Here is a 57,671-nt window from a genome sequence, read left to right on the forward strand (position 1 = left end):
GGCCGGCGAACGCCTGCAGCTGAGCGCGCGCAGCCTGCATCGGGTGTTGCGGGTGGCGCGCACCATTGCCGACCTCGACGGCAGCGACGCGATCGCCACGCCGCACCTGGCCGAAGCACTTGGCTACCGCATGCCCGCGCCCACCTGCGCCGTCCCGGCCTGATGCCCGGGCGCGCGGCGGCGCCCGCTCAGCCCGCCGTCACTGCGGTGCCGTCGATCCACGCCACCTGGTTGCCGCCCTGGCGCTTGGCTTCATACAGCGCGGCGTCGGCACGCGCGTACCAGTCGTTCCAGTCGCCGGACAGGTCCACCAGGCACGCGCCGACGCTGACCGCGCACATGGTCGGCACGGCTTGCTGCAGGCGCAGCAGGCTGCGGGTGGTGGCGACCACGAACTCGGCGTAGCGCATCACGTCCTCACGCTGGCGGGCACCGACCAGCAGGCAGAACTCGTCGCCGCCCAGGCGGCACGGGAAGTCGTCGGCACCGGCCACCGAGCGCAGGATGCCGGCGATGTTCTGCAACACGCGGTCGCCCACCAGGTGGCCGTGGTCGTCATTGACCTGCTTGAAGCGGTCGCAGTCCACCAGCAGCAGGCCCATGCTGCCGCCCGGCGCGCGCGCGCGGCGCTCCTGCAGGTGCAGGGTCAGCCCGCGGCGGTTGTACAGGCCGGTCAGCTCGTCGATCCGGATCAGCGCTTCGGTGCGGCTGAGCTGGTGGGCGGTGATGTGCAGGTTGTCCAGCGCCGTTTCCAGGTCCTGGTTGCGGCGCCGCAGCTGGCGGATGAGGTTCTGTTCGTTGAGCACCACCCGGGTGATCGCACGGCGCAGGAACTGCGCCACCAGCACCGGGTCGCGCTCGAGCAGGCGCTGGAAGCCGGACTGGCCCAGTTCCACCACCCGGCCGGTGCTGACCGCCACCGCGTCGGCGCCACGCAGGTGTTCGCCGATCAGCAGGCCCAGCTCACCGAAGAATTCGCGCGGCCCCAGCTGCTTGACCGCCAGGTCGGCACCGGCGTCCAGCTCGACCCGGCCTTCGGCAATCAGGTACATGACCTCGCCCGGGTCGTCGCGACGGAAGATGCGCTCGCCGGCGTGGACCACGCGCTCGCGGCCGACAGCGGCAAACAGGTCGAATTCGCGCACCGACAGGACCTCGGCGGCACCGGCACGATCGCCCTGTTCCAGCTCATCGGCACTGCGTGCGTTCGCGTCGTTCGCCATCCCGCGGCTCTCCCGCCGGCCCCTTCCCGGTGAATACGGCAGCATATCACCGGTCCATACTCGTGATGGGCGTCACAGATTGCGCTCGTCGCCTGCCAGGTACCGGCCGTCCCGATCCCCCGCCGGCGGTCGCCCGGCTCAGCTGGTGTCGCGGTTGCGACCCATCCACGGCCGGTACCAGGCGCGGATGGCCGCCATGTCGGCCGGCAGGTCGCCGCTGGTATGGAACAGCGGCCCGATCCCGATGGTCCTGTCCGGGTAGTGGAAGCAGGCCAGCAGCACCGGCACCTGGGCGCCATGGGCGATCTTCCAGAATCCGGTCTTCCACTCCCGCACCGCGCGGCGGGTGCCCTCCGGGGCCAGGGCGAACCACAGCCGTGGCGAGTGGCGAAACAGCTCCAGCGCCTGCTCCACCACGCCCTGCGGGCGGCTGCGGTCCACCGGGATCACCCCAAGGCGGCGCAGCAGCGGCGACAACGGCCACCAGAACAGCGAGGACTTGCCCAGCAACCGCGCGTCCAGGCCCAGCGCAAGCTTGGCCGCCATGCCCCACACCCCGTCCCAGTTGGACGAGTGCGGCGCCGCGATCAGCACCAGCCGTGGCACGTCCGGCAGGGTGCCGACCACGCGCCAGCCACCCAGGCGCAACACGGTGCGGCCGAGCCAGCGGCTGAAACGGTTGGGCGCCACCTGCGGCATGTTCGGCGGCAGCGCCGGCAGCAGTGGCGCGTCGGCGGCCACGCTCAATCCCAGTCGCGCGTGCCGCGGCCGCGCTTGATCTGGCCCCGCTCCTGCTTGGCCTGCAGGCGGCGCTGTTGCGAGGCGCGGGTGGGACGGGTCCGGATCCGGGTCTTGGGTACGTCCAGGCCGGCGGCGATGAAGGCGACCAGCCGCTCGCGCGCATCCTGGCGGTTGCGCTCCTGGGTGCGGAAGCGCTGGGCGTCGATCACCAGCACGCCGTCGTCGGTGAGACGACGGTCGCGGCGCGCCAGCAGCCGGGTGCGCAACGCGTCGGGCAATGACGGCGAGCCGGCGATGTCGAAACGCAGCTCCACCGCACTGGACACCTTGTTGACGTTCTGCCCGCCGGCGCCGCTGGCACGCACGAAGCGCTCGACGATCTCCGCTTCGGGAATCGCCAGGCCGGGAGCAACGGTCAGGGCGTCAGCGCGCATGCGGCGATTGTACGGGAGCAGTCCGGCCGCCCGGGTGTACGTCAGATGCCCCAGTAGCCCAGCGCGCGGCGGATCTGCAGCGCACGCCAGCGCGCGGCCAGCGGCTTGCGCGCCAGGGTACCCAGCCCGCCAGCCAGCAGTGTGCCGGCCGCCTCGATCACCCGCTCCGACGAGCGTCCGTCGCGCCACGGATGGATGGCGTCGGCATAGGCGGCGATGGCCGCACCCAGCGCCGCGCTCGGCGCAAAGGCCGATTCAAGCATCCGCGGCAGCTGCGCCGGATCGTCGAAGTCGAGCATGTGCGGCTTGGGCGCGCGGTTGCGGAAGGTGACCACCGGCTTGTGCTGGACCACGAACTCGGACACCACCGAGGTGGTGTCGGCCAGCAGCACGTCGGCTGCGCGCTGCGCGGTGACCAGTTGCTCGGGCTCGACGAAGGCCGCATTCGGCCCGGCCAGGGCGCGATACCGGTCGAACAGGTCGGGCGGGCACTTCGGGTGCAGGGTCAGCAACCAGTAGCGTCCACCATGCGCCACCTGCGCGGCGATGGCCTGCAGCAGGTGCGGTGCCGCGCTCAGGCGCTCCGTGAAGGTGGAAGCGAACATCACCACCGGCCGTCCGGCCGCCGGCGCGCGCAGGGCCGCCGCCGCGCCGCCGTCGTCGCGGAACAGCGGATCGAGCTTGGGCCAGCCGGTCTGGACCACGGCAAAGTGGCCCAGCCGGCGCGACAGTTCCTGGAACGGCGCGGTGGTGGCAGGCCCCTGGGTGCAGTACAGGTCGAACAGCCCGCGCACCCGGAAATGGCCGCGGCCATCGGCGCGTTTTTCCACGTTGAACCCGTGGAACAACTGTACCTTGGCCCCCGTCACGAAGGTCGGAACCTCGTTGGACGCACTGAACACCGCCCGTGGCCGCAGCGCCGCAGCGCCGCGCGCGTCCACCGGTTGCACCGGCCCGCGCAGGGCCAGGCCGGCGGCGGCACCGGCCAACAGGGCATGAACGCGCTCGCCGCGCGCGTGCAAGGCATCGGCCAGCGGCTGCAGAATGGGCAACCCGTACCGCTCTGTCGCAAATAAAAGGTGGTCCGCCATCGTCTCGCCCGTGCCCCCGTCATCTGCTGGCCAGCGCCCCGGCCCGGTGCCGCTGTCGGCGTGCATTATCACGTTCAACGAAGCTGACCGCATCGGCGACTGCCTGGCATCGCTGGCGTTCTGCGACGAGATCGTGGTGGTGGACTCGGGCTCCACCGACGCCACCGTGGCAATCGCCACGGCCATGGGTGCGCGGGTGCTGCAGCGGCCATTCGATGGCTTCCGCAGCCAGAAGCAGTTCACGGTGGGGCAGGCCACGCACGACTGGATCCTGAGCCTGGATGCCGACGAGCGGGTCAGTGGCGCACTGCGTGCATCGATCGAGGCGGCGCGTGCGGACGGGTTTGCGGATGCGGCCGGCTACCGCTTCGCGCGGCTGTCGGATTACTTCGGCCGCTTCCTGCGCCATGGCAACGCGTATCCGGACCGGGTGCTGCGGCTGTTCGACCGGCGCCACGGCGGGTGGCGCGGCAAGCGCGAGATCCACGAGTCGGTCACCGTGGACGGCCCGGTGCGGCGCCTGGCCGGCGACCTGATCCACTACCCCTATCGCTCGCTGCAGCACCAGGCCACCAAGACCCTGTGCTATGCGCGGATGATGGCCGAGCACGATTTCGCCCGTGGCCGGCGCGCAAGCTGGCACAAGCTGGTGCTGGCGCCCGCGTGGCGTTTCTGGCGCGGCTACGTGCTGCGTGCCGGATTCCTGGATGGCTGGCGCGGCCTGGTCTACGCCTACATGCGCGCCAGCTATGTGCGCGAGAAGGCCATCATCCTGTGGCTGCTGCAGCACGGCCAACCGGTCGACGACCCGCCGCGCAACGACCCGCCCTAGGACGATGCGCCGCGGTCGGTGGCGATGCCCATTGAGGTAACGGGGGTCGCCGGCAAGACCGGCTCCTACAGGGGCATGCGGATTCCGGGGATTCTGTAGGAGCCCGTCTCGCGGGCGACCGCGGCGCATCAGGTCCGGGCGCTGCGGCGCCGGTCGCCGGCGCTCTCCACGCACGAATGTCCGGTCTCCCGGCTCCTACTGGGGCGGGGCGGCCAGTTCGCGTGCGTCGAGCCAGCCGTCGCCGTTGCCGTCCTGGCGCCGGAAGCGTTCGGCCAGGCGCTGCCGGTACGCGTCACGGGTGATCGGCGATCCCTTGCCACCGGGCTGCTCGTGCGTGGCCAGCACGCCGTCGCCATCGGCATCCATGCGCTCGAAGGCGTAGCTCATCCAGTCCACGTATTCGTCCACCGATACCCGGCCGTCGCCATCGGCGTCCATCCGCGCAAGGTAGTCCGAGGTGCGCTCGACCTGCGCCACCGCTGCGCCGGGAACCAGCAACACGGACAGGGCCAATCCGTACAGGCCGGCGTACCCGGCCCGACCACGCATTCCTATAGCAGCACCACAGCCCATGCCGATTTCGGCATCGGCAGCCGTGCCGATGCCGGTACCGTTGCAGGCGGATTGGCGGCGATGCATGTGCATCAGTGCGCCAGCGCGTAACCCTTCAGGCGCATGGAATATTCCTGCAGCGCGCGGATGCCGCTGGCCTCGGCCTCGTGGCACCAGGCCTGCAACTGGCGCAGGCGCTCGGCCGCATCGTTGCTGCGCGCCTCCAGCAGGGCGGCAAGGCGCGCGCGGTATTCGACCAGGGTGTGGATGCGCGGCCGCTGCGAGACCCAGGCGCGCAACTGCTCGCGCGCATCGGGCTTGAGCCAGCGGCCATCGTCCACCAGGCCGCGGCGCATGCGCCGTGGCAGCAGCTGGCGCAGGCGCGCGCCTGCCGCGGCGGCCTCCTCGCGCAGCGCCGGCACCAGCACGTTGCGCTGGTAGTCGGTCATGGCCAGGAAGCGGTGCGAGAGCAGCGCGCGCAGGGTTTCCAGGTCCGGAGCGGCAACGTTGGGGCGGATGTCCAGGCTCGGCGCCACCCGCAGCACCCTGGCCAGGCCAAGTTTTTCCAGGCCCTTGATCGCCACCCAGCCGATGTCCAGCTCCCAGCGCCGCATCGAGAAGCGCGCCGAGCTGGGGAACGCATGGTGGTTGTTGTGCAGCTCTTCGCCGCCGATCCACAGCGCCCACGGGGTCAGGTTGGTGGAGGTGTCGGCCGATTCGAAATTGCGGTAGCCCCACCAGTGGCCCAGGCCGTTGACCACGCCGGCGGCCCAGAACGGGATCCACGCCATCTGGATCGCCCACATGGCAATGCCGGGCAAACCGAACAGGGCGAAATTGACGAAGAACAGCACGCTCGGGCCAAGGTTGGCGTGGGGCGTGTACAGGCGCCGCTCGATCCAGTCGTCCGGCGCGCCCTTGCCGTACTGCTCGATCGAGGCACGGTCCGCACGTGCCTCGCGGTACAGCTCGACCCCTTCCCAGAACACCTTGCCGATGCCGCGCGTGAGCGGGCTGTGCGGGTCCTCCTCGGTTTCCACCTTGGCGTGGTGCTTGCGATGGATGGCCACCCACTCGCGGGTGATCATCGAGGTGGTCAGCCAGGTCCAGAACCGGAAGAAGTGCGCCACCGCCGGGTGGAAATCGACGCCGCGGTGGGCCTGGCTGCGGTGCAGGTACAAGGTCACCGCGAAGATGGTGAGCTGGGTGCACACCAGCAGGACCAGCAGCAGGCCAGGCCAGCCCAGGCCAGTGGCGCCGGAGGAAAGGAAGGACAGCAGCGCGTCGGACATGGAAAGGCGGCTCACGAAGGCAGAGGCGCCGGCCGGTCGCGGTCGGCGTGGGGACATGATGGGGCCTGATCCGGCAAACTTCACCTGCCGGCCGTGTGAACGTTCATCCGCCGCGCCCCAGGAAACCCACCCGATGCCATCGCCCCACCCCGCCGGCGCGATCGATGCGGCGCCGCCGCTGATCGAACTGGACCGCGCCAGCGCGATCCGCGGCCAGGTCCGCGTCCTTCACGAACTGCGCCTGCGCATCGACCAGGGCCAGCACACCGCACTGCTTGGCCCCAACGGCTGCGGCAAGTCCACCCTGATCAAGCTGATCACCCGCGAGCTGTATCCACTGGCGCGCAGCGAAGGCCCGCCGCCGGTGCGGGTCCTGGGCCAGGCGCGCTGGCAGGTGGACCGGCTGCGTACCCACCTGGGCATCGTCACCGGCGACTTCGGCGCCAACCTGGCAGCCATGCATGAGCTGTCGGTCGAGGACGCGGTCGTCACGGGGCTGTTCGCCAGCTTCGTGGTGCCGCCGTTCCGCGAGGTCAGCGGCGAGCAGCGTGCGCAGGCGCTCGAAGCGCTGGAACGGACCCATGCCCTGCACCTGCGCGGACGCCTGTACGCCGAGCTGTCCACCGGCGAGGCCCGCCGGGTGCTGATCGCCCGCGCGCTGGTCAACCGCCCGCAGGCGCTGCTGCTGGATGAGCCCGGCACCGGCCTGGACCTGGTCGCGCGCGGGCGCCTGCTGGCCACCTTGCGCGCGCTGGCACGGCAGGGGGTCACCCTGGTGCTGGTCACCCATCACATCGAGGAGATCGTGCCGGAGATCGACCGGGTGGTGCTGATGCAGGGCGGCCGGATCCTGGTCGATGGCCCGCGCGCGACGGTGCTTACCGCCGATTACCTGTCGCAGGCATTCGGCGGCCCGCTGCGGGTCTGGCGCGAGCGCGACGCGCATGGCGACGACCACTACCTGGCCGCGGCCGGCTGAGCCATGCCCGAGCTGCCCGAAGTCGAAACCACCCGCCGCGGCCTGGCACCGCACCTGGAAGGGCGCACCGTGACCGGCGTCGTACTGCGCCGCCCGGACCTGCGCTGGCCGATCCCGTCCGAGGTGGCGCGCGATCTGCCCGGGCGCCGGATCACCGCAGTCCGGCGCCGCGCCAAATACCTGTTGCTGGATACCGAGGCCGGCGACAGCGCGCTGCTGCACCTGGGCATGTCCGGCATGTTGCGGGTGCTGCCGCCAGATACGCCGCTGGGGCCGCACGACCATGTCGACCTGGCCCTGGACTCGGGCCGAGTGCTGCGCTTCACGGACCCGCGACGCTTCGGTTGCCTGCTGTGGCAGCCGGCCGCCAGCGAACACCCGCTGCTGCGCGGGCTCGGCCCGGAGCCGTTGTCGGATGCCTTCGACGGGGACTGGCTGTTCGCCCGCAGCCGCGGCCGCAGCGCCCCGGTGAAAACCTTCCTGATGGACCAGCGCATCGTGGTTGGGGTCGGCAACATCTACGCGGCCGAGAGCCTGTTCCGCGCCGGCATCCATCCGCTGCGCGCGGCCGGCAAGGTCTCGCACGCACGCTACCGGCTGCTGGCCACCGCCGCGCGCGATATCCTGGCCCATGCCATCCGCCGTGGCGGGACCACCCTGCGCAATTTTCTCGCTCCCGATGGCGCGCCCGGCTACTTCGAACAGGAACTGTCGGTGTATGGCCGCGGCGGGCAGCCCTGCCCGGCCTGCGCCACGCCCCTGCGCCAGGCGAGCATCGGCCAGCGCACCAGCGTGTGGTGCCCGCGCTGCCAGCGCTGAACGGATGGACATCCCGGATCGGCTGCGCCGCTGCCCGGGCGGCAACTGAACAGCACGCCATGCGCCCTCGCCGGCGTCCACGGGCAAGCAGCCTGCGGATGCTTATGATGCGCGCGACACGTCACCACGCCCCGTCCCCATGCATCGACGCCAGTTCCTGACCCGCGCCGCCGCCGCGCTCGCCGCCGCCGGCCTGCCCCTGCCGCTGCTGCAGGCCCACGCCACACCCGTGCCGCTGGGCACCCGCCATCCGTTCGACTACGCCTGGCTCAAGGGCCACGCCCGGGCCATGGCCGAACGCGCCTACGCGCCGCGCAGCGACCAGTTGCCGGCGTCGGTGGCCGCGCTGGACTGGGACCAGTACCAGTCCATCGGCTTCCGCCAGGACCACGCGCTGTGGGCCGACGTGCCCGGCGCGCGCTTCCAGGCGCGGTTCTTCCACCTGGGCCTGTACTTCAAGCGGCCGGTGCGCATGTTCAACGTCGCCGACGGGCAGGCCCAGGAGCTGGCCTACGACCCGGGCATGTTCGACTACGGCCGCAGCGGGCTGGCCGGCAAGCGCCTGCCGCGCGACCTGGGCTTTGCCGGGTTCCGGCTCAGCTCCACCGACGACCTGCAGCGCGACTGGGCCGCATTCCTGGGCGCCAGCTATTTCCGCGCGGTCGGTTCGAGCATGCAGTACGGCCTGTCCGCGCGCGGCCTGGCAATCGACACCGGGATGCCGCGGCCGGAGGAATTCCCCGAGTTCACCGCGTTCTGGCTGGAGCAGCCGGAGCCCGGTTCGGACACGCTGGTGGTCTATGCGCTGATGGATTCGCCCAGCGTGGCCGGCGCCTATCGTTTCGCCCTCACCCGCGGCGAGCCGCTGGTGATGGACGTGGATGCGGCGCTGTATCCGCGCACCCGGATCGAGCGGCTGGGCATCGCCCCGGCCACCAGCATGTACCAGGTGGGCGAGAATGATCGGCGCATGGACTGGGACTGGCGCGCGGAGATCCACGACAGCGATGGCCTGGCCATGCACACCGGCGCGGGCGAGTGGATCTGGCGGCCGCTGGGCAACCCCGAGCACCTGCGCTTCAACGCCTTTGCCGACGACAACCCGCGCGGTTTCGGCCTGCTCCAGCGCGACCGCAACTTCGACCACTACCAGGACGACGGCGTGTTCTACGAGAAGCGCCCGAGCCTGTGGGTCGAGCCCAAGCACGGCTGGGGCCAGGGCTCGGTGCAGCTGGTGGAAATCCCGACGGTGGACGAGACTTTCGACAACATCGTCGCGTTCTGGAATCCGCAGGCCAAGCCTGAGCCGGGCCAGGAACTGCTGTTCGGCTACCGCCTGTTCTGGGGCGAGCATCCACCGGCGCGCCCGCAACTTGCCGAGTGCGTGGCCACGCGCACCGGGCTGGGCGGCGTGGTGGGGCGCAAGCGCGAGCACTTCTCGTGGCGCTTCGCGGTGGACTTTGCCGGCGGTGCGCTGGCCGGGCTGGCCGCGCGCAACGCCACGGTCGAGGCGGTGGTGGAAACCAGCCGCGGCACCCTGGAGACCATCTCCGCGCGGCCACTGCATCCGCTGCAGGGCTACCGCGCGATGTTCGACGTGGTGCCGCCGGACGACTCCACCACCCAGATCGACCTGCGCCTGTACCTGCGCCACGAAGGCCAGGCGCTCACCGAGACCTGGCTGTACCAGTGGAACCCGCCGCCGCCGGCGCAGCGCACGCTGTACTGAGGCGACGGCCGGGGCGCTCCTACGGCGTGTCCCAGTGCAGGGACAGCCGCAGCCTGCGCCCCGGCGTATCCAGGCCGATGAGCTCCTCGCCGCGCGCATCGGTTGCGTCATCCAGCGCAAGCACCAGGGTGGCCTGCCGCAGCCTGCGGCGCAGCGCCAGGTCCAGCGTGGTCACCGGCGCCAGCCACTGGTCGCCGGTGGCGATCGACGAATCGAACCGGCGGCCCAGGTAGCGCAGCGCCAGCGACAACTCATTGCCGCCGTGCAGCGGCAACGCCAGCCGGGTGCCGGCCTGCAAGCGCGGCCGATGGCGCAGCGCGACGCCGTCCAGCGGATCGCGCACCCGCATCCAGGCACCGTCCAGGTCCCACTGCCAGTCGTTGCCGAAGCGGTGGCCGCTGCGCCACTCCACGCCGTCGGCCTGGATCCGGGCGCGGTTGAGCAGGCGCGGTGGCGGCCCGCCGTCGAAATCCACCAGGTCGCGGTAGCGCGCGCTGAACAGGGTGATCCGGCTCGGCCAGGCGGCATCGGCGGCGGTCGCGTAATACAGCTCGCGATGTGCCGCGCGCTCGGGCCGCAGCCCCGGGTTGCCGACCAGCGGATGGCCCAGCGCATAGAAGCTCGGCGGCCTGGAACTGCGCGACAGCGACGCTCCCCAGTGCGCACCGTGCGTGCCCACCTTGCGCTGCAGCGACAGCAGCGGATGGGTGGCGCGCCCGCTGCCGGCGCCATCGTCGCGGTGGCGCTCGTGGCGCAGCCCTGCCTGCACGGTCCAGGCGCCGGGCATCCAGCGCAGTTCTGCGAACGCGGCCCGGGTATCGCGCTGCATCGCAAAGGCGACCGGTGCCTGGAAGAAGCCGTAGTCGATCCGCCCGGCGTAGCGCCCCAGTTCGTCCTGGTGCATCAGGCCGGCGGCCAATGCGCTGTTGCCTCCGAGCGGCTGCCGCCAGGTGGCCTGCACTGCATCGCGACGGTAGCGGGTGTGCGCGGCCAGCGCCGGCAGCCCGGACGGATCGCGCAGGCCGGCGGCCACGCCCGGGGAATCCTCGTCGCCATCGCGCGCCAAGCGGGTCCATTGCAGGTCCAGGGTGCCGCGCGCCGGCCGGTAGGTACCCTGCAGCGAGAACTGGCGGCTGCTTGCCTCGCGCTGGTCCAGCTCGCGCAGCACCGCATGGCGCGGGCCGCCACTGTCGTCGGGAAAACCGCGGGATTGGCCCTGCGTGTAACCGAAACCTGCGCGCACCGACAGCGATGGATGCAGGTGCCGCTCCCAGCCTGCGTCGAAGGCGCGCACGTCCTGCGCGCCGCGGCGGCCATCGCCGTCGCTGCGATCGCTGGCCGACACGCTCCAGCCGTGGCCGGACAGGCCGGCGTGCACCGCGCGCAGTCCGTCGCCACCGACCGCCACGCCAGCGCTGGCGCCCGGGCTGGCGCGACGGGTATGGATGTGGATCAACCCGGCCATCACCTCGGCCTGGGCGACGCTGGCGCTGCCGCGCACGATCTCGATGCGCTCCACCCGCTCCAGCGACAAGGCGTTCAGATCGACCGCGCTGCCGCGCGAGGACAGCGGGTCGTTCTGGCGCACGCCATCGACCAGCACCACCACGTGGCTGGGGTCGGCACCGCGCAGGTGCAGCGCGCCGAAACCGCCGCCGCGTGCGCCACGGTCCACCAGCAAGCCGGCCTGCGCGGACAGCACTTCCGCCAGGCTGCGCCCGCGCCATTCCTGCAACTGCGCCGGGCCGAGCACGGTCACGTTCTGGCGCGCATCGGCGGCCACGGTGGGCAGGACCGCGGCGGTGACCTGCAGGGTGTCCAGTTCGGTGGTCGGGGTGGCCGGTGCGGCGACCGGCGCCTGCGCATGCGCCTGCAGCGCGGCGGCGGTGCACAACGCCAGCAGCGCTGGCCATGCGCGCGTGCGGGTTTTGATGGCCATGCGCATCGACACACCGCGCCGGGAGGTGTCGCGCGCCGACATCGACGGGCGAGGAAGAAAGCGGAACCGGTTCATGCGCCGATTCTAGGGGCCGGCCACGGCCGCCCTCGTGACCCAGATCAATCCGGCACGGCGCGGCGATGCCGGCCCCATGCACCATGCGCGCACCGGCGGCCGCGACATGAGCCGGCGGTTAGAATGCCGGTCGGCCCTTCCTGCTTCCGCCATCTTGCTCAATTCCCCCCAACGCGCTGCGGTAATGCACGATTCCGGCCCGCTGCTGGTGCTGGCCGGTGCCGGCAGCGGCAAGACCCGGGTGATCGTGGAGAAGATCGCCCACCTGGTCGGCAGTGGCCGCTATCCGGCCCGGCGCATCGCCGCGATCACCTTCACCAACAAGTCGGCCAGGGAAATGCGCGAGCGCGTGGCCAGGCGGATCAAGGGCGACGCGGCAGAGGGCCTGACCATCTGCACCTTCCACGCGCTGGGGCTGAAGTTCCTGCAGATCGAGCATGCCGCCGCCGGCCTCAAGCGCGGCTTCTCGATCTTCGATGCCGACGACAGCGCCGCCCAGGTCAAGGACCTGATGCCCGGCAGCAAGCCCGACGCCATCGACGACACCCGCAACCTGATCTCGCGGGCCAAGAACGCGGGCCTGTCGCCGGAGCAGGCACTGGCCGCCGCACGCTCCACCCGCGAGATGGAAGCGGCCAAATTGTATGCGCGCTACCAGGCGCGGCTGGCCGCGTTCAACGCGGTGGACTTCGATGATCTGATCCGGCTTCCGGTGCAGATCCTGGAGGCTGACGCTGCGATCGTCGCCGCCTGGCGCGAACGCATCGGCTACCTGCTGGTGGACGAGTGCCAGGACACCAATGACGCCCAGTACCGCCTGCTCAAGGCCATCGCCGGGCCGCAGGGCAACTTCACCTGCGTGGGCGACGACGACCAGAGCATCTATGCCTGGCGCGGCGCCAACCCGGAAAACCTGCAGCAGATGGAGCGCGACTACCCGGCCCTGCAGGTGGTCAAGCTGGAACAGAACTACCGCTGTTCCAACCGGGTGCTGCGCGCGGCCAATGCGCTGATCGCGCGCAACCCGCACCAGCACCTGAAGACGCTGTGGAGCGAGCAGGCCGACGGCGAGCGCATCCGCGTGTGGGAGTGCCGCGATGGCGAGCACGAGGCGGAGAAGGTCGCCGCCGAGATCGCCTTCCTGCATGAATCAAAGCAGGTGCCGTGGAGCGAGTTCTGCATCCTGTTCCGCGGCAACCACCAGTCGCGGCCGCTGGAAAAGGCGCTGCAGCTGCTGCGCGTGCCCTACCACCTCAGTGGCGGCACCGCATTCCTGGAACGGCAGGAAGTGAAGGACGCGCTGGCCTGGCTGCGGGTGATCGCCAACCCGGACGACGATGCCGCATTCCTGCGCGCGGTGCAGTCGCCGCGGCGCGAGGTTGGTGCCACCTCGCTGGCGCGGCTGGCCGAACTGGCCGCCGGCAAGCACATGCCGATGTCGCGGGCGGCACAGGCGATGGGCGCGTTGCAGCAACTGCCGCCGCGCGCCGCCAATGGCCTGGGCGCGTTCAACGATGCCATCGCCGACTTGCGCCAGGCCGCCACGCAGCTGAGCGCGGCCGACCTGGTCCGGCGCCTGGCAGAAAAGTCCGGGTTGCTGGCCGAGCTGCGCGCCCAGTGCAAGGACGAGGCCTCGTTCCAGCGGCGCCGCGCCAACCTGGACGAGCTGGCCGAATGGTTCGAAGGCGGTCCGCGCGGCGCCAGCGCCGGCGACCTGGCCGCGCAACTGGCCCTGCTGTCGCGCAACGACAAGGACGATGGCGGCAACCAGGTGCGGCTGATGAGCCTGCACGGCGCCAAGGGCCTGGAATTCGGTTACGTGTTCATCATCGGCTGCGAGGACGGCACCCTGCCGCACGAAGCCGCGCTGGAGGAAGGCTCGCTGGAAGAGGAGCGCCGGCTGATGTACGTGGGCATCACCCGCGCCAAGACCCGGCTGTGGCTCAGCTACAGCCGCGAGACCCGGCGTTTCCGCGAGAAGGTGCGGCTCAAGCCCAGCCGCTTCCTCGACGAGTTGCCGGCCACCGAACTGCAGCGCGACGGTGCCGACCCGGTGGCCGACGCGGCGGCGAAGAAGGAGCGCGCCAACGCCAGTTTCGCCGCGATCCAGGCATTGCTGGAGAACTGACCCGCCCCGGCATCGGCGCCGGGACGGCACTCAATCCCAGGTCATCGTGTACACCGCCGAGCGGGTCTGCCCCGCCTCCAGGCGGCATGCCGGATCCAGGTTGAATGCATCCGGCGGGCCGGTCTGCGGCTCCACGCAGGTGGCGAAGGCCGGCTCGTCGTAGACCACCCAGTCGCTGCATCCGGATTCAAGCACGACGCGCTGGCCCTGGCGATGCAGCACCACCGGGCGGCGGTTGATGAAGCAGTCGTCCCACGGCTGCGGCCCCACCGGGCCGGCGGGCAGCAGGGTCATGCCGTCGGCGTCGCGCGGGTACATCGCCTCGGGCTGGAACTCCAGCCGCTCGGGCTTGCGGAACCACGGATGCCAGCCCAGGGTCGCCGGCATCGCACTGTCGGTCGCGGTGAGCGACAGCATCATCACCAGGCGTCGCCCGTCCACGCTGATGCGCTGGCGCGCCAGGCCGCCGAACGGCCAGCGCCGATCACGCGGCAGGGTCAGTTCCAGGTCCACCTGCTGCGGCGCCTGCGCGCTCACCTGCCACTGCAGCAGGAAGCCCGTGCCGTGGATGGCGTGCGGCCCAAGGTTCACCGGCACCGCATGGTCCTGCCCGTCGAAGCGGAAGCGGCCGGCGCGGATGCGCCCGCACCACGGCACCATCGGATAACTGCCCCAGGCGATGGCCGCGGTGGAGCCGTGCTCGCCGTAACCGACCAGCTGCTCCACGCCATCGACGCGGATCTGCGCGATGCGGCCACCGGCCTGCGGCGCGATGTCCACCGACAGCGCGCCGTCGGCCAGGGTCAGCAACGGCCCCGGCGCCATCGGCGCTGTCGGATCGATGGCCTCCACCCGCACGCCATCAACGGCCATAGGGGTCCATGGTGATGATCCGGCCCTGGTCGTCGTAGCGCAGTTGCGCGACCTTGGCCGAACGCAGGTGGGTGACGCCGCCGGACAGGATCGAGTCGTGGTAGTACAGCCACCACTTGCCGCCGAACTCGAGCACCGAGTGATGCGTGGTCCAGCCGACCACCGGGGTCAGGATCACCCCGCCATAGGTGAACGGCCCATACGGATTGTCCGCGGTGGCCCAGCACAGCAGGTGGGTATCGCCGGTGGAATAGGTGAGGTAGTAGCGGCCCTGGTACTTGTGCACCCAGGCGGCCTCGAAGAAGCGGCGCTCGGTGTCGCCGGCCAGCAGCGGCTTGCCGTGCTCGTCCAGGATCAGCACCTCGCGCGGGGCCTCGGCGAACTGCTTCATGTCCGGCGTCATGCGCGCCATGCGCGCGCCCAGGGCCGGCTGGTCCGGCGCGGGCTCCTCGTTCGCGGCGTCATGGCGGTTGTCGCGGTACTTCTGCAGCTGGCCGCCCCAGATGCCGCCGAAGTACATGTAGTACTGCCCGTCATCGTCGGCGAACACGGCCGGGTCGATCGAATAGCTGCCCTCGATCGGCTGCGGCTCGGCCTTGAACGGGCCTTCCGGCCGATCGCCCACGGCCACGCCGATCTGGAAGATGCCGTCGGCGCGCTTGGCCGGGAAGTACAGGTAGTACTTGCCGTCCTTCGTCGCCGCGTCGGGCGCCCACATCTGCTTTTGCGCCCACGGCACGTCCTTGACGTGCAGGGCCACGCCGCAGTCCACCGCCGGGGCGTCGGGCGAATCCTGGCGCAGGACGTGGTAGTCCTCCATCTGGAAGTGGCCGCCGTCGTCGTCGAAGGCGGCGCCGACCTCGATGTCATGCGAGGGATAGATGTAGATCTTGCCCTCGAACACGTGCGCCGACGGGTCGGCGGTATAGATGTCGGTCACCAGCGGGCGGGGGGAGATGGCCTTGTCGGCCAGCGCCTTCAGTTCCGCCTCGGTGTACTCACGATCTGCCATTGCTTTGATTCCCTTGTTGCGTGTTGCGTACTGCGGAGTGCTCAGGCGGCGGCACGGCCGGCGCGGCGCTCGGCCAGCTCACGCTCGATGCGCGACTCCATGGGCTTGTTGATCTTGTAGAAGAACATCAGGGCCACCGTGGCCAGGAACGGCAGCGAGCAATACAGGCTCACCGACAGGCGGATGCCGTCGACCGTCTGCGGCGCCTGGACGTCCAGGTCGGCGTTGTAGCCGTGGTGGGCGAGGATGCCGGCCACCAGCGCGCCGCCCACGCTCACGCCCACCTTCAGCCCGCACAGGATGGCCGAGAAGATGATGGCGGTGGCGCGGCGGTTGTTCTTCCACTCCGAATAGTCGGCCACGTCGGCCACCATCGCCCACAGCAGCGGGATGGTGATGCCGTAGAAGAAGCCATGCAGGATCTGCGCCCCGAACACCCAGGCGATGCGGTCCGGCGGGATCACGTAGAACGCCAGCATGAACAGGGTAGAGATCAGCAGGAACACGGCGTACACGTCGCGCTTGCCGAAGCGGTCTGCCAGCGCCTTGGAGAAGGCGATGCCCACCACCATCAGGATGATGCCGCTGGCGTTGAACAGGCCGAAGGCCGAGGTGGTGGCGTCCTCCGGAAGCTGGAAGCCGGCCAGGCCCATGCCCATGATCGCCGCGTTGATTCCGCCGAGCATGGCGTTGAAGCCGATCTGGTCCAGGAAGCCGGCCATCGCCGGCTCGTCCAGGTAGTACTCGAAGTAATAGACGTAGGTACCGCTCTTGAGCGCCAGGGTGGTGAACACCAGGATGGTCGCCACCAGCAGCACCAGCCAGGGACGGTTCGCGACCAGGTCGGCCAGGTCCTGGCGCAGGGTGGACTTCTGCTCCGGCGCCGGCACCACCCGCTCGCGCGTGGTGAAGAAGGTGATCAGGAAGAACACCGAGCCCACCACCGCGAACAGCAACATGGTGTTCTGGAAGCCCTGTACCCGGTCGCCGTCGCCCAGGATCATCACCAGCGGCAGCAGTGCCGACTGCACGGCCAATTGGGCCACCATCACCGCCACGAAGCGGTAGGCCGACAGGCTGTTGCGCTCGGCCATGTTGCCGGTGAGCACACCACTGAGGGCGGCATACGGCAGGTTGTTGGCCGCGTATACCAGCAACAGCAGGGTGTAGGTGGCCGCCGCGTAGAACACCTTGCCCTGCGGGCCGAGGTCCGGCGTGCTGAAGGCAAGCAGGGACAGCACGCCGAACGGCACCGCGGTCCACAGCACCCATGGCCGGAACTTGCCCCAGCGGGTGTTGGTGCGATCGGCCAGCACCGCCACCAGCGGGGTGAACACGAATGCGCCGAGCATGCCGACCACGAAGATGATGGTGGCCGCGGTCGCTGCCGGAATCCGGTAGATGTCCGTGTAGAAGTACGCCAGGAACGTCATCAGCGTCTGGAAGATCAGGTTGGCCGCCAGGTCGCCCAGGCTGTAGCCCACCTTCTCGCGTACGGTAAGGATTCCGCTGCTGCTCATATTGTCCCCGCCCCGGCTTGATGCTGTTGATGGTCGCTGGCATCGCGCCAGCAGCTGCTTTGTACTGGTTCCTGCTCCGGCGCTGAAGGCCGGGCAATACGGGTTACCGCTATCATCGCCAGAGCATACCCGAAACCGGTACCCGCACGGCCGCCATCACAGGCTGCTCCCGGGCGCCGGCATCCGGGCCCGCACCCGCCGCTGGCGCAGGCCCCGCGGCACGGGGATTCGGCAGCCATAAACGCAGTGCGGCCCGCCCGACTCCAGGCGTCGGACGGGCCGCGTGCTGCTGCTTTGCAACATGCCCGGCGGCACCGCCGGGCATGGGTCACCGTCAGAAGCTGCCGCGAACCCCCAGCATCACGGTCACGCCCGGCTCGTAGATATCGCCGGGTACGTTCTCGAACGAGAGGTAATTGCTGATCTTCTCGTCGGTGATGTTGATGACATTGAGGGTCAGCTGCGGCTTGGTCACCAGGTTGCGGAAGGTGTAGCTGGCCGACAGGTCCAGCTGCCCGCGATCCCGGCCGAAGAACTGGCCGTAGGTGATGCCGCCTTCGTTGTTGCCGACCGCACGCTGGGCCGAGCCTTCGGTCCAGTTGTACGACAGGCGCACTGCGGCATCGTTCTTCTCCCAATACAGGGTGGTGTTCCACATCACCGGAGCGATGCCGAAGAGGTTTCCGGACAGCTGCTCGGACTCCTGGCCCACCGCCTCCAGGTCGATGTGGGTGTAGTTGGCCATGAAGCCCAGGCCGTCGAACACGAAGCCCAGCGGCTGTACCCAGATCGCCTCCCAGCCCTTGATGTCCAGAGTGGCGTTGGCATTGACCTGCTGGCGCACACCGATCAGCGCGTCCATGCCGCCATTGGCCTCCAGCGCGGCACGCTGGCCGTCGGTCAGTGCGCTGAGCGGGATGCCCAGGCGGCTGAACGGCAGGCGGTTGATGCCTTCGTAGGTGTAGCCTTCGACCCGCTTGTTGAACAGGCTCAACGCAACCATGCCTTCGTTTCCGGTGTACCACTCGGCGCCGAAGTCGAAGTTGGTCGACAGGTACGGGCTCAGGTTCGGGTTGCCCTGGTTGGCGATCTCGGCCGACGGATCGGAGAAGGTGGTCGCCGGCAGCATCGAACGCGGGTTCGGGCGGGTCAGGGTGCGCGAGGCGGACATGCGCAGCACGACATCGTCGGCCACGTCCCAGGCGGCGCTGAAGGACGGCAGCCATTCGTTGTACTTGCCATCCAGTTCCTGCCACTGGCGCACCCCGCCCAGGGTGACCGGGCCGCTGATGGTCTGGTCGGTCTCGACCCAGCGCACGCCGGCGTTGTAGCGCAGTTCGCGGCCCCAGATGTCGCTGGTGCCGTTGACTTCCAGGTACGCCGCCAGGTTGGTTTCTTCCACGCCGCCGGAAGCCGCGCCCACCGATGCGGAAGTGTTCACCTCCGGCGCATTGTCGAAGTAGGTCTGGTAGTCGGTGTCGCGGAAGAAGTCCGAGTAGTTGGCGGTGATGAAGCCATGCGGGCCCGGACGCAGGTAGCCGGGCAGGTCGGCCGTGGACACCTGCGCCAGCACGTTGGCCTGCCACGCACTGCTGTTGTCGAAGCCGACGATGGTGCGGCGGAAGTTGTCGTAGGCCACGCCGAGCTTGATGTTGTTGCGGTCATCGCCGAACTGCAGGTCGGCCTTCATGCGCCCGGCCTCGGTCACCCGCTTCTCGTTGTTGAGGTTGACCCGGCCGCCGGCGAAGCTCCAGCCGGCATTGGGATCATTGAGGTCCAGGCCTCCGGTGGTCCAGGTCGGCTGGCCGTTGTTGGTGTACTCCACGGTGGTGAAGGGCGAGGTCACCAGGATGGTGGGCGACTCGCGGAAGAACCAGCTGCGGCTCCAGGTGCCCTGCAGGTCCAGGCGCACGCCCTGGTCCTGTCCGAACCAGAAGGTCGCTCCCGGGTTGACGTTCCAGTACTGGACCTCGTCGTGGTACGGACGGGCCTCCAGGAAGAACTGGGCATTGGTCAGGGTCGCGCTGGTGACCACGTTGTTGGAATCCAGCTGCATGTTCATCGGGAGGAAGCCGCTGGGCCCGAAGGTACGGCCCACCAGGTTCATGTCGATGCGGCTGTTGGTGTACTCGGCGGTGGAGTACAGCGCATCCAGGTAGTAATGCGCATTGTCGCTGGGACGCCACTCGAACGAGGCCACGATCGCGTCACGGTCGCGTTCGCCGGACATGTCCACGGGACGGCCAAGGCGCGGGAACAGGGCCTCGGAAATCTGGGTCATGCTCAGCCCCGGATTCTGCGCCTGCAGCCAGTCGGCATCGATTACGTCCCCCGGTGTCAATCCGGCCGCGATGGTCGAGGCATTGTCCGGCACAGCGTTGGGCATCTGCAGGCTACCGCCGCCACCCGGGTTGCAGGCGCCCGGGCGGCTGTTGAGCGGATCCACGCCGGCAGGCGGGGTCAGGCCGCACTGGGTGTAGTTGAGGTTGGGGTTCATCCAGCCCACCGACTCCCAGCCGCGTACCGACAGCTTGGTGCGCACCGAGGACACGCCGACCAGGGCGCCGAACTCGCCCGACTCGCTGACCCAGCTGCCGATCAGCGAACCCCGCGGGCTGATCTTGCTGCCGATGCTGTTGTGGTCCAGTTGCGCCGAGTAGCTCACCCGGGTGCCCAGGTCGAACGGACGCACGCTGCGCATGTCGACCACGCCGGAGATGCCGCCTTCGGGCAGGCTGGCCTGCGGCGACTTGTACACCGTGAGCTTGTTGAAGAACTCGGTGGGGAACAGGTTCAGGTCCACTTCGCGGTTCTGGTTGCCGCGGTTCAAGCCGATCGAAGCGGTGTACGCATCGCCGCCGTTGATCAGGGTCTTGGTGAAACTGCTGGGCAGTCCGCGGATGGCGACGTTCAGGCCTTCGCCGTTGACGTCGCGATCAAGCTGGATGCCCGGAATGCGGTTGAGCGACTCGGCGATGTTCAGGTCGGGGAACTTGCCGATGTCCTCGGAGAAGATCGAGTCGGTGAAGCCGGTTGCATCACGCTTGGCCTCGGTGGAGTACTGCAGGCTCTGGCGGAACCCGCGGACCACCACCTGGTCCAGCTCGGTCGCGTCGACGGGCGGAGCCGCCTCCTGCGCCACTACTGCGGTACTGGCCATGGCCAGGCAGATCGCCCCCAGGGCGCGCGCAAGTTCGGTCTTGCAAAGCTTCTTTTCCACCGTACTCCCCTCCAGTTCTGTTGTGCATCGGGCGTTCTTGGAAGGCCGCGATGTCTCGGTTGGTTGTTCACGATTGACAGCGAATGCAGGCTCCCCCGCAAAATGACCACCGATGGACATCCGGCAGGTGGGCGGATGGTAGCTTCGCCATTCCGAGACGCGCAAGGAGGAAAGGATGAACAGGCGATGGCGGCGGCGATCGCTTCATCGCGGCGCGTCTGCGGGCGCGGGAATGACAGCGCTGCCATATTGAAATTGCCTAGCGGTAATAGGGTTTTATGTGCGATGTAGCTGTGTTACAGATACCAGTCCAGGCTGATCAGCCAGCTCCGGGGAGGGGCAGAAAATGTTGCAGGGCAATAACCAAAAGGCGTTACTGCATCGCACCATCGAATTGACCCCGGGAGACAATCCGTGAGCGCCAGCCCCGTGCAGGCCGGCCGGGTGAGCCGTTACCGCTGGGTCATCTGCGCCCTGCTGTTCTTCGCCACCACGATCAACTACGTCGACCGCGCCGTGCTTGGCGTGCTGGCGCCCACGCTGTCGGCGGAGTTCGGCTGGAGCCAGCAGGACTACGGCGTCATCAGCGCCGCGTTCACCCTGGCCTACGCCATCGGCTTCCTGCTGGCCGGCTGGTTCATCGACCGGGTCGGCACCCGGGTTGGCTACAGCGTGTACCTGACCGTGTGGTCGCTGGCGGCCGCCGCGCACGCGCTGGCCAAGTCGGTGGTCGGTTTCAGCCTTGCCCGCTTCGCGCTGGGCCTGGGCGAATCGGGCAACTTCCCCGCGGCCATCAAGACCGTGGCCGAATGGTTCCCCAAGCGCGAGCGCGCGTTTGCCACGGGGGTGTTCAACGCCGGCTCCAACATCGGCGCGATCGTGGCGCCCCTGTTGGTGCCGTGGCTGGCGCTGACCTGGGGCTGGCGCACGGCGTTCGTCGCCACCGGCCTGGCGGGACTGGTGTGGCTGGCGTTCTGGTTGCCCGTGTACCGCCGGCCTGCCGAACATCCCAAGGTGTCGCCGGCCGAGCTGGCGCTGATCAACAGCGATACGCCCGACGCGCCGGTCAAGGCCTCGTGGCTGCAGCTGCTGCGCTTGCGCCAGACCTGGGCATTCACCGCAGGCAAGTTCCTGAGCGATTCGGTGTGGTGGTTCTACCTGTTCTGGTTCCCGATGTTCATGGCCGACCGCTTCGGCGTGGACCTGCGCACCATCGGCCTGCCCATGGTCACCGTGTTCCTGCTGGCCGATGTCGGATCGGTGGGCGGCGGCTGGTTCAGCTCGTTCCTGATGAAGCGCGGCTGGAGCGTCAACGCCGCACGCAAGACCGCCATGCTGGTCTGCGCGCTGTGCATACTGCCGGTGGTGTTTGCCCCGCACGTCGAAGGCCAGTGGGTCGCGGTGTGGCTGATCGGGCTGGCGGCGGCCGCGCACCAGGGCTTCTCGGCCAACCTGTTCACGCTGACCTCCGACATGTTTCCGCGCGCCGCGGTTGCTTCGGTGGTCGGCATCGGCGGTTTCGCCGGCGCGATGGGCGGCTTCTTCATGAACCTCGGCGCCGGCTGGCTGCGCCAGAGCACCGGCAGCTACGCGGCGATGTTCATCATGGCCGGCGGTGCCTACCTGGCGGCGCTGCTTGTCATCCACCTGCTCGCGCCACGGCTGCAACCGGCGCAGCTGGACCCCCGCAACTGAGTCTGGCGCCGCGGCCTGCCGGCCCCGGGCGCTTTATGCAAACCCGGCGCGGCAACGCGCCGGCACGAGGACAGTACACGATGAATCGCCCGCGCTTCCCATTGATGGTCCCGCTGCTTTGCCTGCTTGCTGCGCTGCCGTGCGTGGCCTCGGCGGCGACCGACTGCCGTGCGCCCGCCGCGGTGTGCGAGCAGGCAGGCGGCAACGCCCTGGCCCTGATCGAGCGTGGCACGCCGGTGCAGGTGCTGGTGGACAGCGCGGATTTCGCGGCCGTGCACCTTGCCGCCGACGCCCTGCGTGGCGACCTGGCCGCGGTCGCCGGCGGCGCACCGGCCGATGGCCAACCGCGCACCGCCATCATCGCCGGCACCCTGGGCCACAGCGCGCGCATCGACCGCATCGTGCGCGACAAGGCCATCGATACCGCTGGTGTCGAGGGCACCTGGGAGGCCTACCTGCTGCAGGTGGTCGACACGCCGGAGCCGGGCATCGACCGTGCCCTGGTGGTGGTCGGTGCCGACCGGCGCGGCACCGCGTTCGGCCTGTACGAACTGTCGCGCCGCATCGGGGTGTCGCCGTGGACCTGGTGGGCCGACGTCGCCCCGGCGCAGCGCGCCAACCTGCACATCGCACCCGGCCGCTTCATCGATGCACCGAAGGTGCGCTACCGCGGCATCTTCATCAACGACGAGGAGCCCGCGCTGGGCGGCTGGAGCCGCGCCACCTTCGGCGGCACCAACCACCAGTTCTACGAGCGCGTGTTCCAGCTGATCCTGCGCCACAAGGCCAACTACCTGTGGCCGGCGATGTGGCTGCCGCGCGCGTTCTACGACGACGACCCGAAGAACGCCGAAGTCGCCGACGCCTACGGCGTGGTGATCGGCACCAGCCACCACGAGCCGATGATGCGCGCCCACGACGAGTGGTCGCGCCACGGCAGCGGGCGCTGGGACTACGCGACCAACAGCAAGGTGCTGCAGGAGTTCTGGCGCGGCGGCATGCAGCGGCTGCAGGGCCGCGAGGCGGTGGTCACCCTGGGCATGCGCGGCGACGGCGACGAGCCGATGAGCGAGCAGACCGCCACCGCGCTGCTGGAGAAGATCGTGGCCGACCAGCGCGCGATCATCGGCCAGGTCACCGGCAAGCCGGTCGAGCAGACCCCGCAGGTGTGGGCGCTGTACAAGGAGGTGCAGGACTACTACGACAAGGGCATGCGCGTGCCCGACGATGTCACCCTGCTGTTTGCCGATGACAACTGGGGCAACATCCGGCGCCTGCCCGACCCGGCCGACACGCGCCCCGGCGGCTACGGCGTGTACTACCACTTCGACTACGTCGGCGGCCCGCGCAACTACAAGTGGATCAACACCACCCAGGTCGAGCGCGCCTGGGAGCAGATGCGCCTGGCCTGGGCCCACGGCGTGGAGCGGCTGTGGGTGGTCAACGTGGGCGACATCAAGCCGCAGGAACTGCCGATCAGCGCGTTCCTGGACCAGGCCTGGGACCCGGACGCGGCCGACCTGGAGTGGGTGAAGCAGTACCCGGCCAGGTGGGCGGCCGAGCAGTTCGGCGCCGAGCATGCCGCCACCATCGGCGCGCTGGCCAGCGACTACACCCGGCTCAACGCGCGGCGCAAGCCGGAGCTGATCGACGCGGCCACCTGGAGCCTGGTGCACGACCGCGAAGCCGAGCGCGTACTGGCCGAATGGGACGCGCTGGTGGAGCGCACGCAGGCCATGGCGGCGAAGATCCCGACCCGCCAGCGCGATGCCTGGTACCAGTTGATCGAATACCCGGTGCTGGCCAGCGCCAACCTCAACCACCTGTACGTGGCCGTTGCACGCAACCGGCTGTATGCGGCGCAGGGCCGCGCATCGGCCAATGCCTGGGCCGACCGCGCACGCACCCTGTTCGCGCGCGACGCCGCGTTGCAGCGCGTGTACGAGCAGGACATCGCCGACGGCAAGTGGGTGCACATGATGAGCCAGCCGCGCATCGGCTATACCCACTGGCAGTCGCCGCCGCGCAACATCCTGCCGGCGCTGGCCAGCGTGGATGCGCCGGAACAGGGCGTGACCGGCGTGGCGATCGAAGGCGATGCCAACGCGTATCCGGCACTGCTGCGCGGCCCGCGCCTGCCCGAGCTGGACCCGGTGGCCGCGCCCACGCGCGAGGTGGTGGTGTTCAACCGCGGCCAGGCGCCGATCGCATTCACCGCCACCAGCCGCACGCCGTGGCTGAAGGTGTCGCCGGCCTCCGGCGAGGTGACCGATGCGCAAGCGCTGCAGTTGCAGGTGGACTGGGATGCGCTGCCCGAAGGCCGGCACCAGGGCCAGGTGTCCATCCGCGGCAAGGACTGGACCGAGGTGTACGTGGCGGTGCCGGTGAACAAGCCGCCCGCCCATCGCGGCGTGCGCGGCTTCGTCGAGGGCAACGGCGTGGTGGCGATCGAGGCCGAGCACCACAGCCGCGCCATCGCCCCGCCGGGCGGCCAGTGGCAGGTGATCCCGAACCTGGGCCGCACCCTGTCGGCAGTCACCGCCTGGCCGGCCACGGGTGGGCCACTGGTGCCCGGCGGCGACAGCGCGCGCCTGGAGTACCCGCTGGTGATGGATGCCGACGGCGAAGTGGAGGTGCGGGTGCTGGTGTCGCCGACCCTGGACATCCGCCACCGCGGCGGCCTGCGCTACGCACTCTCCATTGGCGACGAGGAGCCGCAACTGGTCAACGTGCGCCTGGACCCCACCCCCGGCGACCGCGACTTCACCGCCTGGGAAGCGGCGGTGATCGACAACGCCCACATCGCCCGCTCGCGCCACCACGTGCGCGCCGGTGCCAACACGGTGAAGCTGTGGCTGGTCGATCCGGGGCTGGTGTTCCAGCGCATCGAGGTGGCAAGGGACCCGCATCCACGCGGTACCCTCGGCCCGGTGGAAAGTGCGCGGCGCTGAATGCCGCCAAGTGTGCGGCGCTGAAAAGCGCCCAAGTGTGCGGCGCCGAGCCGCCACGCCTCGCGCGGGTCGACAGGCCCGCCCTGTCCCAGGAATTGAAACTTCATGCTGAACGCGACATCCCGCCCGCTGGTCCTCCACCAGGACCGGCTGTTCCCCTCCGACCCGACCCAGCGTGCGGTCGCGCAACGCCTGTACGCGCAGGTCGCCGCGCTGCCCATCATCAGCCCGCACGGCCACACCGATCCGTCGTGGTGGGCCACCGACGCCCCGTTCGCCAACGCCACCGAGCTGCTGCTGGTGCCGGACCACTACGTGTTCCGCATGCTCTACAGCCAGGGCATCGCGCTGGATGCACTGGGCATCCCGCGCGCGGATGGCACGCGCGCGCAGGTCGACCCGCGCGAGGCGTGGCGGCTGTTCGCACGCAACGTCCACCTGTTCCGCGGCACACCTTCGTCGTTGTGGCTCAACCATGTGTTCCATGAGGTGTTCGGCCTGCGCGTGCGCCTGGACGCCGGCACCGCCGACCACTACTACGACACCATCACCGAGGCGCTGCAGACCCCGGCCTTCCGCCCGCGCGCCCTGTTCGAACGCTTCAACATCGAGGTCATCGCCACCACCGAAGGCCCGCTGGACAGCCTGCGGCACCACCAGGCAATCCGCGACAGCGGGTGGTCCGGGCGCGTGGTCACCGCCTATCGTCCCGACCCGGTGATCGACCCCGAGCACGGGAAATTCGCGTCGGCGCTGGAGCGCTTCGGCCAGCTTACCGGCGAGGACGTGCACGACTGGGACGGCTACCTGCGTGCGCACCGCAACCGGCGCGCGTTCTTCAAGCAGATGGGGGCGACCTCGACCGACCACGGCCACCCCAGCTGCGCCACCGCCGACCTGGCCCCGGCGCAGGCGCGGGCGCTGTTCGGCAGGATCGTGGGCGGCCGTTTCGATGCGGCCGATGCCGAGCTGTTCCGCGCGCAGATGCTGACCGAGATGGCGGCAATGAGCCTGGACGATGGCCTGGTGATGCAGATCCACCCGGGCTGCTTCCGCAACCACAACCGCGGCCTGTACGAACGCCACGGCCGCGACAAGGGTGCCGACATCCCCGTGCGCACCGAGTACGTGCATGCGCTCAAGCCGCTGCTGGACCGCTTCGGCAACGCACCGGACTTCCGCCTGATCCTGTTCACCCTGGACGAGAGCACCTACGCGCGCGAGCTGGCGCCGCTGGCCGGGCACTGGCCGTGCCTGCTGCTGGGCCCGGCATGGTGGTTCCACGATGCGCCCGAAGGCATGTGGCGCTTCCGCGAGCAGACCCTGAGCACGGCAGGCTTCTACAACACCGTCGGCTTCAACGACGACACCCGCGCGTTCCTGTCCATCCCTGCACGCCACGACGTGGCCCGCCGCATCGATTGCGCGGTGCTGGCCAAGCTCGTGGCCGAACACCGCATCGACGAGGACGAGGCCGCCGAGGTCGCCACCGACCTGGCCTACCGCCTGCCGAAGGAGGCATACCGCCTGTGAACATGATCGACCGCAACCGCACAGGCGCCCCGGCCAGCGCACGCCGATGGCTGGCGGCGGTGCTGCTTCTTTGCCTGCTGGCACCGCTGCTGGCGGCCGCCACCCCGCGCGAGCGCGTGCTGCTGGACACCGGCTGGCGTTTCCATCGCGGCGATCCGGCCGGCGTGGACGGCCGCCTGGATTACGACGTGCGCCCGGAGATCACCCAGAGCGCCGACGGCAAGGTGGCCGATGCGCGGCCCGACGAGGCGGTGCGGATCGAAGCCACGCGCCCGGTGCTCAAGCCGTGGATCCTGCCCACCGGCAACCGCTTCATCCGCGACCCCAAGCAGCGCCACGCGCGGCCCGATGCCGCGCCGCCGGTAGGCGACATCGCGTTCCTGCGCGCGGATTTCGACGACAGCCACTGGCAACCGGTGAGCCTGCCGCACGACTGGGCCATCGCCGGCCCATTCATCGCCGACGGTCCGTATGGCGGCATGGGCCGGCTGCCCAGCTGGGGCATCGGCTGGTACCGCCGCAGCCTCGACATCCCCGCGTCCGACCACGGCCGGCGCGTGTACCTGGACGTCGGCGGGGCGATGTCCTACGCCACCGTCTGGCTCAACGGGCAGCTGGTGGGCGGCTGGCCCTACGGCTACAACAGCTGGCGCGTGGACCTGACGCCCTACATCGAATTCGGCGGCAGCAACCAGCTTGCGATCCGGCTGGACAACCCGCCCGAATCGGCGCGCTGGTATCCCGGTGGCGGCCTGTACCGCGACGTGCACCTGACCACCACCGCGCCGGTACACGTGGCCCAGTGGGGCACGCATGTCACCACGCCCGAGGTCTCGCCGCAGTCGGCCACCGTGCACCTGGCCGTGACAGTGGACAACACCACCGATGCGCCGGTGCACGCGCAGGTGGAGACCGAGTTCTTCGCGCTGGATGCAAATGGCCAGCCGCAGGGCGAAGCGGTTGCGCGCATCCCCGCCATCGGCTTCGACATCGTTGCCGGCGGCAACACCAAGGCGACCTCGCGCGCGCGCATCGCCACCCCGCGCCTGTGGGGCCCGCCGCCCAGCCAGCAGCCCAATCTGTACCTGGCCGTGACCACCGTGCGCCAGGACGACCGGGTGATCGACCGCCACGAAACCCGCTTCGGCATCCGCGACGTGCAGTGGGATGCGGACCGCGGCGTGGTGGTCAACGGCGAGCACATCGTGCTCAACGGCGTGAACCAGCACCACGACCTGGGCGCGCTTGGCGCCGCGTTCAACCTGCGCGCCGCGCAGCGCCAGCTGGAGATCCTGCGCGGCATGGGCGTCAACGCCATCCGCATGGCGCACAACCCGCCCGACCCGCAGTTGCTGGAACTCACCGACCGCATGGGCTTCCTGGTGATCGACGAGGTGTTCGACTCCTGGGAGAAGAAGAAGACCCCGCTCGACTTCCACCTGGTGTTCCCCGACTGGCACGAGGCCGACCTGCGCGCGATGCTGCGCCGCGACCGCAACCATCCATCGGTGATCCTGTGGAGCGTGGGCAACGAGGTCGGCGAGCAATATGACGGCGAGGCCGGCGCGGACATCGGCTGGGGGCTTGCGCAGATCGTGCGCGAGGAGGACCCGACCCGCCCGACCACCGCCTCGATGAACTGGGCCAAGGCCGACATGCCCTTCCCCGGCATGTTCGACGTGATCAACCTCAACTACCAGGGCGAGGGCATCCGCCAGGATCCGGAGTTCGAGGGCACCGAGCGCATCCGCACCCCGCCCTCGTATCCTGATTTCCGCGCCACGTTCCCGGATAAGGTCATGTTCGGCAGCGAGACGGCCTCGGCGCTCAGCACCCGCGGCACCTATCTGTTTCCGGTGACGCCGGCGCAGAGCGCGCCGGTGCGCGACCACAATGGCGGCGGCGATTCGGCGACCCAGCGGGTCAGCGCCTACGAACTTTACGCCGTGGATTTCGGTTCCTCCGCCGACAAGGTATTCGCCACCCTCGACCGCCACCCCTACGTGGCCGGCGAGTTCGTGTGGAACGGCTTCGACTACCTGGGCGAGCCCACGCCGTACTACAGCGCGCGCAGCTCCTACAGCGGCATGATCGACCTGGCCGGCTTCCCCAAGGACCGCTATTACCTGTACCAGGCGCGCTGGCGGCCGGACCTGCCGATGGTGCACATCCTGCCGCACTGGAACTGGCCCAACCGCATGGGCGTGGTGACCCCGGTGCACGTGTTCACCAGCGGCGACGAGGCCGAGCTGTTCCTCAACGGCGTCTCGCAGGGGCGCAAGAAGAAGGGTCGCCACGAATACCGCCTGCGCTGGGACGCAGTGGCATACCAGCCCGGCGAACTGCGCGTGCAGGCGTACCGCAATGGCAAGCCGTGGGCGCAGGCGACGCTGGAAACCACCGGCGCGCCCGCGCAGCTGGCGCTGGAGGCCGACCGCAGCCGCATCGGCAACGACGGCCGCGATCTGTCCTTCATCACCCTGCGCGTGCTCGACGCGCAGGGCCGCGCCATCCGCAACGCCGACAACCTGGTGCGCTTCGAGGTCCAAGGCCCGGCCGAACTGGTGGCCACCGACAACGGCGACCCGCGCGACCTCACCGCCTTCCCCTCGCCCGAGCGCCGGGCCTTCAGCGGCCTGGCACTGGCCATCGTGCGCGGCCTGCCCGGCCAGTCCGGCACCGTGACCGTGAAGGCAAGCGGCGACGGACTGCAGGCCGGCGAGCTGCAACTGCAGGTCGGCCAGCCGCAGTGAGCCTGCGCGCACCCGGCATGACCACGGGCACCGGCCAGCCTGCGCCGCCCGGGCACGTTGCATCGCGCGCGGGCCGGTGTTCTATTCCGCACTCGGCCGCACGGCCGAGACCTGCCACGTAACGCGACCAATTCACGAGGTCCCCATGCACCAGCGCACCATCCTCCGCTCCCTTGCCGCCGCTGCCGCGCTGGCCTGCGCATCGGCCGCCGTGGCCGCCCCGCCGCCCACCGCGCTCAAGGATGCCTACGCCGAGGCCTTCCTCATCGGCACCGCGATGAATGCGGACATGGTCGCGGGCAAGGACGCGCGCGCGCAGGCACTGGTGCCGCTGCACTTCAACGCCATCACCGCCGAGAACGTGATGAAGGCCGAGGTGCTGCACCCCACGCCCGACACCTGGGACTTCGCCGCCGCCGACGCCTTCGTCGAGTTCGGCCAGCGCCACGGCCTGTTCATGGTCGGCCACACCCTGGTCTGGCACAACCAGACGCCGGCCTGGTTCTTCCAGGACGAAAACGGCTCACCCGCCGACCCGGCCACGATGCGCGAGCGCATGCGCCAGTACATCCACACCGTTGCCGGGCGCTACGCCGGTAAGGTGCAGGCCTGGGACGTGGTCAACGAGCAGATCGGCGAGGACGGCAACTACCGCGACACGCTGTGGACCCGCGCCTACGGTGGCGACGGCGATGCGCTGATCCGTGATGCCTTCCGCTTTGCCGCCGAGGCCGCGCCCGACACCCAGCTGTACTACAACGACTTCAACGCCTGGCGCCCGGAGAAGGTGGCCGGCATCGTGCGCATGGTGAAGATGCTGCAGGCCGCCGGCATCCGCATCGACGGCATCGGCATCCAGGGCCACTGGGGCCTGAACTATCCGTCGACCGCGCATATCGAGGCCGCGATCGACGCCTATGCCGCGCTCGGAGTCAAGGTGATGGTCACCGAGCTCGACGTCGACGTGCTGCCGCTGACGAAGGAAGGCCAGATCATCGGCCAGGGCATGACCCACCCGCAGTTCCAGCTGCCCGAGTTCAAGACCTTCCTGGATCCCTACCGCGACGGCCTGCCGGCCGACGTGCAGCAGCAGCTGGCCGACCGCTACGCCGAACTGTTCGGCATCTTCCACGGCCGCCGCGACAAGCTGCATCGCGTCTCGGTGTGGGGCGTGGAGGACGGCATGTCATGGAAGAACGGCTACCCGATCCCGGACCGCACCAACTACACCCTGCTGTTCGACCGCCAGGGCCAGCCCAAGCCGGCGCTCGATGCCGTGCTGGCAGTGCCCGCGGAGCGCTGAACCCCGCATCTTCTTCCGCCACCTCGCCGGACATCCGCATGGCCACCGTCCGCAACCCCGTCCTCACCGGCTTCCACGCCGACCCGTCGATCCTGCGCGTGGGCGATGACTACTACATCGCCACCTCCACCTTCGAGTGGTGGCCGGGCGTGGCCATCGCCCACTCGCGCGACCTGCAGCACTGGCGCACCCTGCGCCCCGCGATCACCCGCACCTCGCAGCTCGACCTGCGCGGGCGGCCCAACTCCGGCGGCGTCTGGGCGCCGGCACTGAGCCACGCCGACGGGCTGTTCCACCTGATCTACACCGACGTGCGCGGCTGGACCGGCGAGTTCAAGGACGTGCGCAACTACCTGGTCACGGCAAAGGACATCGAGGGCCCGTGGTCGGAGCCGGTGCACCTCAACAACTCGGGCTTCGACCCGTCGCTGTTCCATGACGAGGACGGCCGCAAGTGGCTGCTCAACATGGTCTGGGACCATCGCCCCGGCTACAACAGCTTCGGCGGCATCCTGCTGCAGGAATACGACCCGGCCGCGCGCGCCCTGGTCGGCCCGGTACACAACATCTTCCGCGGCACCCCGCTGGGCCTGGTGGAAGGCCCGCACCTGTACCGCATCGACGGCTGGTACTACCTGCTGGTGGCCGAGGGCGGCACCTTCGCCACCCACGCGGCCACGGTGGCGCGCTCGCGCCGCATCGAAGGCCCCTACGAAGCCATGCCCGATGGCCCGCTGCTGACCAGCGCGCATGATCCGAAGCTGCGCCTGCAGGCCGCCGGCCACGGCTCGTTCGTGCAGCATGCCGATGACAGCTGGAGCCTGGCCCACCTGTGCCGCCGCCCGCTGCCCAACGGCAGATCGATCCTCGGCCGCGAGACCGCGCTGCAGGACATCACCTGGGTGGACGGCTGGCCGCGCCTGGCGCACGGCGCCAACACGCCGGCCGACAGCTTCACCGCGCCCAACCTGCCCGCCCATCCCTGGCCTGCACTGCCTGCACGCGACGACTTCGATGCGCCGGAACTCGGCCCGCACTGGCAGTCCCCGCGCGCCCCCATCGATGCCGACATGGCCAGCCTCACCGCGCGCCCCGGCTTCCTGCGCCTGCATGGCCGCGAGAGCATCGTCTCCAACTTCGAGCAAAGCCTGGTCGCGCGCCGCCAGCAGGCGTTCCGCATCGAGGCCTCCACCTGCGTGGAGTTCTCGCCGCAGGACTTCCAGCAGATGGCCGGCCTGGTCGCCTTCTACAGCACCGACAGCTTCTACTACCTGTTCCTCTCCCGCACCGCGCATTCCGCACGCTGCCTGGGCCTGATGCGCTGCGAACGCGGCCAGGTCACCTGGCCGGTGGAGAAGGAATACCCGCTGGACGACTGCCAGCGCGTGTACCTGAAGCTTGCCATCGACCACGACCGCATCCGCTTCGCCTACTCGCGCGACGGCGAAACGTGGAGCGCGGTGGGCTGGGAACACGACGCCTCCATCCTCTCGGACGAGCACGCCGTACCCTGCGGCTTCACCGGCAACTACGTCGGCATCGCCTGCCAGGACATCAGCGGCCGGCGCCTGCATGCCGACTTCGACTGGTTCGAGTATCGGGAGCTGGGGGACGAGGGCTAATCGGCCTGCTACGTGCGCACCACCACCGTGCCTGCCATGTAATCGTGAACCGCGCGACGTCTGTGGTTGAACATCATGGTGACGAACTCACCGAGCACCCACACCTGTATCAGGAGGGTGACGATGGGGTACCAGGCCGGAGCCCGGGCAACTATGACCCTCACCTTCTCCATGTAGCTCAGGGAGAGGTAGTAGGCATCGCCCATCGCCAGTGCGCCTTTCACCATCGCCAGGGAAGACAGGGCCGTCAGCAGGAACAGCACCGAATAGCGGAGGAAGGCCGCCCTCGTGGTCACGGACGCGCCATCCACCATCGCGATCCGCATCTTGAGGATCAGCTTCCCCGGCGTTCCGCCATATCGCCTGACCAGGTACACGTGGAAGGCCAGCCCGATCAACAGACTGGGGACAAACCAGTAGGCGTGGAACAAGCGCGACATCTCACCAAGGACGTACGTTAGCCAGCCCAACGGCAGGAAGATCACCACGTCGATCCAGTAGGCCCCGAAGCGGCGCCAGAAGCCCGCATAGACCAGTTCGCCAGGTCCGGCCGAGGGGTTGGACATGCGCTCGTCGGCGATTGAAGCGGCGCTTGCCGCGTACGGATTGTCCTGCATGCAACCTCCATGTCTGATCAGGATTTGGCGGTGCTACGCCCCCAGGCGTCGGCTTCGGATGCCAACAGCACCCAGCGACTGAATTCCTCATCTTCAGTCTCAGGTGGCCTCCACAGGCTGCAGTTCATTGAGTTCTCATGGCCAACAATAAACCGCTGTGACTCAAGGTATTTTTCTACAACCTGTATGTAATCAGGGTCTGCAGATTCAAACATGAGGAATCTCCGACGCGATGACTCTTCAGTCAATGCCTAAGGATGCTCTGAACAAACCCAGCGCCACGTTCGAGCAGCAGGGAGCTCATTCCATTTGACCGAACACGGCACGTGGATTCAATGGCTTACAAGGCATTGCCACCGTCTTGTTTGCCTCGCATGACCGAACAGATGAGTTGTTCAGACCTTCCCTAACGCCTGAATTAAGCCGACCCGCGAAGCGGGTTCGGCTTGAATGAATTGTTAGACATCTCTCTCGCGAATGGCGCGAAGTGCATTTACCAGCTCTGGCCCATTCCTCTGAACAAAGTCTACTTGCGACTCTGTTACCTCCTCCCCGTGTATAGCTAGGGAACAGATTGAGTAGACCTCCCGAATTACGTTGGCCATCTGCTTGTCTATGAGCTCGTTCCTTGTCAGAAGCCACAGGAGTCTGGAGACAGGAGCGAATCGACGCTGATCTGGCTCATCGTCTAGTGATGCGGCGATGGCCCGAAGCTCTACCTCAATGTCCCTTCTGGACGTAAACATGATTTGCTCTCGCTCGGAGAGCATTCTTGGAGCTTGAGCGGTGGCCCTGCTGTCAATTGGATAGCCCTGGCGCTCCAATCGGTCTATTGCCGAGTGGAGGCGTTGCTCGACCTCGCCAAGTTTGTGATCGGGCGGTGGCTGAGAACCAGCTCCAACCCAGAAATTTGGTGAGACGTGAGAGCGGATCTCGACCGAGTTCCGAATATCTGCCCGAAGGGATTCAATGTCCCGCGTTAGTTCCTTCTTTGTCTCTTCAATCTTCTGCTTAAGAGTCAGCCCCGGAAGATGGACTTCTGCGAAGAGCGGACCAAGGCAGACGCCGATCCAGACCAAGAACAATAGAAAATCTATTGGTTTAGCCTCACCGGAAGCCAAGTCTGAGAATCTTTGGAGCATGAAGATGCTGAGGCAGGCTATGAGGATAAACCACCAGATTGCCCTGAAGTTTTTGGTGAACCACATAGATGCTCCAGAGATGTCTAACGCCTATTAGCCCCCACTTCCAGGGCGGTATCGCCCCAATACTGGCGCAAATCGAGGTGGTATTAAATAGCACCCGTTTCCGTAAATATGACGCAGCCGACGTAGATATGACGCAGCCGACAATGTAGGCCTTCCAGCTTAGCCGTGCCTACGTCCTGCCATCCAGCCGGGCGCAACGCCACAGGCACGCGCCGACATCCACGCCCACTCCACACCCCCGCAGCCATCCTGCTCCTCCCACCAGGAGGCAGGCAAATGACCAATCAAGCGTCTCCATCCAACCCGCCCAAGGGCACTGCGCCGGGCGAGCAGCCCGGCAAGCGTTCCAGCCAGGAGCGCAACGACCCCGAGGTGCAGCCCGGGGCGCGCGAGGGCCAGCCCGATTCTCGCGCCCTGCGTGAGCGCAAGCGCGCGCACGACGATCCCTCTTCGGGCCTGGGTGCCGATACCGACGACACGTCCGACACCGCGGAGTGAGGCGCGCCCACCGCCTGCGGCTCACCTTGCCTTGACGGCACTGCGGCCACGGTGAGGCTCCCCCTCTTCGCAGCCTTACGCCATGCAAGCACTCACCTATCACGGCTCCCGCGACGTGCGGGTTGAAACGATGCCCGATCCGGCGCTGGTGGCCGCTGACGACATCATCCTGCGGGTCACCGCCACGGCCATCTGCGGCTCGGACCTGCACATCTACCGCGGCAAGATCCCGGGCATGGAGGGTGGCGACATCCTCGGCCACGAGTTCATGGGCGTGGTGGAGGCGGCCGGCCCGGAGGTGAAGCGGGTCAGGGTCGGCGACCGGGTGGTGGTGCCGTTCGTCATCGCCTGCGGGCAGTGCTTCCATTGCCTGCTCAACGAGCATGCCGCCTGCGAGACCACCAACCCCGGCCCGGGCGCGTCGCTCAACCCCAAGCAGCTCAAGCCGCCGGCCGCGCTGTTCGGCTACAGCCGCCTCTATGGCGGGGTGCCCGGCGGCCAGGCCGAGCTGGTGCGCGTGCCCAAGGCCAATGTCGGCCCGTTGGTGGTGCCCGATGCGCTGTCCGACGAGCAGGTGCTGTTCCTGTCCGACATCCTGCCCACCGGCTACCAGGCCGCGCTCAACGCCGAGGTCGGGCCCGGGTCGAGCGTGGCGATCTTCGGTGCCGGCCCGGTGGGCTGCATGGCCGCGGCGTGCGCGCGCATGCTGGGGGCCGAGACCATCTTCATGGTCGACCACAATCCCTATCGCCTGGAGTTCGCGCGCAGGGCCTATGGCGTGGTGCCGATCGACTTCGACGACCAGGACGACCCGGCCGCGGTGATCGTGGACACCACCATGGGCCGCGGCGTGGATGCCTGCATCGAGGCGGTCGGCTTCGAGGCCAAGGGCAGCGTGACCGAGACGGTGCTCACCAACCTCAAGCTGGAAGGCTCCAGCGGCAAGGTGCTGCGGCAGTGCATCGCCGCGGCCCGGCGCGGCGGCATCATCAGCGTGGCCGGGGTGTACACCGGCTTCATCCACGCCTTCATGTTCGGCGATGCGTTCGACAAGGGCCTGGCCTTCCGCATGGGCCAGACCCACGTGCAGGCGTACATGCCGGAGTTGCTGGAGGCCATCGGCGAGGGCCGGCTGCGGCCCGAGGCGATCATCTCGCACCGGATGAAGCTGGCCGATGCCGCGCGCGGTTACGAGATGTTCGAGGCCCGCGAGGACGAGTGCCGCAAGGTGGTGCTCACGCCGTGACCCGGCCTGCACGCGGCGACCACGCCGCCTTGATGCGTGCTTGTCCAGATTGATGCGGCGGCATGTGCCGTCGCCAGCGGGAACGCAGATGACCACGCGCACCAACCAGGAACGCCTGCGCATGTGGCTGCAGGATGCCTACGCCATGGAGCAGGAGGCCGAGACCATGCTCAAGGCCATGGCCGGGCGGATCGAGCATTACCCCGAGCTCAAGGCCCGCATCGAGGCGCACGTGGACGAAACCGTGCAGCAGGCCGCGCACCTGCGCACGTGCATCGAGCAGTTGGGCGGCTCGGTGCCGGTCGCGCGCACTGCGCTGGGCGAGGTGATGGCCACCGTGCATGCGGCCGGCAACGCGATGATGAGCGACGAGGTGGCCAAGGGCCTGGGCATCAGCTACGCGTTCGAGCACATGGAGATCGCCTCATACCGCTCGCTGGTGATCGCCGCGCGCGAGGCCGGGCACCCGGAGGTGGCCGGGGTGTGCGAAGGCATCCTGCAGCAGGAAGTTGCCATGGCCGAGTGGCTGCTGGAGCACCAGGAGGCGGTGATCCTCGCCTTCCTGCGCCGCGAGCAGGCCGAAGGCGTTACCGCCAAGCGTTGAGGCAATGGCCGCGCCGGCATCGCCGGGCGCGGCCTGAAGGGGCGGCAGCGACATCGTTGTCGGGGCCGCGTGCTGTCCACTGCGGAGTGCGGGTCATGGTCGGTTCCGACGTGTCCTTCTTCAAGCGCAACGGCTTGTCGCTGGTGCTGGTCAGCCTGTTCGTGGCGTTCCTGGCCGCGCAGGTGCTGTCCGGGCACGCCTCCCACAACGAGGAACGCCAGCAGTCCGGGTTCGCGACGCTGACGCTGCTGGCCTATCTGCAATCCGGGCATTTCGTCTCGGCGACTTTCGAGAACTGGGAAAGCGAGTTCCTGCAGATGGGCATGTACGTGCTGCTCACCGTGTGGCTGCGCCAGCGCGGCTCGGCGGAGTCGCGCCCGCTGGACCCGGCGCAGGAACACGAGCGCATCGACCCGGGGCCGACGCCGTGGCCGGCGCGGGCCGGCGGCGTGGCCCGCCTGCTGTACGCCAACTCGCTGGCACTGGCCTTCTTCGCCCTGTTCCTGGCGTCGTTCGCGCTGCATGCGCTGGGCAGCTGGCGGCACGGCAACGAGGAGCGGCTGATGCACGGCCAACTGCCGCAGGCACTGGGCGAGCACCTGGCCGGCGCGCAGTTCTGGTTCGAGTCGTTCCAGAACTGGCAAAGCGAATTCCTGGCGGTGCTGGCCATCGTGGTGCTGTCGATCTGGCTGCGCCAGGACAAGTCGCCCGAGTCCAAGCCGGTGGATGCGCCGCACCGCCAGACCGGCACCTGAGCCATGCACTGAACATGCTTTTCACCCGCACTGGACCTGGCCGCAATACGGCCCCGGCTAGTGTCTGCATCAGCCCCCGCCCAAACCCGGGGGTTCCCTTTCAACGCTGACCCCACGTGTGACCCAGGAGTGATTTGCCATGAGCGTGAAGACCATTGAAGAACTTTTCATCCACGAGCTGTCCGACGTCTACAGCGCCGAGAAGCAGATGACCAAGGCGCTCCCGCGCCTGGCCCGCGCCGCCGAGCACCCGAAGCTGGTGGCGGCGTTCCAGGCCCATCTGGAGGAGACCGAAGGCCAGATCGAGCGCATCGACCAGGTGGTGGAGCTGCTCGGCATCCGGCTCAAGCGCATCAAGTGCGCGGCGATGGAAGGCCTGGTGGAAGAGAGCAAGGACGTGATCGATTCGATCCCGGCCGGCCCGCTGCGCGATGCCGCGCTGATCGGCGGTGCGCAGAAGGTGGAGCACTACGAGATCGCCTCGTACGGCACCCTTGCGGCACTGGCCAAGCAGCTTGGCTACAAGGACGCGCTGAAGCTGCTGCTGGAAACCCTGGAAGAGGAAAAGGCCACCGACGAGAAGCTGACGGTGCTGGCCGAGCAGGGCGGCAACCAGCGCGCCGCGGCCGAGCGCAAGGCGGCCTGATCGGCGACGGACGCCGCGAGCGCAAGCTGTCACGTGCCGCCCTCAGGGGCGGCACTTTTTCAAGCGACGAGGAGGCGCACGCAATACTGCGGCGCTTCGACATGTGGAATGCAGATCGATATGTGGTGTACCAGATCGTTCCAGCCTGGCTGGCGGCTGGACGCCACCTGTAGGAGCCGGCCTCGCCGGCGACCGCGCGACATATCCAGCCCCTGCGAGGTCGCCGGCGAGGCCGGCTCCTACAACAGCCCCCGCGCACTACGGCAACGCATCCGCATTCCCCTCATCCGGGAGACGAATCCTTGCCCCCTGACGGCTGGACGCCTCCTGTAGGAGCCGGTCTCGCCGGCGACCGCGCGACATATGCATGCCCCTGCGGGGTCGCGCCCAAGGGACGCTCCTACAACGCGCGCTTCACACCACCAGGTCGAGCAGCAGCACCCCGCCCAGGCCGATGATGGAGATGGTGGTTTCCATCACGGTCCAGGACACGAAGGTCTGCTTCATCGACAGGTTGAAGAACTCCTTGAACATCCAGAACGCCGAGTCGTTGACGTGCGAGCCGAACACGCTGCCCGCACCGACGGCCAGCACCATCAGTTCCGGCGAGGCACCGGTGCTGGCGATCAGCGGCGCGACGATGCCGGCGGCGGTGATCACCGCCACCGTGGCCGAGCCGATCATCACCCGCAGCAGTGCGGTGGCCAGCCAGGCGAAGATCAGCGGCGGCATGTGCCAGGCCTCGCTGAGCGCGGCAATCTGCGCGCCCACGCCGCTGTCCACCAGCACCTGCTTGAACACGCCGCCGGCGGTGATGATGAGCACGATCACCGCGATGCCGGAAATGGCCGCGTTGAGCCAGCGCGTCTGCGTGCCCAGGTCCACGCCGCGGCGGTGGCCAAGCCAGTAGAACGCCACCAGCACCGACAGCAGCAGGGCCACGGTGGGGTTGCCCAGGAACAGCAGCGCGTCACGGGCCAGGCCTTCGGGCATCAGGCCGTCGGCCAGCACCGACAGCCCGATCAGCAGCACCGGCGACAGCGCGATCAGGAACGCGCTGGCGGTGCCCGGCAACTCCTTGTGCTCGGTGCTGGAGGAGAACAGGTCCAGCATCGGCGGGTTGATGCCCTGCATGCGCCGGCCCAGGAAGGGCCCTGCGATCACCACCGCCGGGATCGCCATCAGGATGCCGTACACCAGGGTCATGCCCATGTCCGCGCCGAACGCGTTGACCAGGATCACCGGGCCAGGATGCGGCGGCAGGAAACAGTGGGTGGTGCTGAGCGAGGCCACCGTGGGGATGGCCAGGTACAGGATCGGCAGCCCGGTCCTGCGCGCCAGCGAGAAGATCAGCGGCACCAGGATGATGAAGCCGGCATTGAAGTACAGCGGGATGCCGACCAGGAAGCCGGTGAGCAGCAGCGCCCACTGGATGTTCTTCTCGCCGAAACGGGCGATCAGCACGTTGGCGATCTTCTGCGCGGCGCCGCTTTCCTCCAGCACCTTGCCGAGGATGGCGCCGAGCACGATCACCAGGGCCAGCCCGGCCAGGGTGCTGCCCACGCCTTTGTCCACGGTCTTGAGCAGCTCCTGCGGCGACATGCCCAGGGCCAGACCCATCGGGATGGCGACGATCAGCAGCGACAGGAACGGGCTGAGCTTGCGTGCGGTGAGGAAGATCTGCAGCGCGATTGCAACTGCGATGATCAGGAACATGGTCATGGCGATCGCCCTCCCCGGCGATGGCGGGTGGTGGTTCTGGTCAGGTCGGGGTTGGGTGGCGCATGCACGTGGTGGCCCGGTGGCTGCCGGCGGCCTGGTGCGTGCGCGCGCATCAGGCCGCGCTTCCCGCGCCGTCGGTGCCGCGCTGGTCCAATGCAGCGCGCCCGGCACGCAGCAGCTCGATGATCCGGTCCACGTCGTAGACGCAGCCGCTCCAGGTGCCGCCACCGGCATCCTGCAACGCAGCCCACAAGCGGGTGTCGGCCGGCAGGCGCGGATGCGGCGCGATGGCCGGGTGCAGCGCGCGCGCGGCCAGCAGCGTCGCGGCGGCGTCCGGATCCAGCGGTGCATCCGGGTCGGTGCCGATGAAGTCGATGCTGCCATGCAGGCGCACCCGGTCGATCTCGATGCGCACCACGTCACCGTCGCGCAGGCGCCCGATCGGCCCGCCGGACAATGCCTCCGGGCCGACATGGCCGATGCATGCGCCGGTGGACACGCCGGAGAAGCGCGCATCGGTGATCACCGCCACGTGCTTGCCCCAGGGCAGGTGCTTGAGCGCGGAGGTGAGCTGGTAGGTCTCCTCCATGCCGGTGCCGGCCGGGCCGCAGCCTGCCAGCACCACGACATCGCCGGCGCGCACCGCGTCGTCGCCCTTGGACTTGATCGCGCGGATCGCGTCGCGCTCGGTGGCGAACACGCGCGCCGGGCCGGTATGCCGATACACGTTGTCCGCATCGATGACCGATGGATCGATGGAGGTGGCCTTGATCACCGAGCCGTCCGGCGCCAGGTTGCCGCGCGGGAACACCAGCGCGCTGGACATGCCGGCGGCGCGCGCTACGTCCGGGCCCATGATCACATTGTCCGGATCCACGCCGTCCAGTTCGCGCAGGCGCTCGCGGGCGATGCGGCGTGCATCGCTGCGCTCCCACCAGTCCAGGGTGTCGCCCAGCGGGCGGCCGGTGACGGTCAGCGCGTCCAGGTGCAGCAGGCCCATGCGCCGCAGGTGCAGCATCACCTCGGGCACGCCGCCGGCCATGAACACCTGCACGGTGGGATGGTGGCGCGGGCCGTTGGGCAGCGCGTCGACCAGGCGCGGGGTGGCGCGGTTGGCGCGCACCCAGTCGTCCACGGTGGGGCGTTCGACGCCGGCGGCGTGCGCGATGGCCGGCACGTGCAGCAGCAGGTTGGTCGAGCCGCCGAATGCGGCGTGCACCACCAGCGCGTTCTCCACCGCCTGGCGGGTGAGGATGGCCGCCAGCGGCGTGCCCTGCCCGGCCAGTGCCATCAGCGCCAGCGCCGAGCGGTGCGCGATGTCGATCCACGCCGGTTCGCCCGAGGGCGCCAGCGCGCTGTGCGGCAAGGCAATGCCCAGCGCTTCGGCAATCACCTGCGAGGTCGCGGCGGTGCCGAGGAACTGGCAGCCGCCACCGGGCGAACCGCAGGCGCGGCAACCCATGGCCGCGGCATGTTCAAGGTCGATCAGCCCGTGCGAGAAGCGCGCGCCGATGGTCTGCACGATGGCGGTGTCCTCGGCGCCACGCGCCGGCAGGGTGACGCCGCCGGGCACGATGACGCCCGGCAGGTCGCCGCAGCCGGCCAGGGCCAGCATCATCGCCGGCAGGCCCTTGTCGCAGGTGGCCACGCCCAGCACGCCGCGGCGCACGGGCAGCGAGCGCACCAGGCGCCGCATCACCACCGCCGCATCGTTGCGGTACGGCAGGCTGTCGAACATGCCGGTGGTGCCCTGGGTGCGGCCATCGCAGGGGTCCGAACAGGCAACCGAGAACGGCAGGCCGCCGTTGGCCGCGAAGGTCCTGGCCGCGGTGCGCACCATCTGGTCCAGCTCCCAGTGGCCGGTGTGCAGGCCAAGCGCGACCGGCTGGCCGTCCTCGGCGCGCAGGCCGCCCTGGGTGCTGACGATGAGGTAGGGGTCGCGCGCCACTTCCGAGGCGCGCCAGCCCATGCCCGCGTTCTGGGTCATGCCGAACAGGTGGCCGCTGGGCGAGTCGCGCAGGGTCTGCTCGTCGATCGGCAGCCGCCCCGGCGGGCCTTCGCCCGACGTGCGGGAGGCGGCCAGCGCGGTGCCGTCGCCGAGCAGGACGTCCAGGCCGGGGGCGTGTGCGCTCATTGCACCGGGTTCTCGAGGACCAGGCCGTCGATGCCGATGCGCACCACGTCGCCGGTGCGCAGGCTGAAATCCTCGCCGGGCACGATGCCGGTGCCGGTGAACAGGAATGCGCCCTGCGGGAAGCTCAACTCGCGGAACAGGAACTCGGCAAGCTCCGGCAGGCGACGCTTGATCTGCGATGTGCGCGTGTTGCCGGAGAACGCCACCGCACCGGCGCGCTCGATTTCCAGGCTGATCGGCAGGTCGGTCATGTCCTGCGCCGCGCACAGGCGAATGCCCGGACCCAGCGCGCAGCCGCCGTCATAGACCTTGGCCTGCGGCAGGTACAGCGGGTTCTCGCCCTCGATGCTGCGCGAGGACACATCGTTGCCCACGGTATAACCGCGGATCACGCCGGCGGTGTCCAGCAGCAGCACCAGTTCGGGCTCGGGCACGTCCCAGGCACTGTCGGCGCGCACGCGGATGCCGCCGCCATGGCCGGCCACGCGCCAGCCGGCGGCCTTGAAGAACAGCTCCGGACGCTCGGCCGCATACACCTTCTGGTACACGTCGGCGGTTTGCGATTCGGCTTCGCGCGCCATGCGGCTGCTCAGGTAGGTGACGCCGCTGGCCCAGGCTTCCTGTGCGTCCTCGATCGGCGCCAGCAGCGGCGCCAGCGCGCGCTCGCCAAGCGGCATCGCCTGCAGCGCGGCCGGTGCCTGGGCGGCGGGCAGCGCCAGCCATGCGGCGAGGCTGAAGCCGACCGGAAGATAGTGACCGTCCAGAGCCCAGCAGGGCCCGTCGTCGGCGGTGGCATGGCGGGTGAGGAACATGGTCATGGCGGCTCCTGTACGGACGCGTGGAAGGTCAGCGCGGATCGGCTGCGGCAAGGGCATTGCTGACTGCGGCCGGGCTTGCATCGCCCAGCGCGGCATAGGACTGCTGCATGGCATCGACGAAGCGCGCATCGGCCGCCAGCGGCGCCAACACCGCCGGCAAGCGCAGGAACGCGGGCACGTCATGCGCGGCATCGCCAGTGGCGGCGCGGCCGATGGCGGCCAGCTCGTCGCCCAGTGGATCGACCAGGGCCACCCCGCGCCGGGCCTGGCGGCGGACAAAATGCATCCAGCCGGCCAGCGGCAGGCACAGCCGCTCGATGCTGCGGCCGGCGGCCAGCGCCTCGGCAATGGTGTCCAGCAACCGCACCGGCAACTTCTGCGAGCCATCCCATGCGATCTGCAGCAGCAGGTGGCGGATGGCGGGGTTGCCGAAGCGCTGCAGGATCGCATCCACGTAGGCATCCGGATCGAACCGGTCCGGCAACACCAGCGAGGGCACGATGTCGCGGCGCATGAGCTGTTCGACGAAGCCGGCCAGCACCGGGTGGCGCATCGCCTCGGCCACCGTCTCCAGCTCCAGCAGCGCGCCCAGGTACGCCAGCGCCGAATGCGGCGCGTTGAGCAGGCGCAGCTTGGCCCGGTCGTAGCCGGCGATGTCGCCGCTCATCACCACGCCCACCTGTTCCAGCGCCGGGCGGCCATGCCGGAAGTCGTCCTCCACCACCCACTGCGTATAGGGCTCGCGCTGCACCGGCCAGGCGTCGGCCACGCCCAGGGCGGTGGCCACGCGGGCGCGCAGGGCGTCGTCGGTGGCCGGGGTGATGCTGTCCACCATCGAGCGCGGGAACGACACCTCGCGCGCGATCCAGTCGGCAAGGGCGGGGTCGAGCCGGCGCGTGTAATCGAGGACCGCGCTGCGCAGGCGGCCGCCGTTGTCGGCCAGGTTGTCGCAGCTGAGCACGGTGAATGGCGCCACCCCGCGCGCACGCCGCAGGCGCAGGCCTTCGGCCAGCCAGCCGATGGCGCTGACCGGCACGTCGGGCGTGGCCAGGTCGCGGACGATGTCCGGGTGCGCGGCATCCACGCCGTCGGCGGACAGGCAATAGCCCTTCTCGGTGATGGTCAGGGTGACCAGGCGCACCTGCGGATCGGCCAGGCGCGCCATCACCGCGGCGCCCTGGTCGCGTGCGCACAGCACCTCGGCGATCGCGCCGATCACCCGCAGCCGCGGCTGCGCGTCGAGCAGCGCCAGGGTATACAAGCCGTCCTGCGGGCGCAGCGCATCACGCACGCCGGTGCTGTGCAGCGACACCGCGCAGATCGCCCAGTTCGGGTCGGACGCCAGCAGTGCATCCACGTAGGCGGCCTGGTGGGCACGATGGAACGAGCCGGCACCGAAATGGACGATGCCCACCCGGGTCGCGGCGCGGTCGTAGCCCGGCACCTCCACCTCCGGCGGCAGGGCCGCCAGGGTGGCGGCGGAGAGGCGGTGTGGATCTGGAATGGCCGGAGACGTCATGGGAGCGTGCAGGTTGTCGGGAGCCTGGAAGGCGGAGCGTCCTTGCCGATGGCTGCGACCCTGTCCTGCCGCGGTCAGCGGCAGGACAGGGCCGGGATGGAGGATCAGTCGGTCACGGTGAGGGTGCCGCGCGCGCGGATGTCCGCGCTCGACGCACCCACCTGCACCTCGTAGCGACCCGGATCGACGGCATACGCAGCGGCGGCCTCGTCGTAGATGCGCAGGTCCTTTTCCGGCACCACGGTGAAACGCACGGTACGCTCTTCGCCCGGCTGCAGGTGCACGCGCTGGAAGCCGCGCAGTTCCTTGAGCGCGCGCGTGCGCGCCGGCTGCAGCGGATGCAGGTACAGCTGCACCACCTCGTCGCCGGCACGCGTGCCGCTGTTGCGCACCTTGACCGAGACCTCCACCGCGTCGGTGGCGCCGGCCCGGCTGCGGTCCAGCGCCAGCCCGGAATAGGCGAAGCCGGTGTAGGACAGGCCGTGGCCGAACGGGAACAGCGGCTCGCCGGTGAAGTAACGGTAGGTGCGGCCGGCCATGTCGTAGTCGTCGAACGCCGGCAACTTCTCGTCGGCCTTGTAGAAGGTCACCGGCAGGCGGCCGGCCGGGTTGTAGTGGCCGAACAGCACGTCGGCCACGGCATTGCCGCCACGCTGGCCCGGGTACCACGCCAGCAGGATCGCCGGCAGGTTGGCCTTGGCCCAGTCCACGCCCAGCGCCGAGCCGGCGGTGAGCACCATCACCACCGGCGTGCCGGTGGCATGCAGGGCCTCCAGCAGCTTCTGCTGGGTGGCAGGCAGGCGGATGTCGGTGCGGTCACCCCCGGCAAAGCCCGGGTAGTTGACCGTCATCTCCTCGCCTTCCACGTCGCCGGTCAGGCCGCCGACGAACACCACCACTTCGGCGTCACGCGCGGCGGCCACGGCCTCCTCGAACGTGGGCCGGGCACCGGGCAGGTCCCAGGCCAGGCGCACGCTGGCGTCGCGCTCGTCCTCGTAGTACTCCAGCTTCAGCGCATACGCGCGGCCGGCTTCCAGGTCCAGGGCGACGCTGTCGGCGCGCATGCGCTCGGCGTCTTCCCAGTGGTCGAGTACCAGCTTGCCGTCCAGGTAGAGGCGGAAGCCGTCGTTGGCCGCCGTCTCGATGCGGTAGCGGCCGGTGACCGGCGGCAGCAGCTGCCCGGTCCAGCGGATGCTGAAACCATCGTTGGGCACGGCCTGGCCCGGACCCGCCTCGCCACGCGCCATCAGGTTGTCGGTGGGCGAACCACGGTCCCAGCGGAAGCCGATCTGCGCGTCCACCCGCACCAGCACCGGCTCGCCGGACAGGTCCTTGTTGCGGAAGTACTCGCCGCGCAGGCCGCGCTCGGTGGCGCCGGGCTCCGGACGCAGGTACTGCGGCTCGATCAGCGGCGCGGCGGCAGGGTCGTCACGGCCTTCCACCAGGTCGGCACCACGCGCATAGACGACTTGCGCCTGCGGCAGCGCCTCGCGGATGCCGCGCAACACGGTGACCGGATCGGACGGGGTGCCGTAGTAGTTGCCCAGCAGGGCCATGGTGTCGTCGGCGGTGGGGCCGACCACGGCGATGCGGCGGATGTCGCGCGACAGCGGCAGCACACCATCGTTCTTCAGCAGCACCATCGAGGCCTGGGCCATCTTCCGCGACAGCGCGTCATGCTCGGGCGCGTTGTTGACCGAGTACGGGATCTGCGCCCAGCGCACCTTCTGCGGCGGATCGAACATGCCCAGTTCCATCCGCGCGGTCATCAGCCGGGTCAGCGACTCGTCCAGCTCGGCCTCGGTGATCAGGCCCTTGCGCACGGCCACCGGCAGGTGCTCGGCATAGGTGCTGCCGCAGTTGAGCTCGGTGCCGTTCTTCACCGCCAGCGCGGCCGCTTCCTCCGGGGTTTCCACGATCTTGTGGTTCTTCCAGATGTCCACGATCGCCCAGCAATCGGACATCACGTAGCCCTTGAAGCCCCACTGCTGGCGCAGGATGTCCTGCAGCAGCTCCTTGCTGCCGCTGGCCGATTCGCCATAGACGCGGTTGTAGGCGCCCATCACCGCGTTGACATCGCCTTCCTTGACCAGCGTCTCGAACGCCGGCAGGTAGGTTTCCCACAGGTCGCGGCGGCTGGGATGCACGTCGAAGGTGTGGCGGTCGGCCTCCGGCCCGCTGTGCACCGCGAAGTGCTTGGCGGTGGCGTCCAGCTTGCGGTAGGTGGGGTCGTTGCCCTGCAGGCCGCGCACGAAGGACACGCCCATGCGCCCGCTCAGGTACGGGTCCTCGCCATAGGTTTCCTGGCCACGGCCCCAGCGCGGGTCGCGGAAGATGTTGATGTTGGGCGACCACATCGTCAGCCCCTGGTAGCGGCCATGCTCGCCGCGGCGCAGGAACTCGTGGTGCTTGGCACGGGCCTCGTCGCTGATGGTGTTTGCGACCTGGTCCATCAGCGGGATGTCGAACGAGGCGGCCATGCCGATGGCCTGCGGGAACACGGTGGCCACGCCGGCGCGGGCCACGCCGTGCAGTGCTTCGTTCCACCAGTCGTAGGCCGGCAGCCCCAGGCGCTCGATCGCCGGGGAGTCGTTCTGCATCTGCGCGGCCTTTTCTTCAAGGGTCATCTGCGCCACCAGGGCGGCGGCGCGGTCCTCGAAGCTGCGCGTGGTGTCCAGCCACGGCCGCGCGTCATCGGCCTGGGCGTGCAACCCGGGCACGGCCGCCAGCAGGGCAAGCGCGCAGCCGCGCGCGACCAGGCGGCGGCGCAGTGCGCCGCCAGCCCGGGTGGCAGGCCTGGCCTGCGGGGAAACCATGTTGTCCATCGCGTGCTCCTCGCTTACGTGGGACCGGACGGGACCGGCGTGGCCGGCGCCGCTCAAGGCGTGTCTTCCAGGCGCGCGTGCGGGCCGAGGGTGGCGCCGACGAAGCCGCCGGCCACATCGGTGCTCAGCACCGTGCCGTCGGCGTCCTCCACCAGCCACTGCACGCCCTGGCCGGCATCGAAGCCGAAGCCGTAGCTGCCCTCGTTGCCCTTGATGTGCAGGGTCAGCAGCTCGACCTCGCTTGTCGGCTGGCTTGCCACCACTTCGACCTCGCCACCGGCCTTCTTCTCCAGGAACACCTCGGCGCCGTTGTCACCGGTGCGGCGCACGCCCAGGAAGTACCAGTGCGTATCACCCTGGAAGGCGGCCAGGCCGGCAGCCACACCGGCGGCCGGCAGCTCCATCGCGCTGCTGGCGTCGAACACCAGGTGTTGCTGGCGGCGGCCGTAGAACGCCGGGTTGACCTTGGTGTCCAGGCGCTCGGCCAGCGGCTGGATCGCCAGCCAGCCCGGGCGCGAGGTGCCGTCATACCACTGGGTCTTGGGCACGCGCGGGGTCATCCAGCCCTTGCCCAGCTCGACGGTGTCGAACTCGTCGCGCCAGGTGAAGTTGCCGGTCATCGGTGCCTGGTCGGCCGGCTTCTTCATGAACGACGGGCCCGGCAGCACGTACGGGATCGACTCGTTGTGGGGCAGGATCACCGGCCAGCCATCCTTCCAGGTCACCGGCAGCAGGAAGGTCTCGCGGCCGGTGTTGTAGTGGTCCACGCCGTAGTTGCGGCTGGCCAGGAAGGTCGCCCACCAGGTGCCGTCCGGACCCTTCACCATGTCGGCGTGGCCGGCGTTGGTGACCGGCAGCGGCCGGTTCGGGTCAAGGTCGCGCTGGGTCAGGATCGGGTTGTCGGCATAGACCTCGTACGGGCCCCAGATGTCGCGGCTGCGCAGGATCACCTGCGAGTGGTTGACCGACGTGCCGCCCTCGGCGTTGCTGAGGTAGTACCAGCCATCGACCTTGTAGATGTGCGGGCCCTCGATCCAGATCGGGTTCTCTTCGGGCTTGATGCCGCCATCGATGAGCACCTTGCGCGGACCGAACGGCTTGCCGTTGGCGATGTCGATTTCCTGCAGCCAGATGGCGCGGTGGCCGTCGTAGCGCACCGGCACTTCCGGCTCGTCGTTGTTGAGGATGTAGACCTTGCCGTCCTCGTCGAAGAACAGCGACGGATCGATGCCACCGATGGTCGGCAGCCAGATCGGATCGGACCACGGGCCGGCCGGGTCCTTGGCGGTGACGATGAAGTTGCCACCGGCATCGACCGAGGTGTTGACCACGTAGAAGGTGCCGTCATGGAACTCGATGGCCGGCGCGAACACGCCGCGCGACACGCCCAGGCCGTCGAAGTCCAGCTGCTCCGGCCGGTGGATCGCATTGCCCACCTGCTTCCAGTGCACCAGGTCCTCGCTCTCCATCACCGGGATGCCGGGGAAGAAGGTGAAGGTGGACGACACCAGGTAGAACTTGTCGTTGGCGGCGACCACGCTGGGGTCCGAGTAGAAGCCTGACAGCACCGGGTTGCGGAAGCTGCCTTCCGGCACCTGCGCCTCGAACGCGGCGTCGCGGCCGGTGTACTCGAACCAGTCGAAGTACACGGTGCGGCCGTCTGCGGCGGCCTGGCCGGCAGACTGGTCGACGTTGGCCGGGGACTCGGCCGTGCGGTCCGCGCAGGCGGCAAGCAGCAGCGCGGCGATGCCGGCGGCCAGGATGCGGGTGTGGCCCGGGCGGGCGCGATTGTTGCGGTCGATCATGGGTAGATACCTCTCCAGATTGTGTTGCGTCACCAGTTCCACATCGCGCCGTCTTCCAGGCGCGCGATGGGCAACTGCTTTGGTGCGTAAGGGAAGCTGGCCGCCAGCTTCTCGTCGATGTCCACGCCGATCCCCGGCGTGTCGCCCACGTGCAGGCGTCCTGCCCGGAGTTCGTAATCGTGCGGGAACACCGCGTCGGTCTCGTCGGTGTGGAACATGTACTCCTGGATGCCGAAGTTGGGCACCCAGGTGTCGAAGTGCAGCGCCGCGCCCATGGTCACCGGCGACAGGTCGGTGGCGCCGTGGAAGCCGGTGCGCACCTGGTACATGGCGGCGAAATCCGCCAGCCGGCGCACGTGGGTGATGCCGCCGGCATGGACGATGGTGGCACGGATGTAGTCGATCAGCTGGTTCTCGATCAGGTGCTTGCAGTCCCACACCGAGTTGAACACCTCGCCCACCGCCAGCGCGGTGACCGAGTGCTTGCGGATCAGCTCGAACGAGGCCTGGTTCTCGGCCGGGGTGGCGTCTTCCAGCCAGAACAGCCGGTACGGCTCCAGCGACCGGGCCAGGCGCGCGGCCTCGATCGGGGTCAGACGGTGGTGCACGTCGTGCAGCAGTTCCACCTCGCTGCCGTGGTCGGCGCGCAGGCGCTCGAACAGCTTGGGCACCACGTCCAGATAGCGCGGCGTGTTCCAGGTCGTCTCCAGCGGCAGTTCGCTCTCGGCCGGCTCGTAGCCCTTGGCGTTGGAGATGCCGTAGGCCTTCTTCACGCCCGGCACGCCGCACTGCGCGCGCACCGCCAGGAACCCCTGCTCGATGAAACCGCCCACCGCATCGGTGGCCTCCTCGATGTCGCGGCCATTGGCATGGCCGTATACCAGCGCACCCTCGCGCGAGCGGCCACCCAGCAACTGGTACACGGGCAGCCCGGCCATCTTGCCGAGGATGTCCCACAGCGCCACGTCCACTGCGGCGATCGCACTCATCGTCACCGGACCACGGCGCCAGTACGCGCCGCGATACAGGAACTGCCAGATGTCCTCGATGCGGCCAGCGTCGCGGCCGATCAGGTTCGGCACCACGTGGTCCTGCAGGTAGGACGCGACCGCCAGCTCGCGGCCGTTGAGGGTGGCGTCGCCCAGGCCGTACACGCCCGAGGCGGTGGTGATCTTCAGGGTGACGAAGTTGCGCCCCGGGCAGGTGACGATGACCTTCGCATCGACGATGCGGCGGTCGCCATGGGAGCCCTGCGGGGAAGTCTGGGTAGCGTCGGTGTTCATCGGGCGTGGTCGTCTTCGGCCATGGGGGAAAGGGGGATCTCGAACGGTCCGGCCGGCATGCCCGGGCCGCTGTCGTTGCGATCGAACAAGGTGCACACGGGGCTGTCGGCCCAGCAATAGCGCACCCGGGTTGCCTCGTGCGCGTGCGAAGTGCGCAGGGTGACGCGGTTGTGCCACAGCTCGGCGCGCGCGAACCGGCACGAACCAGGCGCGTCGGTACACAGTTCGAAACCCAGCGGAGCGTCGGCACCGTAGGCCACCAGGGTGCCCTCGACGTCGCCGAACGCCACCACCACCGCGTCGCCGTTGCGGCTGGCGCCGGTCGGCACCGGGCCGGACGGCGCGATCGCCTCGCCGTACACCACGTGGCGCGCCACACGGGCCAGGCGCCGGCCCAGCTCCTGCTTGTTGGTCGGGTGGATGTCGTAGCGGTCGCCGATGTCGATGGCCACCACCAGCCCGGTGCGCGCATCCTCGGCGGCCACCGCGCGCTGCACCTCGCGCAGATCGGCCCAGCCGCTTTCCACCGGCGCGCTGTTGGGCATGCCGAAGCCGGCCAGCTGGACCACCAGCAGCGGCAGGTCGGGGCTGAAGCGCGCGCGCCAGTCGTCGCGCAGCGCGCGCAGCAGATCGGCGTACTCGTCCGGCTCGCCGGTGTTGGACTCGCCCTGGTACCACAGCGCGCCGCGCAATCCGTAATGGCCCAGCGGCGCGATCATGCCGTTGTACAGCGTGGACAGCCCCGCGGCGCTCTGCCACGGCGCGCGCGGCGGGTTGCCGGCTTCGCGCGGCACGATCCGGTATTCCCAGCCCTGCGCCAGCGGCACGCGGGTGCCGTCAGCCAGCACCAGTGCGTGCAGGGTGGCCGGACCGGCCAGGCCGCCATCGCGGTAGGTGTCGAGCACGTTGACCACGACTTCGTTGCCCCCTTCGCGCAGCAACCCGGCGGGCAACGTGTACTCGCGGCCGCTGCCTGCGCCATAGGTGCTGCCCACGCCTTGGCCGTTCACCCAGGTCATGTCGATCTCGTCGGCCGGGCCCAGCGCCAGCACCGCATCCTGCGCGGCCTGGGCGGCGGTCAGCTCAACCGTTGTGCGGTACCAGACCATGCCGTTGAACTCGGCAAGCTCGGGCACGCCCCAGCGCTCCCACGCGCCCAGCGCCGCCGGTGCCTGGCGCCAGTTGCCTGCGGCCTGGGTGGCGGCATCCCACGGTGCGTCACCGGCGCTCACCCCCGGGCGTCCACTCCACCAGTCCTGCCACAGCCGGCCCCACTGCGCGACCGCAGCGGCCGGATCGACCGCGAAGCGCTCCAGCACGTCCAGTTCGCCGTCCAGGCGGCCCAGGGTGCGCAGCGTCGGCGCTCCGATCCACGGCTCGATCCGCGAGCCGCCCCATGCCGCGTTGACCAGGCCCATGGGTACGTCCACGGTCTTCTGCAGTTCGCGCGCGTAGAAATAACAGGCCGCCGAGAAGTCGCGCACCGATTCCGAATCGACCGGCCGCCACTGCACCGGACGCGAGAACGTCGCCTGCGCGCTGACTTCCGACACCTGCGGCACGGTGAGCAGGCGGATGCGGTCGTTGCCGGCACTGGCAATCTCGGCACGCGCGTCCAGCGAACGCCACACCTGCAGCTCCATGTTCGACTGGCCCGAGCACAGCCACACGTCGCCGACCAGAAGGTCCGACACGGTCTGCTGCGCCTTGCCGGCGCTGGCAACCAGGGTGTGCGGGCCACCGGCCTCCAACGCAGGCAGCGCCGCCTGCCAGCGACCATCGGCCCCGGCACGGGCGCTGGCGCTGCGACCGGCCAGTTCGATCCGCACCGTCTCGCCCGGCGGCGCCAGGCCCCACACGCGCAACGGCTGGTCGCGCTGGAGGACGGCATGGTCCTGGAACATGGTGTGCAGCAGCGGCGCCGGTGCCTGCTGCGCCAATGCCGGAAGCCAAGGCGCGGCGACCAGCACGGCCGCCGCCAGGCAGCGGGTGAAGCGGCCGACGGCCGGGTGCGATGCGTGGGTCATTTTCCATCCCCTGGTGCGAACGGGAACTGCAGCGACTTGTAATACTCCAGGCTGTGCGGCGGCGCAGCCTGGCCGGCCGGCAACGGCCGCTTTGCGAACGTCTGGAAGTAGGCGATGCTGGCGTCGCGCCACCACTGCGCTTCCTTCTCCTGGATGCCCAGGAACACCGCAACCTGGTGGTGGCGGGCGGGATCGATCCTGCCTTCCAGCCCGGCCCAGGTGGCGCGCATGCCGCGCACCTCGTCCACGCCGCGGCCGTAGCGCAGCACCAGCTCGTCCCACAGCGTATTGCCCGAGGCCATGCGGTGGTCCCAGGGCACGTGGTGGAACCACAGCAGGAACTCTTCCGGCACGGTCTCCAGGTTGCCGAACTGCGCAGCCACCGGCGGCGCGTACTGCGCCACGGCATTGCTGCCGCCGGCGCTGCGGTCGAAGCCGATGCCGCGCGCGTCGGCGCGGTGGTAGTACACCGAGGTCCAGTCCGCGCGCGGGCCGCCCTCCACCCACGGGCCGGGCCCGTAATGATGGCCGCGGCCCATCAGGTGATGCAGGCCCAGCGGGGTCATGTAGTCCACCACCGCCTCGCGCGAGCCCATCATCATCCCGACCACCGGCTCGACCACTGCCGGGTCGGTGGAGAAGGTCATGCGTACCCAGTCGCGGGCGATGTCGGCCGAGCCTGCATACGGATCCCACGCCATGCGGCCGTAGGCGTACCAGTTGGCCTGGTCGAAGTGCGAGCCGCTCCAGTTGCGGTCCACGCCGATGTTGGCCACGCCGGCCATGCCGGTGAGCGCATGCCCGTCGAGCGACCCGTCGACCACCTTGGCCACGGTCGAGCCCGGGCCGCGGGCGTGGGTGTCGGCACGCAGCACTTCCTCGTACATCGGCGCCAGGTACGCCAGGTGGGTGGCGAAGCCCAGGTACTCCTTGGTGATCTGGAACTCCATCATCAACGGGGTCCCGGGCATGGCGCCGAACAGCGGGTGGAACGGCTCGCGCGGCTGGAAGTCGATCGCGCCGTTCTTGACCTGCACCAGCACGTTGGGCTCGAACGCCCCGTCATGCGGCACGAACTCGGTGTACGCCTGCTTGTGCCGGTCGTCCGGCTCCTCGTGCGAGTACACGAAGGCGCGCCACATCACGATGCCGCCATGCGGGGCAAACGCCTGGGCCATCATGTTGGCGCCATCGGCGTGGCTGCGGCCGTAGTCCTGGGGGCCCGGCTGCCCTTCCGAATTGGCCTTGATCAGGAACCCGCCGAAATCGGGGATGGTGCGGTAGATCTCGTCGACCTTGTCCTTCCACCAGCGGCGCACGGCCGGGTCCAGCGGATCGGCGGTGGGCAGGCCGCCGATCTCGATCGGCGCACTGAAGCGCGCGCTCAGGTACACCTTGATGCCATACGGCCGGAACACCGAGGCCAGCGCCGCGGTCTTGTCCAGGTACATCGGTGTCAATGCCAGTGCGCTTGTATTGACGTTGTTGAGCACCGTGCCATTGATGCCGATGGAGGCATTGGCGCGCGCATAGTCGGTGTAGCGCGGGTCCAGCCAGTCCGGCAGCCGGTGCCAGTCCCAGATCGACTCACCCGCATAGCCGCGCTCGACGTACCGGTCCAGGTTGTCCCAGTGGTTGAGCACGCGCACCTTCACCTTCGGTGCCTGGGTGACATCCAGCGCCGCCAGTGGCTGCCCGGTCTGGGCCAGGCGCAGGAAGTGGAACACCCCGTACAGCACGCCGATGTCGGAATTGGCGGCGATCACGGTCGCGGCACGGCCGCCGATGCGCACGCTGCGCACCAGGTAGCCTTCTTCGCCGATGCCGGCCAGGTCCAGGTCCAGCGCGGCCACCAGCGGCGAGGACGCCGGCGTGCCCAGCACCACCACGCCATCGCGGGGCACGCCATCGACTGCGGCCGGGCGCCTGCCCGACAATCCTTCCAGGCCACGCCGCAGTTCGTCACGGGCCACCACCTGGGTGGGCGTGGCGGCAGGCGCGGCCACCGCAGCGCTCACCGCACGCAGCGGGGCCACCTGTTGCACCGGGAGATAGCGCAGCCACAGCGCGTAACCGTCCTCATCCGGGAGCGCGCGCGCCTGGGCCGCACCAGGCAGGGCCAGCAGCAGGCCCAGCAGCAGCGCCAGCAGGGCCAGGCACACTGGAATCGGGCGCCGGGCGCGAGGGGGGGTGCGTTCGCCGCACCTGGATGTTATCGATATCATGATTGCCTAGGGTATGCCTTGCCCGGTGCCGCCTTCCGGGGGGATCACGCGCGGCTGGTAAGGCCGGAGTCCATTCATCACGGTCATGCGACCGCGTCTGGCCAATCGGAGTAACCAATCTTGGGGACCACCACGAAGTCGGCGCGGCGGAAGAGTCGTGCGGTCACGATCCACGAGGTCGCGGCAGTGGCCGGGGTCTCGCCGATGACGGTCTCGCGCGTGATCAACGGCAACACCAACGTGCGCGAGAGTACCCGCCAACAGGTCATGCGTGCGGTAGAGGCGCTCGACTACACGCCCAACCTGGCCGCCCGCTCGCTGGCCGCGGCCCAGGGCACCCGGATCGCGCTGATCTACACCAACCCGTCCGGCGCCTACCTCAGTGAACTGCTGGTGGGCGCGCTGCGTGCAGCCGCCCGCACCGCCGCGCAGCTGGTGGTGCACAGCTGGGATGGTTACAGCGCCGAGGCCGAGCGCAGTGCCGCCCGCGTGCTGGCGCGCAGCGTGGCCGGCGTGCTGCTGCCGCCGCCGCTGAGCGAATCGCGCGGGGTGATCTCGGAGCTGGTCAAGGCGGGGGTGCCGGTGGTGGCGCTGGCCTCGGCCCACGTGGCACCGGACGTGTCCCACGTGCGCATCGACGACTTCCGCGCAAGCAAGGAAATGACCGCGCACCTGATCGCGCGCGGCCATACCCGGATCGGCTTCATCAAGGGCCCCCCCAACCAGACCGCCAGCGCGCGCCGCTACGACGGCTTCCGCGCAGCCCTGGTGGAAGCCGGCATCGCACTGGACGACAGCCTCGTGCAGCAGGGCCACTTCACCTACCTGTCCGGCCTGGCCGCCGCCGAAAAGCTGCTCGCGCGCAGGAAACGCCCGACGGCCATCTTCGCCAGCAACGACGACATGGCCGCGGCCGTGGTCTCGGTGGCGCACCGCAACGGGCTGGAAGTGCCGCGCGACCTGTCGGTGGTCGGCTGCGATGACACCTCGGCCGCCACGACCGTGTGGCCCGAGCTGACCACCATCCGCCAGCCGATCGCCAGCATGTCCAACACGGCCATGGACATCCTGCTGCGCAGCATCCACACCGAACAGCACGAGGTGGTCGACCACGTGGTCGACCACCAGCTCGTGATGCGCGATTCGGTTGCACCGCCCGCGCGCCCGCCGGGCTGAGCCGGGGAGCGCGCCGCGCGCCAGGGCCACGTCAGCCCTCCATCTGTTCCAGCTCGCGGCCCTTCGTCTCGCGGACGAAGCGCAGCACGAAGAACACCGACAGGAACGCCGCCGTCGCGTACAGGCCGTAGGCGGCCGCCAGGCCGATCCCGGCCAGCAGCATCGGGAAGGTCCAGGTGATGATGAAGTTCGCCACCCATTGCGCCAGGCCCGCCACCGCCAGGCCCGAACCGCGGATCTGGTTGGGGAACATCTCGCCCAGCATCACCCACATGATCGGACCCCACGAGGCGTTGAAGAACACCACGTAGATGTTGGCCGCCACCAGCGCCACCAGGCCCATTTGCCCGGGCAGCTGCAGCTTGCCGGCGTCATCCAGGGTGCCGGTGGCAAAGGCCGCGGCCACCACCGCAAGGCTGATCGCCATGCCGGCCGAGCCCACCCACAGCAGCGGCTTGCGCCCGACCCGGTCGACCAGGACGATGGTGACCAGGCAGGCGCCGATGCTCAGCGCGCCGGACAGCACGTTGATCAGCAGTGCGTCGCCCTCGGAGAAGCCGACCGCCTGCCACAGCACCGCGCCGTAGTAGAACACCACGTTGATGCCGACCAGTTGCTGGAACGTGGCCAGGCCCACGCCCACCCACACGATCGGGCGGACCTTGCCGGTGACCTTGCTGATCAGGTCCGACAGCCGCGGACGGTGCTGGTCGGTTGCCAGCGACCCCAGGATCTCGGACAGCTTGCGCTGGCCTTCACCGGCGCCGTACAGGCGTGCCAGCACCTTGCCGGCGCGCTCCTGGAACCCACGCGCCACCAGGTAGCGCGGGCTTTCCGGAATGAAGAACAGTGCAAACAGGAACAGGAACGCCGGCGCCAGCTCGGCCCAGAACATCCAGCGCCATGCTGCGTAATCCAGCCACAGCACCGCGGTGGAGGCACCGGCATGGCCGGCCAGCCACCAGTTGCTCAGGAACGAGAAGAACAGGCCGGAGATGATCGCGATCTGCTGCACCGTGGCCAGCCGGCCGCGGTAGCGCGCCGGGGCCACTTCAGCGATGTAGGCCGGCGACATCACGCTGGCCGCGCCAACCGCGAAACCACCCAGCACGCGGTAGATCACGAATTCGGCCGAGGAGGTGGCAATGCCCGATCCCCATGCCGAGACGATGAAGAACACCGCTGCCCACAGCAGCATCGTGCGGCGGCCGTAACGGTCGGCCAGGGTGCCGGCGAACCACGCGCCGATCGCGCAGCCCAGCAGCATGGATGCCACGTTGAAACCGGTGACCGCGGCGTCGGACTTGAACGCGGCGGTGATGCCGTCGACCGTGCCGTTGATCACGCCGCTGTCGTAACCGAACAGGAAGCCGCCGATGGTGGCGACCAGGCTGATCAGGATGATGAAGTGCGTGTTTTCATTGCCGGACGCGGGTGCCGCGCCAGCCACATTCTGTTGAACCGCCATCGGGGCCCCTCCCTCGAGAATCCACACGCCCGCCGCGGTGAGGCGGCGGGCGCGGTGCGGTCACCGGGGCGCATGCCCCGGCGATGTCTTGTATCAGCGCAGCAGGTACTGGTTGAGCAGGTTCTCGTAGCGCTCCTGCTTGCCGCTGATCTGCTGCGGCTCGCCCAGCTTGGGTGCCAGCGCGGCCAGGTCGGCCAGGCCCAGCTTGCCGGCGGCAAAATCCGCACCGGCGCCGCTGTCGAAGCTGGCGTAACGCTGCTTGCGCCAGGTTTCCCACGGCGAATCGTTGAGCAGGCCGTAGGCCACTTCCAGGCCACGGGCAAACGCGTCCATGCCGCCGATGTGGGCGATGAACAGGTCCTCCATGTCGGTGGATTCGCGGCGCGGCTTGGCGTCGAAGTTCAGGCCGCCCACCAGGCCGCCCTGGCGCAGCACCACCAGCATCGCGCCCACGGTGTCGTACAGGTCGGTCGGGAACTGGTCGGTGTCCCAGCCGTTCTGCGCGTTGCCGCGGTTGGCGTCGATGCTGCCCAGCAGGCCGTGGTCGGACGCCACCTGCAGGTCGTGCTCGAAGGTGTGGCCGGACAGGGTGGCGTGGTTGGCCTCGATGTTCAGCGAGAAGTCCTTCTCCAGGCCATGCTCCTTGAGGAAGCCGGCCACGGTGGCGCTGTCGAAGTCGTACTGGTGCTTCATCGGCTCCATCGGCTTGGGCTCGATGAAGAACTGGCCCTTGAAGCCGATGCTGCGGCCGTAGTCGCGGGCCGAGGTCAGGAAGCGGG

The 57,671-nt window shown here is 69.3% G+C and carries 42 protein-coding genes (2 of these 42 cut by a window edge); 18 read left to right on the top strand and 24 right to left on the bottom strand.

The genetic code is table 11. From position 1 onward, the window contains the following. Positions 1 to 163 carry the end of a YifB family Mg chelatase-like AAA ATPase gene (locus tag ACEJ41_RS12315; protein ID WP_374012553.1) on the top strand. The gene continues 1,352 nt to the left of window position 1, outside the view, so only the last 163 of its 1,515 coding nucleotides appear in the window; the start codon falls outside the window, past its left edge; its stop codon occupies positions 161 to 163. A gap of 25 nt (positions 164 to 188) precedes the next feature. Here the strand turns inward: ACEJ41_RS12315 and ACEJ41_RS12320 are convergent, their stop codons facing one another. From ACEJ41_RS12320 to ACEJ41_RS12335, 4 genes are all read right to left on the bottom strand, one after another. Further along, entirely contained in the window at positions 189 to 1,223 is a 1,035-nt protein-coding gene (locus ACEJ41_RS12320) for a diguanylate cyclase domain-containing protein (RefSeq protein WP_374012554.1), read from the bottom strand. Between the two features lie 138 nt (positions 1,224 to 1,361). Continuing rightward, positions 1,362 to 1,922 carry a lysophospholipid acyltransferase family protein gene (locus ACEJ41_RS12325; RefSeq protein WP_374014145.1) on the bottom strand — a complete coding sequence of 187 codons (561 nt, stop codon included), beginning with the start codon at positions 1,920 to 1,922 and terminating at the stop codon, positions 1,362 to 1,364. A gap of 44 nt (positions 1,923 to 1,966) precedes the next feature. Next, complete coding sequence (arfB, locus tag ACEJ41_RS12330) at positions 1,967 to 2,398, bottom strand: alternative ribosome rescue aminoacyl-tRNA hydrolase ArfB (protein WP_374012555.1); 432 nt, start codon at positions 2,396 to 2,398, stop codon at positions 1,967 to 1,969. 41 nt (positions 2,399 to 2,439) lie between these two features. Further along, positions 2,440 to 3,489: a CDP-glycerol glycerophosphotransferase gene (locus ACEJ41_RS12335; protein ID WP_374012556.1), complete on the bottom strand. Its 1,050-nt coding sequence runs from the start codon at positions 3,487 to 3,489 to the stop codon at positions 2,440 to 2,442. Between the two features lie 46 nt (positions 3,490 to 3,535). On the opposite strand from ACEJ41_RS12335, the gene ACEJ41_RS12340 reads away from it, so the two are divergent. Then, on the top strand, positions 3,536 to 4,321 hold the full coding sequence (locus ACEJ41_RS12340; RefSeq protein WP_374014146.1) for a glycosyltransferase family 2 protein: 786 nt from the start codon (positions 3,536 to 3,538) through the stop codon (positions 4,319 to 4,321). A gap of 195 nt (positions 4,322 to 4,516) precedes the next feature. Here ACEJ41_RS12340 and ACEJ41_RS12345 read toward each other — a convergent pair whose 3' ends face one another. Together ACEJ41_RS12345 and ACEJ41_RS12350 are read right to left on the bottom strand one after the other, a co-directional pair. Beyond that, positions 4,517 to 4,870 (bottom strand): hypothetical protein, encoded by a 354-nt coding sequence (locus ACEJ41_RS12345; protein WP_374012557.1) that lies wholly within the window; start codon positions 4,868 to 4,870, stop codon positions 4,517 to 4,519. Between the two features lie 95 nt (positions 4,871 to 4,965). After that, positions 4,966 to 6,165 carry an acyl-CoA desaturase gene (locus tag ACEJ41_RS12350; RefSeq protein WP_374014147.1) on the bottom strand — a complete coding sequence of 400 codons (1,200 nt, stop codon included), beginning with the start codon at positions 6,163 to 6,165 and terminating at the stop codon, positions 4,966 to 4,968. Between the two features lie 133 nt (positions 6,166 to 6,298). Between ACEJ41_RS12350 and ACEJ41_RS12355 the strand changes: the two genes are divergently transcribed. The 3 genes from ACEJ41_RS12355 (at position 6,299) to ACEJ41_RS12365 (ending at position 9,692) form a co-directional block, all read left to right on the top strand. After that, complete coding sequence (locus tag ACEJ41_RS12355) at positions 6,299 to 7,144, top strand: ABC transporter ATP-binding protein (RefSeq protein ID WP_374012558.1); 846 nt, start codon at positions 6,299 to 6,301, stop codon at positions 7,142 to 7,144. Positions 7,145 to 7,147: 3 nt separating this feature from the next. Then, positions 7,148 to 7,963 (top strand): bifunctional DNA-formamidopyrimidine glycosylase/DNA-(apurinic or apyrimidinic site) lyase, encoded by an 816-nt coding sequence (gene mutM / locus ACEJ41_RS12360; protein ID WP_374012559.1) that lies wholly within the window; start codon positions 7,148 to 7,150, stop codon positions 7,961 to 7,963. A gap of 139 nt (positions 7,964 to 8,102) precedes the next feature. Beyond that, entirely contained in the window at positions 8,103 to 9,692 is a 1,590-nt protein-coding gene (locus tag ACEJ41_RS12365) for a glucan biosynthesis protein (RefSeq protein WP_374012560.1), read from the top strand. Between the two features lie 19 nt (positions 9,693 to 9,711). Here the strand turns inward: ACEJ41_RS12365 and ACEJ41_RS12370 are convergent, their stop codons facing one another. Then, entirely contained in the window at positions 9,712 to 11,706 is a 1,995-nt protein-coding gene (locus ACEJ41_RS12370; protein ID WP_374012561.1) for a TonB-dependent receptor plug domain-containing protein, read from the bottom strand. Between the two features lie 106 nt (positions 11,707 to 11,812). Between ACEJ41_RS12370 and ACEJ41_RS12375 the strand changes: the two genes are divergently transcribed. Next, entirely contained in the window at positions 11,813 to 13,834 is a 2,022-nt protein-coding gene (locus tag ACEJ41_RS12375; protein ID WP_374012562.1) for a UvrD-helicase domain-containing protein, read from the top strand. A gap of 30 nt (positions 13,835 to 13,864) precedes the next feature. On the opposite strand, the gene ACEJ41_RS12380 is transcribed toward ACEJ41_RS12375, so the two are convergent. The 4 genes from ACEJ41_RS12380 to ACEJ41_RS12395 form a co-directional block, all read right to left on the bottom strand. Then, positions 13,865 to 14,707 carry an aldose 1-epimerase gene (locus tag ACEJ41_RS12380; RefSeq protein ID WP_374012563.1) on the bottom strand — a complete coding sequence of 281 codons (843 nt, stop codon included), beginning with the start codon at positions 14,705 to 14,707 and terminating at the stop codon, positions 13,865 to 13,867. Next, on the bottom strand, positions 14,697 to 15,719 hold the full coding sequence (locus tag ACEJ41_RS12385) for a glycoside hydrolase family 43 protein (protein ID WP_374012564.1): 1,023 nt from the start codon (positions 15,717 to 15,719) through the stop codon (positions 14,697 to 14,699). Before ACEJ41_RS12385 ends, ACEJ41_RS12380 begins: the two co-directional genes overlap by 11 nt. Before the next feature lie 41 nt (positions 15,720 to 15,760). Further along, a complete protein-coding gene (locus tag ACEJ41_RS12390) occupies positions 15,761 to 17,239 on the bottom strand; it encodes an MFS transporter (RefSeq protein WP_374012565.1) in 1,479 nt (492 codons plus the stop codon). 334 nt (positions 17,240 to 17,573) lie between these two features. Next, positions 17,574 to 20,459 (bottom strand): TonB-dependent receptor, encoded by a 2,886-nt coding sequence (locus ACEJ41_RS12395; RefSeq protein ID WP_374012566.1) that lies wholly within the window; start codon positions 20,457 to 20,459, stop codon positions 17,574 to 17,576. A gap of 414 nt (positions 20,460 to 20,873) precedes the next feature. Between ACEJ41_RS12395 and ACEJ41_RS12400 the strand changes: the two genes are divergently transcribed. The 6 genes from ACEJ41_RS12400 (at position 20,874) to ACEJ41_RS12425 (ending at position 32,316) form a co-directional block, all read left to right on the top strand. Next, the gene (locus ACEJ41_RS12400) at positions 20,874 to 22,154 is read left to right on the top strand and encodes an MFS transporter (protein ID WP_374012567.1); all 1,281 of its coding nucleotides are present in this window, start codon (positions 20,874 to 20,876) and stop codon (positions 22,152 to 22,154) included. 80 nt (positions 22,155 to 22,234) lie between these two features. Then, a complete protein-coding gene (locus ACEJ41_RS12405) occupies positions 22,235 to 25,105 on the top strand; it encodes a glycosyl hydrolase 115 family protein (protein ID WP_374012568.1) in 2,871 nt (956 codons plus the stop codon). Positions 25,106 to 25,210: 105 nt separating this feature from the next. Then, positions 25,211 to 26,638, top strand: a complete 1,428-nt coding sequence (gene uxaC, locus ACEJ41_RS12410) for a glucuronate isomerase (protein ID WP_374012569.1) — start codon at positions 25,211 to 25,213, stop codon at positions 26,636 to 26,638. A 2-nt stretch (positions 26,639 to 26,640) separates the two neighbouring features. Further along, entirely contained in the window at positions 26,641 to 29,391 is a 2,751-nt protein-coding gene (galB, locus tag ACEJ41_RS12415) for a beta-galactosidase GalB (protein ID WP_374014148.1), read from the top strand. Between the two features lie 145 nt (positions 29,392 to 29,536). Further along, positions 29,537 to 30,694, top strand: coding sequence for an endo-1,4-beta-xylanase (locus tag ACEJ41_RS12420; RefSeq protein WP_374012570.1), 1,158 nt, complete (start codon positions 29,537 to 29,539; stop codon positions 30,692 to 30,694). Positions 30,695 to 30,732: 38 nt separating this feature from the next. Next, positions 30,733 to 32,316 carry a glycoside hydrolase family 43 protein gene (locus tag ACEJ41_RS12425; RefSeq protein WP_374012571.1) on the top strand — a complete coding sequence of 528 codons (1,584 nt, stop codon included), beginning with the start codon at positions 30,733 to 30,735 and terminating at the stop codon, positions 32,314 to 32,316. Positions 32,317 to 32,324: 8 nt separating this feature from the next. Here ACEJ41_RS12425 and ACEJ41_RS12430 read toward each other — a convergent pair whose 3' ends face one another. Both ACEJ41_RS12430 and ACEJ41_RS12435 read right to left on the bottom strand, forming a co-directional pair. Then, positions 32,325 to 32,933 carry an RDD family protein gene (locus ACEJ41_RS12430; protein ID WP_374012572.1) on the bottom strand — a complete coding sequence of 203 codons (609 nt, stop codon included), beginning with the start codon at positions 32,931 to 32,933 and terminating at the stop codon, positions 32,325 to 32,327. A gap of 458 nt (positions 32,934 to 33,391) precedes the next feature. After that, positions 33,392 to 34,141 (bottom strand): hypothetical protein, encoded by a 750-nt coding sequence (locus tag ACEJ41_RS12435; RefSeq protein ID WP_374012573.1) that lies wholly within the window; start codon positions 34,139 to 34,141, stop codon positions 33,392 to 33,394. Between the two features lie 276 nt (positions 34,142 to 34,417). On the opposite strand from ACEJ41_RS12435, the gene ACEJ41_RS12440 reads away from it, so the two are divergent. From ACEJ41_RS12440 to ACEJ41_RS12460, 5 genes are all read left to right on the top strand, one after another. After that, entirely contained in the window at positions 34,418 to 34,639 is a 222-nt protein-coding gene (locus ACEJ41_RS12440) for a hypothetical protein (RefSeq protein ID WP_374012574.1), read from the top strand. A gap of 82 nt (positions 34,640 to 34,721) precedes the next feature. Next, on the top strand, positions 34,722 to 35,885 hold the full coding sequence (locus ACEJ41_RS12445) for a zinc-dependent alcohol dehydrogenase (RefSeq protein ID WP_374012575.1): 1,164 nt from the start codon (positions 34,722 to 34,724) through the stop codon (positions 35,883 to 35,885). 88 nt (positions 35,886 to 35,973) lie between these two features. After that, positions 35,974 to 36,489 carry a ferritin-like domain-containing protein gene (locus ACEJ41_RS12450; protein WP_374012576.1) on the top strand — a complete coding sequence of 172 codons (516 nt, stop codon included), beginning with the start codon at positions 35,974 to 35,976 and terminating at the stop codon, positions 36,487 to 36,489. A 95-nt stretch (positions 36,490 to 36,584) separates the two neighbouring features. Continuing rightward, positions 36,585 to 37,244 carry a DUF6766 family protein gene (locus tag ACEJ41_RS12455; protein ID WP_374012577.1) on the top strand — a complete coding sequence of 220 codons (660 nt, stop codon included), beginning with the start codon at positions 36,585 to 36,587 and terminating at the stop codon, positions 37,242 to 37,244. A 139-nt stretch (positions 37,245 to 37,383) separates the two neighbouring features. After that, entirely contained in the window at positions 37,384 to 37,890 is a 507-nt protein-coding gene (locus ACEJ41_RS12460) for a ferritin-like domain-containing protein (protein WP_374012578.1), read from the top strand. Between the two features lie 414 nt (positions 37,891 to 38,304). On the opposite strand, the gene ACEJ41_RS12465 is transcribed toward ACEJ41_RS12460, so the two are convergent. The 9 genes from ACEJ41_RS12465 to ACEJ41_RS12505 form a co-directional block, all read right to left on the bottom strand. Beyond that, the gene (locus ACEJ41_RS12465) at positions 38,305 to 39,612 is read right to left on the bottom strand and encodes a gluconate:H+ symporter (RefSeq protein WP_374012579.1); all 1,308 of its coding nucleotides are present in this window, start codon (positions 39,610 to 39,612) and stop codon (positions 38,305 to 38,307) included. 112 nt (positions 39,613 to 39,724) lie between these two features. Then, the gene (locus ACEJ41_RS12470) at positions 39,725 to 41,746 is read right to left on the bottom strand and encodes a YjhG/YagF family D-xylonate dehydratase (RefSeq protein WP_374012580.1); all 2,022 of its coding nucleotides are present in this window, start codon (positions 41,744 to 41,746) and stop codon (positions 39,725 to 39,727) included. Continuing rightward, positions 41,743 to 42,564, bottom strand: coding sequence for a fumarylacetoacetate hydrolase family protein (locus tag ACEJ41_RS12475; protein WP_374012581.1), 822 nt, complete (start codon positions 42,562 to 42,564; stop codon positions 41,743 to 41,745). The genes ACEJ41_RS12470 and ACEJ41_RS12475 overlap by 4 nt, the downstream gene beginning before the upstream one ends. Positions 42,565 to 42,592: 28 nt before the next feature. Then, entirely contained in the window at positions 42,593 to 44,083 is a 1,491-nt protein-coding gene (locus ACEJ41_RS12480; RefSeq protein WP_374012582.1) for a mannitol dehydrogenase family protein, read from the bottom strand. Between the two features lie 104 nt (positions 44,084 to 44,187). Continuing rightward, positions 44,188 to 46,899 (bottom strand): glycoside hydrolase family 3 C-terminal domain-containing protein, encoded by a 2,712-nt coding sequence (locus ACEJ41_RS12485; protein ID WP_374014149.1) that lies wholly within the window; start codon positions 46,897 to 46,899, stop codon positions 44,188 to 44,190. Positions 46,900 to 46,961: 62 nt separating this feature from the next. Continuing rightward, on the bottom strand, positions 46,962 to 48,713 hold the full coding sequence (locus ACEJ41_RS12490) for a glycoside hydrolase family 43 protein (RefSeq protein ID WP_374012583.1): 1,752 nt from the start codon (positions 48,711 to 48,713) through the stop codon (positions 46,962 to 46,964). Positions 48,714 to 48,742: 29 nt separating this feature from the next. Then, positions 48,743 to 49,996 carry a D-mannonate dehydratase ManD gene (gene manD, locus ACEJ41_RS12495; protein ID WP_374012584.1) on the bottom strand — a complete coding sequence of 418 codons (1,254 nt, stop codon included), beginning with the start codon at positions 49,994 to 49,996 and terminating at the stop codon, positions 48,743 to 48,745. Further along, the gene (locus tag ACEJ41_RS12500) at positions 49,993 to 52,023 is read right to left on the bottom strand and encodes a sialate O-acetylesterase (protein WP_374012585.1); all 2,031 of its coding nucleotides are present in this window, start codon (positions 52,021 to 52,023) and stop codon (positions 49,993 to 49,995) included. The genes manD and ACEJ41_RS12500 overlap by 4 nt, the downstream gene beginning before the upstream one ends. Next, the gene (locus tag ACEJ41_RS12505) at positions 52,020 to 54,248 is read right to left on the bottom strand and encodes an alpha-glucuronidase family glycosyl hydrolase (protein WP_374012586.1); all 2,229 of its coding nucleotides are present in this window, start codon (positions 54,246 to 54,248) and stop codon (positions 52,020 to 52,022) included. Before ACEJ41_RS12505 ends, ACEJ41_RS12500 begins: the two co-directional genes overlap by 4 nt. A 120-nt stretch (positions 54,249 to 54,368) precedes the next feature. Between ACEJ41_RS12505 and ACEJ41_RS12510 the strand changes: the two genes are divergently transcribed. Next, positions 54,369 to 55,424, top strand: coding sequence for a LacI family DNA-binding transcriptional regulator (locus ACEJ41_RS12510; protein ID WP_374012587.1), 1,056 nt, complete (start codon positions 54,369 to 54,371; stop codon positions 55,422 to 55,424). A 31-nt stretch (positions 55,425 to 55,455) separates the two neighbouring features. On the opposite strand, the gene ACEJ41_RS12515 is transcribed toward ACEJ41_RS12510, so the two are convergent. Both ACEJ41_RS12515 and xylA read right to left on the bottom strand, forming a co-directional pair. Then, the gene (locus ACEJ41_RS12515) at positions 55,456 to 56,892 is read right to left on the bottom strand and encodes a sugar porter family MFS transporter (RefSeq protein ID WP_374012588.1); all 1,437 of its coding nucleotides are present in this window, start codon (positions 56,890 to 56,892) and stop codon (positions 55,456 to 55,458) included. 93 nt (positions 56,893 to 56,985) lie between these two features. Beyond that, positions 56,986 to 57,671: the 3' portion of a xylose isomerase gene (gene xylA, locus ACEJ41_RS12520; protein ID WP_374012589.1), read on the bottom strand. The gene runs 649 nt beyond the window's last position; only the last 686 of its 1,335 coding nucleotides appear in the window; its start codon lies beyond the right edge, outside the window; its stop codon occupies positions 56,986 to 56,988.

The organism is Pseudoxanthomonas koreensis, from assembly GCF_041890415.1.
Lineage (GTDB): Bacteria > Pseudomonadota > Gammaproteobacteria > Xanthomonadales > Xanthomonadaceae > Pseudoxanthomonas > Pseudoxanthomonas koreensis_A.

Excerpts from the sequence above, each read along its gene's own strand:
- ACEJ41_RS12320 (WP_374012554.1), bottom strand. The coding sequence starts at position 1,223 with ATGGCGAACGACGCGAACGCACGCAGTGCCGATGAGCTGGAACAGGGC.
- ACEJ41_RS12325 (WP_374014145.1), bottom strand. The coding sequence starts at position 1,922 with ATGCCGCAGGTGGCGCCCAACCGTTTCAGCCGCTGGCTCGGCCGCACC.
- arfB (WP_374012555.1), bottom strand. The coding sequence starts at position 2,398 with ATGCGCGCTGACGCCCTGACCGTTGCTCCCGGCCTGGCGATTCCCGAA.
- ACEJ41_RS12335 (WP_374012556.1), bottom strand. The coding sequence starts at position 3,489 with ATGGCGGACCACCTTTTATTTGCGACAGAGCGGTACGGGTTGCCCATT.
- ACEJ41_RS12345 (WP_374012557.1), bottom strand. The coding sequence starts at position 4,870 with ATGCGTGGTCGGGCCGGGTACGCCGGCCTGTACGGATTGGCCCTGTCC.
- ACEJ41_RS12350 (WP_374014147.1), bottom strand. The coding sequence starts at position 6,165 with ATGTCCGACGCGCTGCTGTCCTTCCTTTCCTCCGGCGCCACTGGCCTG.
- ACEJ41_RS12355 (WP_374012558.1), top strand. The coding sequence starts at position 6,299 with ATGCCATCGCCCCACCCCGCCGGCGCGATCGATGCGGCGCCGCCGCTG.
- mutM (WP_374012559.1), top strand. The coding sequence starts at position 7,148 with ATGCCCGAGCTGCCCGAAGTCGAAACCACCCGCCGCGGCCTGGCACCG.
- ACEJ41_RS12365 (WP_374012560.1), top strand. The coding sequence starts at position 8,103 with ATGCATCGACGCCAGTTCCTGACCCGCGCCGCCGCCGCGCTCGCCGCC.
- ACEJ41_RS12370 (WP_374012561.1), bottom strand. The coding sequence starts at position 11,706 with ATGAACCGGTTCCGCTTTCTTCCTCGCCCGTCGATGTCGGCGCGCGAC.
- ACEJ41_RS12375 (WP_374012562.1), top strand. The coding sequence starts at position 11,813 with ATGAGCCGGCGGTTAGAATGCCGGTCGGCCCTTCCTGCTTCCGCCATC.
- ACEJ41_RS12380 (WP_374012563.1), bottom strand. The coding sequence starts at position 14,707 with ATGGCCGTTGATGGCGTGCGGGTGGAGGCCATCGATCCGACAGCGCCG.
- ACEJ41_RS12385 (WP_374012564.1), bottom strand. The coding sequence starts at position 15,719 with ATGGCAGATCGTGAGTACACCGAGGCGGAACTGAAGGCGCTGGCCGAC.
- ACEJ41_RS12390 (WP_374012565.1), bottom strand. The coding sequence starts at position 17,239 with ATGAGCAGCAGCGGAATCCTTACCGTACGCGAGAAGGTGGGCTACAGC.
- ACEJ41_RS12405 (WP_374012568.1), top strand. The coding sequence starts at position 22,235 with ATGAATCGCCCGCGCTTCCCATTGATGGTCCCGCTGCTTTGCCTGCTT.
- uxaC (WP_374012569.1), top strand. The coding sequence starts at position 25,211 with ATGCTGAACGCGACATCCCGCCCGCTGGTCCTCCACCAGGACCGGCTG.
- galB (WP_374014148.1), top strand. The coding sequence starts at position 26,641 with ATGATCGACCGCAACCGCACAGGCGCCCCGGCCAGCGCACGCCGATGG.
- ACEJ41_RS12420 (WP_374012570.1), top strand. The coding sequence starts at position 29,537 with ATGCACCAGCGCACCATCCTCCGCTCCCTTGCCGCCGCTGCCGCGCTG.
- ACEJ41_RS12425 (WP_374012571.1), top strand. The coding sequence starts at position 30,733 with ATGGCCACCGTCCGCAACCCCGTCCTCACCGGCTTCCACGCCGACCCG.
- ACEJ41_RS12430 (WP_374012572.1), bottom strand. The coding sequence starts at position 32,933 with ATGCAGGACAATCCGTACGCGGCAAGCGCCGCTTCAATCGCCGACGAG.
- ACEJ41_RS12435 (WP_374012573.1), bottom strand. The coding sequence starts at position 34,141 with ATGTGGTTCACCAAAAACTTCAGGGCAATCTGGTGGTTTATCCTCATA.
- ACEJ41_RS12440 (WP_374012574.1), top strand. The coding sequence starts at position 34,418 with ATGACCAATCAAGCGTCTCCATCCAACCCGCCCAAGGGCACTGCGCCG.
- ACEJ41_RS12445 (WP_374012575.1), top strand. The coding sequence starts at position 34,722 with ATGCAAGCACTCACCTATCACGGCTCCCGCGACGTGCGGGTTGAAACG.
- ACEJ41_RS12450 (WP_374012576.1), top strand. The coding sequence starts at position 35,974 with ATGACCACGCGCACCAACCAGGAACGCCTGCGCATGTGGCTGCAGGAT.
- ACEJ41_RS12455 (WP_374012577.1), top strand. The coding sequence starts at position 36,585 with ATGGTCGGTTCCGACGTGTCCTTCTTCAAGCGCAACGGCTTGTCGCTG.
- ACEJ41_RS12460 (WP_374012578.1), top strand. The coding sequence starts at position 37,384 with ATGAGCGTGAAGACCATTGAAGAACTTTTCATCCACGAGCTGTCCGAC.
- ACEJ41_RS12465 (WP_374012579.1), bottom strand. The coding sequence starts at position 39,612 with ATGACCATGTTCCTGATCATCGCAGTTGCAATCGCGCTGCAGATCTTC.
- ACEJ41_RS12470 (WP_374012580.1), bottom strand. The coding sequence starts at position 41,746 with ATGAGCGCACACGCCCCCGGCCTGGACGTCCTGCTCGGCGACGGCACC.
- ACEJ41_RS12475 (WP_374012581.1), bottom strand. The coding sequence starts at position 42,564 with ATGACCATGTTCCTCACCCGCCATGCCACCGCCGACGACGGGCCCTGC.
- ACEJ41_RS12480 (WP_374012582.1), bottom strand. The coding sequence starts at position 44,083 with ATGACGTCTCCGGCCATTCCAGATCCACACCGCCTCTCCGCCGCCACC.
- ACEJ41_RS12485 (WP_374014149.1), bottom strand. The coding sequence starts at position 46,899 with ATGGTTTCCCCGCAGGCCAGGCCTGCCACCCGGGCTGGCGGCGCACTG.
- ACEJ41_RS12490 (WP_374012583.1), bottom strand. The coding sequence starts at position 48,713 with ATGATCGACCGCAACAATCGCGCCCGCCCGGGCCACACCCGCATCCTG.
- manD (WP_374012584.1), bottom strand. The coding sequence starts at position 49,996 with ATGAACACCGACGCTACCCAGACTTCCCCGCAGGGCTCCCATGGCGAC.
- ACEJ41_RS12500 (WP_374012585.1), bottom strand. The coding sequence starts at position 52,023 with ATGACCCACGCATCGCACCCGGCCGTCGGCCGCTTCACCCGCTGCCTG.
- ACEJ41_RS12505 (WP_374012586.1), bottom strand. The coding sequence starts at position 54,248 with ATGATATCGATAACATCCAGGTGCGGCGAACGCACCCCCCCTCGCGCC.
- ACEJ41_RS12515 (WP_374012588.1), bottom strand. The coding sequence starts at position 56,892 with ATGGCGGTTCAACAGAATGTGGCTGGCGCGGCACCCGCGTCCGGCAAT.